This is a genomic window from Rhizobium sp. O111, from assembly GCF_055616315.1.
Genome location: NZ_JBSHXL010000004.1, coordinates 229109 through 285405, shown reverse-complemented (window position 1 = coordinate 285405; position 56297 = coordinate 229109). Strand labels below are relative to the sequence as shown.

General features: G+C 60.0%; 54 protein-coding genes and 3 pseudogenes (2 of these 57 running past the window's edge). 28 read left to right on the top strand and 29 right to left on the bottom strand.

The genetic code is table 11. The annotated features are described in order from the left end of the window. From ACVTFQ_RS32850 to ACVTFQ_RS32820, 7 genes are all read left to right on the top strand, one after another. Positions 1-189, top strand: partial view of a putative bifunctional diguanylate cyclase/phosphodiesterase gene (locus ACVTFQ_RS32850; RefSeq protein ID WP_142843324.1) — the final stretch only. Its footprint begins 1902 nt before the window's first position; 189 of the gene's 2091 nt are visible here — the last part of the coding sequence; its start codon lies beyond the left edge, outside the window; it ends in the stop codon at positions 187-189. 25 nt (positions 190-214) lie between these two features. Further along, on the top strand, positions 215-1471 hold the full coding sequence (locus tag ACVTFQ_RS32845) for an ABC transporter substrate-binding protein (protein ID WP_142843323.1): 1257 nt from the start codon (positions 215-217) through the stop codon (positions 1469-1471). A gap of 384 nt (positions 1472-1855) precedes the next feature. Next, positions 1856-3523: a globin-coupled sensor protein gene (locus ACVTFQ_RS32840; protein ID WP_142843322.1), complete on the top strand. Its 1668-nt coding sequence runs from the start codon at positions 1856-1858 to the stop codon at positions 3521-3523. Positions 3524-3772: 249 nt separating this feature from the next. Beyond that, positions 3773-5710, top strand: coding sequence for a TadE/TadG family type IV pilus assembly protein (locus ACVTFQ_RS32835; protein ID WP_237681478.1), 1938 nt, complete (start codon positions 3773-3775; stop codon positions 5708-5710). Next, positions 5707-6303 carry a TadE/TadG family type IV pilus assembly protein gene (locus ACVTFQ_RS32830; protein WP_142843321.1) on the top strand — a complete coding sequence of 199 codons (597 nt, stop codon included), beginning with the start codon at positions 5707-5709 and terminating at the stop codon, positions 6301-6303. The genes ACVTFQ_RS32835 and ACVTFQ_RS32830 overlap by 4 nt, the downstream gene beginning before the upstream one ends. After that, positions 6300-6737, top strand: coding sequence for a TadE/TadG family type IV pilus assembly protein (locus ACVTFQ_RS32825; RefSeq protein WP_142843320.1), 438 nt, complete (start codon positions 6300-6302; stop codon positions 6735-6737). The genes ACVTFQ_RS32830 and ACVTFQ_RS32825 overlap by 4 nt, the downstream gene beginning before the upstream one ends. Before the next feature lie 54 nt (positions 6738-6791). Next, positions 6792-7052 (top strand): PilZ domain-containing protein, encoded by a 261-nt coding sequence (locus ACVTFQ_RS32820; RefSeq protein WP_161596383.1) that lies wholly within the window; start codon positions 6792-6794, stop codon positions 7050-7052. Between the two features lie 85 nt (positions 7053-7137). On the opposite strand, the pseudogene ACVTFQ_RS32815 reads toward ACVTFQ_RS32820, so the two are convergent. Next, positions 7138-7443, bottom strand: a pseudogene (locus tag ACVTFQ_RS32815) (transcriptional repressor TraM); the annotation flags it as partial. A gap of 196 nt (positions 7444-7639) precedes the next feature. On the opposite strand from ACVTFQ_RS32815, the gene ACVTFQ_RS32810 reads away from it, so the two are divergent. The 3 genes from ACVTFQ_RS32810 (at position 7640) to ACVTFQ_RS32800 (ending at position 9030) form a co-directional block, all read left to right on the top strand. Further along, a complete protein-coding gene (locus ACVTFQ_RS32810) occupies positions 7640-7852 on the top strand; it encodes a helix-turn-helix domain-containing protein (RefSeq protein ID WP_037094533.1) in 213 nt (70 codons plus the stop codon). Positions 7853-8023: 171 nt separating this feature from the next. Then, on the top strand, positions 8024-8656 hold the full coding sequence (locus ACVTFQ_RS32805; protein WP_142913698.1) for a DUF433 domain-containing protein: 633 nt from the start codon (positions 8024-8026) through the stop codon (positions 8654-8656). After that, positions 8653-9030: a DUF5615 family PIN-like protein gene (locus ACVTFQ_RS32800; protein WP_142913697.1), complete on the top strand. Its 378-nt coding sequence runs from the start codon at positions 8653-8655 to the stop codon at positions 9028-9030. Before ACVTFQ_RS32805 ends, ACVTFQ_RS32800 begins: the two co-directional genes overlap by 4 nt. A 16-nt stretch (positions 9031-9046) precedes the next feature. On the opposite strand, the gene ACVTFQ_RS32795 is transcribed toward ACVTFQ_RS32800, so the two are convergent. From ACVTFQ_RS32795 to traA, 4 genes are read right to left on the bottom strand one after another with little or no spacing between them, the layout of a single operon-like run. Further along, positions 9047-9661, bottom strand: a complete 615-nt coding sequence (locus ACVTFQ_RS32795) for a TraH family protein (protein WP_142913696.1) — start codon at positions 9659-9661, stop codon at positions 9047-9049. A 16-nt stretch (positions 9662-9677) separates the two neighbouring features. Beyond that, complete coding sequence (locus ACVTFQ_RS32790; protein ID WP_142913695.1) at positions 9678-10841, bottom strand: conjugal transfer protein TraB; 1164 nt, start codon at positions 10839-10841, stop codon at positions 9678-9680. Continuing rightward, the gene (traF, locus tag ACVTFQ_RS32785) at positions 10831-11370 is read right to left on the bottom strand and encodes a conjugative transfer signal peptidase TraF (RefSeq protein WP_142913700.1); all 540 of its coding nucleotides are present in this window, start codon (positions 11368-11370) and stop codon (positions 10831-10833) included. Before traF ends, ACVTFQ_RS32790 begins: the two co-directional genes overlap by 11 nt. 23 nt (positions 11371-11393) lie before the next feature. Beyond that, positions 11394-14705, bottom strand: coding sequence for a Ti-type conjugative transfer relaxase TraA (gene traA, locus ACVTFQ_RS32780; protein WP_142913694.1), 3312 nt, complete (start codon positions 14703-14705; stop codon positions 11394-11396). 254 nt (positions 14706-14959) lie between these two features. Here traA and traC point away from each other — a divergent pair, with 254 nt between their 5' ends. The 5 genes and pseudogenes from traC to ACVTFQ_RS32755 form a co-directional block, all read left to right on the top strand. Next, positions 14960-15256: a conjugal transfer protein TraC gene (gene traC, locus ACVTFQ_RS32775; RefSeq protein WP_142913693.1), complete on the top strand. Its 297-nt coding sequence runs from the start codon at positions 14960-14962 to the stop codon at positions 15254-15256. A 4-nt stretch (positions 15257-15260) separates the two neighbouring features. Continuing rightward, the gene (gene traD / locus ACVTFQ_RS32770) at positions 15261-15476 is read left to right on the top strand and encodes a type IV conjugative transfer system coupling protein TraD (RefSeq protein WP_142913692.1); all 216 of its coding nucleotides are present in this window, start codon (positions 15261-15263) and stop codon (positions 15474-15476) included. Further along, positions 15469-17445, top strand: a complete 1977-nt coding sequence (traG, locus tag ACVTFQ_RS32765) for a Ti-type conjugative transfer system protein TraG (protein ID WP_269703638.1) — start codon at positions 15469-15471, stop codon at positions 17443-17445. The genes traD and traG overlap by 8 nt, the downstream gene beginning before the upstream one ends. 360 nt (positions 17446-17805) lie before the next feature. After that, entirely contained in the window at positions 17806-18249 is a 444-nt protein-coding gene (locus ACVTFQ_RS32760) for a thermonuclease family protein (protein ID WP_193559327.1), read from the top strand. 199 nt (positions 18250-18448) lie between these two features. Next, positions 18449-18697 (top strand): annotated as a pseudogene (locus tag ACVTFQ_RS32755) (WGR domain-containing protein); the annotation flags it as partial. 535 nt (positions 18698-19232) lie between these two features. Here the strand turns inward: ACVTFQ_RS32755 and ACVTFQ_RS32750 are convergent. From ACVTFQ_RS32750 to ACVTFQ_RS32730, 5 genes are all read right to left on the bottom strand, one after another. Further along, the gene (locus ACVTFQ_RS32750) at positions 19233-19724 is read right to left on the bottom strand and encodes a hypothetical protein (protein ID WP_142859877.1); all 492 of its coding nucleotides are present in this window, start codon (positions 19722-19724) and stop codon (positions 19233-19235) included. A 321-nt stretch (positions 19725-20045) separates the two neighbouring features. Next, complete coding sequence (locus ACVTFQ_RS32745; protein WP_162854296.1) at positions 20046-20210, bottom strand: hypothetical protein; 165 nt, start codon at positions 20208-20210, stop codon at positions 20046-20048. Between the two features lie 324 nt (positions 20211-20534). Further along, entirely contained in the window at positions 20535-20843 is a 309-nt protein-coding gene (locus ACVTFQ_RS32740; RefSeq protein WP_011427435.1) for a DUF736 domain-containing protein, read from the bottom strand. Positions 20844-21264: 421 nt separating this feature from the next. Then, the gene (locus ACVTFQ_RS32735; protein ID WP_109461990.1) at positions 21265-22320 is read right to left on the bottom strand and encodes a Fic family protein; all 1056 of its coding nucleotides are present in this window, start codon (positions 22318-22320) and stop codon (positions 21265-21267) included. A 170-nt stretch (positions 22321-22490) separates the two neighbouring features. Next, positions 22491-22799 carry a DUF736 domain-containing protein gene (locus ACVTFQ_RS32730; RefSeq protein ID WP_142913690.1) on the bottom strand — a complete coding sequence of 103 codons (309 nt, stop codon included), beginning with the start codon at positions 22797-22799 and terminating at the stop codon, positions 22491-22493. Between the two features lie 454 nt (positions 22800-23253). Here ACVTFQ_RS32730 and ACVTFQ_RS32725 point away from each other — a divergent pair, with 454 nt between their 5' ends. After that, positions 23254-23430 carry a hypothetical protein gene (locus tag ACVTFQ_RS32725; protein WP_162854295.1) on the top strand — a complete coding sequence of 59 codons (177 nt, stop codon included), beginning with the start codon at positions 23254-23256 and terminating at the stop codon, positions 23428-23430. Between the two features lie 3 nt (positions 23431-23433). Here the strand turns inward: ACVTFQ_RS32725 and ACVTFQ_RS32720 are convergent, their stop codons facing one another. The 8 genes and pseudogenes from ACVTFQ_RS32720 to ACVTFQ_RS32685 all read right to left on the bottom strand — a co-directional run bounded on the left by ACVTFQ_RS32720 (position 23434) and on the right by ACVTFQ_RS32685 (position 31538). Continuing rightward, the gene (locus tag ACVTFQ_RS32720) at positions 23434-24288 is read right to left on the bottom strand and encodes an ArdC family protein (protein WP_470424653.1); all 855 of its coding nucleotides are present in this window, start codon (positions 24286-24288) and stop codon (positions 23434-23436) included. Then, positions 24185-25876: a group II intron reverse transcriptase/maturase gene (ltrA, locus tag ACVTFQ_RS32715; RefSeq protein ID WP_113177758.1), complete on the bottom strand. Its 1692-nt coding sequence runs from the start codon at positions 25874-25876 to the stop codon at positions 24185-24187. Before ltrA ends, ACVTFQ_RS32720 begins: the two co-directional genes overlap by 104 nt. Positions 25877-26449: 573 nt before the next feature. Then, a pseudogene (locus ACVTFQ_RS32710) lies at positions 26450-26701 on the bottom strand (ArdC-like ssDNA-binding domain-containing protein); the annotation flags it as partial. Positions 26702-27014: 313 nt separating this feature from the next. Continuing rightward, positions 27015-27602, bottom strand: a complete 588-nt coding sequence (locus ACVTFQ_RS32705) for a hypothetical protein (protein WP_142859631.1) — start codon at positions 27600-27602, stop codon at positions 27015-27017. 386 nt (positions 27603-27988) lie between these two features. Beyond that, positions 27989-28324 (bottom strand): hypothetical protein, encoded by a 336-nt coding sequence (locus ACVTFQ_RS32700; RefSeq protein WP_142913689.1) that lies wholly within the window; start codon positions 28322-28324, stop codon positions 27989-27991. Next, on the bottom strand, positions 28321-29214 hold the full coding sequence (locus ACVTFQ_RS32695) for a DUF7007 domain-containing protein (protein ID WP_142913688.1): 894 nt from the start codon (positions 29212-29214) through the stop codon (positions 28321-28323). Before ACVTFQ_RS32695 ends, ACVTFQ_RS32700 begins: the two co-directional genes overlap by 4 nt. After that, a complete protein-coding gene (locus ACVTFQ_RS32690; protein ID WP_142859637.1) occupies positions 29211-29684 on the bottom strand; it encodes a hypothetical protein in 474 nt (157 codons plus the stop codon). The genes ACVTFQ_RS32695 and ACVTFQ_RS32690 overlap by 4 nt, the downstream gene beginning before the upstream one ends. 99 nt (positions 29685-29783) lie before the next feature. After that, a complete protein-coding gene (locus ACVTFQ_RS32685; RefSeq protein WP_142913687.1) occupies positions 29784-31538 on the bottom strand; it encodes a ParB N-terminal domain-containing protein in 1755 nt (584 codons plus the stop codon). Between the two features lie 314 nt (positions 31539-31852). On the opposite strand from ACVTFQ_RS32685, the gene ACVTFQ_RS32680 reads away from it, so the two are divergent. Both ACVTFQ_RS32680 and ACVTFQ_RS32675 read left to right on the top strand, forming a co-directional pair. Next, a complete protein-coding gene (locus ACVTFQ_RS32680; RefSeq protein WP_142859641.1) occupies positions 31853-32164 on the top strand; it encodes a type II toxin-antitoxin system MqsR family toxin in 312 nt (103 codons plus the stop codon). A gap of 2 nt (positions 32165-32166) precedes the next feature. Further along, the gene (locus ACVTFQ_RS32675) at positions 32167-32598 is read left to right on the top strand and encodes a type II toxin-antitoxin system MqsA family antitoxin (protein ID WP_142913686.1); all 432 of its coding nucleotides are present in this window, start codon (positions 32167-32169) and stop codon (positions 32596-32598) included. Here the strand turns inward: ACVTFQ_RS32675 and ACVTFQ_RS32670 are convergent. From ACVTFQ_RS32670 to ACVTFQ_RS32635, 8 genes are all read right to left on the bottom strand, one after another. Continuing rightward, a complete protein-coding gene (locus tag ACVTFQ_RS32670) occupies positions 32595-37706 on the bottom strand; it encodes a DEAD/DEAH box helicase family protein (RefSeq protein WP_142859644.1) in 5112 nt (1703 codons plus the stop codon). The genes ACVTFQ_RS32675 and ACVTFQ_RS32670 overlap by 4 nt on opposite strands. A gap of 112 nt (positions 37707-37818) precedes the next feature. Next, positions 37819-38220: a DUF3085 domain-containing protein gene (locus tag ACVTFQ_RS32665; RefSeq protein WP_142859646.1), complete on the bottom strand. Its 402-nt coding sequence runs from the start codon at positions 38218-38220 to the stop codon at positions 37819-37821. A gap of 13 nt (positions 38221-38233) precedes the next feature. Beyond that, positions 38234-38839, bottom strand: coding sequence for a DUF1419 domain-containing protein (locus ACVTFQ_RS32660; protein ID WP_142859647.1), 606 nt, complete (start codon positions 38837-38839; stop codon positions 38234-38236). A gap of 66 nt (positions 38840-38905) precedes the next feature. Beyond that, on the bottom strand, positions 38906-39934 hold the full coding sequence (locus ACVTFQ_RS32655) for a DUF3991 and toprim domain-containing protein (protein WP_142859880.1): 1029 nt from the start codon (positions 39932-39934) through the stop codon (positions 38906-38908). Positions 39935-40112: 178 nt separating this feature from the next. Continuing rightward, positions 40113-40289 (bottom strand): hypothetical protein, encoded by a 177-nt coding sequence (locus tag ACVTFQ_RS32650; RefSeq protein WP_162854294.1) that lies wholly within the window; start codon positions 40287-40289, stop codon positions 40113-40115. A gap of 309 nt (positions 40290-40598) precedes the next feature. Beyond that, complete coding sequence (locus ACVTFQ_RS32645) at positions 40599-40799, bottom strand: helix-turn-helix domain-containing protein (RefSeq protein ID WP_142913685.1); 201 nt, start codon at positions 40797-40799, stop codon at positions 40599-40601. Positions 40800-41050: 251 nt separating this feature from the next. Further along, positions 41051-42904, bottom strand: coding sequence for a HAMP domain-containing methyl-accepting chemotaxis protein (locus tag ACVTFQ_RS32640; protein WP_161991860.1), 1854 nt, complete (start codon positions 42902-42904; stop codon positions 41051-41053). Between the two features lie 564 nt (positions 42905-43468). Then, a complete protein-coding gene (locus tag ACVTFQ_RS32635) occupies positions 43469-44269 on the bottom strand; it encodes a GntR family transcriptional regulator (RefSeq protein WP_269703612.1) in 801 nt (266 codons plus the stop codon). Positions 44270-44374: 105 nt separating this feature from the next. Here ACVTFQ_RS32635 and ACVTFQ_RS32630 point away from each other — a divergent pair, with 105 nt between their 5' ends. The 10 genes from ACVTFQ_RS32630 to ACVTFQ_RS32585 all read left to right on the top strand — a co-directional run bounded on the left by ACVTFQ_RS32630 (position 44375) and on the right by ACVTFQ_RS32585 (position 53447). Beyond that, on the top strand, positions 44375-45430 hold the full coding sequence (locus ACVTFQ_RS32630; RefSeq protein WP_142859650.1) for a phosphotransferase: 1056 nt from the start codon (positions 44375-44377) through the stop codon (positions 45428-45430). Positions 45431-45441: 11 nt separating this feature from the next. Beyond that, on the top strand, positions 45442-46779 hold the full coding sequence (locus tag ACVTFQ_RS32625; protein ID WP_142859651.1) for an aspartate aminotransferase family protein: 1338 nt from the start codon (positions 45442-45444) through the stop codon (positions 46777-46779). A gap of 72 nt (positions 46780-46851) precedes the next feature. Then, positions 46852-47613, top strand: a complete 762-nt coding sequence (locus ACVTFQ_RS32620) for a transporter substrate-binding domain-containing protein (RefSeq protein WP_142859652.1) — start codon at positions 46852-46854, stop codon at positions 47611-47613. Between the two features lie 62 nt (positions 47614-47675). After that, positions 47676-48389 (top strand): ABC transporter permease, encoded by a 714-nt coding sequence (locus tag ACVTFQ_RS32615; protein WP_142859654.1) that lies wholly within the window; start codon positions 47676-47678, stop codon positions 48387-48389. After that, positions 48389-49114: an ABC transporter permease gene (locus ACVTFQ_RS32610; protein ID WP_142859655.1), complete on the top strand. Its 726-nt coding sequence runs from the start codon at positions 48389-48391 to the stop codon at positions 49112-49114. Before ACVTFQ_RS32615 ends, ACVTFQ_RS32610 begins: the two co-directional genes overlap by 1 nt. 5 nt (positions 49115-49119) lie before the next feature. Continuing rightward, positions 49120-49881, top strand: coding sequence for an amino acid ABC transporter ATP-binding protein (locus tag ACVTFQ_RS32605; protein WP_161991861.1), 762 nt, complete (start codon positions 49120-49122; stop codon positions 49879-49881). A 9-nt stretch (positions 49882-49890) separates the two neighbouring features. Then, positions 49891-50685, top strand: a complete 795-nt coding sequence (locus ACVTFQ_RS32600) for an NAD-dependent epimerase/dehydratase family protein (protein ID WP_142859659.1) — start codon at positions 49891-49893, stop codon at positions 50683-50685. Positions 50686-50716: 31 nt separating this feature from the next. Continuing rightward, positions 50717-51832 carry a mandelate racemase/muconate lactonizing enzyme family protein gene (locus tag ACVTFQ_RS32595; protein ID WP_269703605.1) on the top strand — a complete coding sequence of 372 codons (1116 nt, stop codon included), beginning with the start codon at positions 50717-50719 and terminating at the stop codon, positions 51830-51832. Then, complete coding sequence (locus tag ACVTFQ_RS32590; RefSeq protein ID WP_142859663.1) at positions 51829-52665, top strand: HpcH/HpaI aldolase family protein; 837 nt, start codon at positions 51829-51831, stop codon at positions 52663-52665. The genes ACVTFQ_RS32595 and ACVTFQ_RS32590 overlap by 4 nt, the downstream gene beginning before the upstream one ends. Before the next feature lie 20 nt (positions 52666-52685). Further along, positions 52686-53447: an alpha/beta fold hydrolase gene (locus tag ACVTFQ_RS32585; protein ID WP_142859665.1), complete on the top strand. Its 762-nt coding sequence runs from the start codon at positions 52686-52688 to the stop codon at positions 53445-53447. A 91-nt stretch (positions 53448-53538) separates the two neighbouring features. Here ACVTFQ_RS32585 and araD read toward each other — a convergent pair whose 3' ends face one another. The 3 genes in view from araD to ACVTFQ_RS32570 are tightly spaced (each overlapping or abutting the next) and all read right to left on the bottom strand, a layout consistent with a single transcriptional unit that may run on beyond the window. Then, the gene (araD, locus tag ACVTFQ_RS32580; protein WP_142859667.1) at positions 53539-55269 is read right to left on the bottom strand and encodes an L-arabinonate dehydratase; all 1731 of its coding nucleotides are present in this window, start codon (positions 55267-55269) and stop codon (positions 53539-53541) included. Further along, entirely contained in the window at positions 55266-56207 is a 942-nt protein-coding gene (locus tag ACVTFQ_RS32575; protein WP_236774489.1) for an amidohydrolase family protein, read from the bottom strand. The genes araD and ACVTFQ_RS32575 overlap by 4 nt, the downstream gene beginning before the upstream one ends. Beyond that, on the bottom strand, positions 56191-56297 hold the 3' end of the coding sequence (locus ACVTFQ_RS32570; RefSeq protein WP_142859669.1) for a Gfo/Idh/MocA family protein. The gene runs 874 nt beyond the window's last position; 107 of the gene's 981 nt are visible here — the last part of the coding sequence; its start codon lies beyond the right edge, outside the window — the gene reads right to left on this strand; it ends in the stop codon at positions 56191-56193. The genes ACVTFQ_RS32575 and ACVTFQ_RS32570 overlap by 17 nt, the downstream gene beginning before the upstream one ends.

Here is a 56297-nt window from a genome sequence, read left to right as displayed (position 1 = left end):
CGATGCGTCGCCGAGGGTATCGAGACGGATGCCCAAAGCCGCTTCCTTCTCGAGATCGGCTGCGAGCTGGGTCAAGGCTACCTGTTCGGCAAACCCGCGCCCGCTGAGATTGCGGTCTCTCACATTCCTGCGGTCCAATTCGTACCGTTTGTCGAAACAATCCACCCGGTCGCCGCGGGCGCACATTGACGCATCATTCCGGAGCAAATGCAAAATGACCTTTTCAAACAAAGCAAAGCATCTTGGTCTGGTTCTTGCGCCACTGGTATTTGGCCTGCCCTCCAGTCCTGTTTCGGCAGACGAGCGCGGCGCCATCGATGTCGTCCATTATTGGGTGTCGAAGAGTGAGGCACGAGCGCTCGACGTGTTTCGGGATGCTTGGTCGCGTGCGGGAAACCGTTGGATCGATCTTCCTATGGAAAACAAGGTTGCCGTTCAACGCACAGTGAGTGATCGCGTCGCCAGCGGCTACGCACCCGCGGTCATGCAGTGGAACGCCAATGAAGGTTCCCGGGAATTGCCGGAAATGGGAATCGTCCTGGATCTGGAAGAGGTTGCCGCGGCAGACCGCTGGCGTGAGGTGCTACCTGCGACCGTGGTTGATCGGATAAGCTTCAAGGGGAAGATCTACTTCGCACCAACGAACATTCATGCCGAGAACTGGCTGTGGACCAGCAAGGCCCTCTTTGATCGGCTGGGACTTCCGGCGCCGAGGACGTGGGAGGAAATTATTGGCGCTGCCGACAGGATAAAACAGGAGGGGCATGTTGCTCTCGCACTGGGAGGCGGCCGCTGGGAGATCTCGCTCATATTCAATAACATCATGTACCAGCAGCTGGGTTCGCAAGGATATGCCCGCGTAATCCGGGGTGACGCGTCGATGATACGTGATCCCCGGATGGCTGAAGCGCTCTCGATGTTGCGACGACTGTCCAGCTATGCTGAGCCTGCGCAGCGGCGGGTGGGCAAAACCTGGGCGGATGCTGCTGCGGCGGTGGGAAGCGGGGATGCCGGCATGCAGTTCATGGGTGATTGGGCCAAGGGAGAACTGATGACAAGAGGCTATGTCTTGGACAAGGACTTCCAATGCAGCCTCGTGCCGGGTACGGAAATCGCCTACTTCATGGTCGTCGATGCCTTCGCCTTCCCGATTACAAATCGCGAAGCTTCAATCAAAGCACAGCGGGATTTTGCCCGCGTGGTCATGGACCCGGTCAATCAGGTTGCTTTCAGCGGGCTCAAGGGATCACTTCCCGTACGGACAGACGTGGATCCGAGTAACCTTGATCGCTGTGGTCGTCTTGGATTGGAAATGATCGCAAGGAACAGCGACGTTAGCGCCCAATCCATGGCAATGCCCGCCCAGATGTCCGAAGCATTTATCGCGGTTCTTGCGAACTTTTTCGACGATGATCGCATACCCGTCGAAAGCGCTCAGGAGCAGCTTTATGCTGTCCTAAGCAAGAAATAGGCTCATCAGGGGAAGTGAGCGCTGATCACTCGCAACGGCCGGAGTGCCAGAGCGGGCCGCGGAGGTAGATGAGCCGAGCATAGCACATGCGGTGGCGGTCGTGTGCCTGCCAAGCAATTGATCGCGTCGGAATGACCGCTCATTTTTCATCCCGACAGTATCGGCCGATAATATCCGAAATTCGCACGCGATGTCCCATGGGCGCAGCTAAGGGTGAAGGGTCAAGCACCTATGGGTTTCGGTTAACACCAAATTAACCAGGTCGGCCAAATTTGGGGTCGTCGAGAAAGGCGGATGAGCGCCAAAGCCGGACATGATGACGGGTTTCGACGTGATTGAGGCACTGCCCGATCACCGTTTCAGCCATTTTAATCGAGGTCGGGAATGTCGAGCCAGTCCGCCATGCATACCTGCAGCAACTCCGTCCAGAGTGCTGCAGCTGTAGTCTCAAAGTCAAAAAGTCAGAGTGTCGAGCGTCGTCTCGATTTCATGCAACTCGATCAGGAAGGACGCGCCGGGATCCGATCGCTGAAGGCCCTCGTCGAACGCGAACTGCCACATGGCCTCGACAAATTCTACACGCAACTGCGAATAACCCCCGAAGCCAGCCGCTTCTTCTCCTCCGATGATCACATTTCCCGCGCCAAGGGCGCACAGATGGGTCATTGGGTCAATATCGCGGACGGCAACTTCAACGAGGATTATGTTGCCAAGGTGCGGACGATTGGCACGGTGCATGCCCGCATCGGCCTGGAGCCACAATGGTATATCGGTGGATACGCCATCATTCTCGACCATCTGATCAACAGCGCCGTCGAAGAGATATTCCCGAAGGGCGGGATGTTCTCGAAGAAGACGATGAAGCCGGCAGAGTTCGGCAAAGCACTCGCCGGTCTCGTGAAGGCCGTGATGCTGGACATGGACCTGGCGATATCCGTCTATATCGACGAGGCGGAGATCGCCAAGCAGAAGGCCCAGACAGAAGCCATCGACGCGGAGCGTCAGCTCGTCTGCAACTGTTTCGGCAAGGCGATGGCGGCAATCGCCGCCAAGGATGTGAGCTACCGGATCGATGACGATCTACCGGCGGCCTATCATGTGCTGCGAGACGACTTCAACAATGCACTGGAACAGCTGTCGACGACGATCCAGCATATTGATGGTGCCGCGACCCAGATCAGCGCCGGCGCGCAGGAGATCCGCTCTGCCGCCGATGATCTCGCCAAGCGCACCGAACAACAGGCCGCCTCGATCGAGGAGACGGCGGCGGCGCTGGAGGAGATCACGACAACTGTCAAGGATTCGAGCCGACGCGCGGAAGAGGCTGGGCACCTTGTTGCCAAGGCCCGTGCAGGCGCCGAAAAGTCCGGCCAGATTGTTCAGCAGGCCGTCTCCGCCATGGGTGCGATCGACAGCTCATCGCGGGAAATCTCCAGCATCATCGGGGTGATCGACGAGATCGCCTTCCAGACCAACCTCCTGGCGCTCAATGCGGGTGTCGAAGCCGCAAGGGCCGGCGATGCGGGTAAGGGCTTTGCCGTTGTCGCCCAGGAAGTCCGCGAACTGGCGCAACGCTCGGCCAAGGCCGCCAAGGAGATCAAGGAACTGATCAACAATTCCGGCGAGCAGGTAAAGGAAGGTGTATCGCTGGTCGGGCAGACCGGTGAAGCTCTGACGGAGATCGTCGGCGAAGTGAAAGAGATCGACCGTCACATCGGGGCGATCGTCAGGGCATCCAGCGAGCAGGCGACCGCTCTTCAGGAGATCAATACTGCCGTCAACACGATGGATCAGGGAACGCAACAGAACGCCGCGATGGTGGAAGAATCCACTGCTGCAAGCCATGCTCTGGTCCAGGAGGTCAGCCGTATCACGGGTATGCTCAGCGATTTCAACACCGGCCGAGGTTCGATCGCGCGTCCTCGCCCTGTTGGGAAAGCCACTGTGCACGCGGCGTCCTCTCCGGCGCGCGACCTTCGGTCGAAACTGCGTGAAACATTTGCCAGTCAGGGCAATGCAGCAATCGCTACCGGAGATTGGGAGGCGTTCTGAGAACGCGGACTGAGCGATTGCTCAGTGGTGTCCATTCCGTCGGGCTCTGTCCGCGTTCGCGGTGAAGTGCAGCCAGGAACAGCGCAGAGCACTTCGTTTTTCGGTCCCATCGCTGGAGCGAGAACCCTGTTTTGGGGTCCCTCGTGGAACGGAGCCGGGTCGCCATTTGCCAGACAAAAAATATGAAGAGCAAAGGCGCCCGGCCATCAGGTTTGCACTGGCCCATGGCTCCCAAAGAGAATTTTGACCATGAAGATTATTCACCACCTTATTTTACGTTTGAGCGCCGACCGGCACGGCGGCATCGCGATCATGGCGGCAATACTGCTGCCGGTCATCATTGGTTTTGCTGCTTTGTCCGTCGAGTATGGATACGGGTTGCTGGTCCGGGACGAAAATCAGCGCACTGCTGATCTGGCATCTTACGCGGGCGCGCTCGCCTATAGTGAAACAAGCTCGCAGGATCGGATGAGGTCTGCCGCGCTCAATGTTGCGAAGCTCAACGGCGTCGATCCCGCGAACGTTTCCGTCTCGCTTGCGGCGTCACCGAAAAACGAAAAGCTCCAGGCGGTATACGTTGAGGTGAAGACGACGAACACGCTGTTTCTGGCGCCGGTTCTAGGGGTGAAACCTCAGCTTGACGTCGCAGCAGAGGCCTATTCTTCGTTTGGCGCGGCGGAAAGTGCCTGCATCATCGCGCTTGATAAATCGGGAACAGGCGTGACGCTTTCCGGTGGTGTCCAGGTCGGCGCGCCAAATTGCTACGTGGCCTCTAACAACGATCTGATCGCACCATGTGGTACCAAGATCACAGCCAAGAGTGCCACCTACTTTGAGGGTTCTTCGCAGCCCTGTCCGTGGACAGCGAACATTGTGAAAGGCGACGGCAGCGAAGCTCCCGTCACCAAGCAGTACACCTCCGATCCCTTGGAAAATCACGCGGGCGTGGCGGAACTCAATGCTCGCCTCGACATAATTCGGAAGGCGTCCTGGCCGACTGAGGCTTCGGTCACCAAAGGCAAGGACATCGAGTTCGGTGGCAGCACCTCACCCCCGGACACTGCCGCCGCCCTGCAGGCCATTGGATGCAGCTACGATCCGGCCAACTACAATCAGTACTGGATGGACAAGTGGGATGTGACCTGCAGCGGTTCCAAGATCAACATCGGCTCGTTGCTTGTCCACGGCAACCTCCAGGTGAAGTTCAACGTCTCGGGGGTCAAGTCGACAGTCTATAACTTCTCGGGCAGGATTCAGAACGACTTCGGCACGAAGCTCGAATTCGGTGACGGCACGTTCAACGTCGAGAAGGGGGTCTATGGTGCGGACCTGACATTTGGAACTGGTTCGTTCCACTTCGGCATGGGAGGCGAGAAATGTGGTGATGCCCGCTATAGCCTCTGTGCCTCGGGCAAAGTCACCATAGATGGACCAAGCGCCTTCGTGTTTGACGCAGGTTTCTACACGGGTGCAGGCGCCACACTCAAACTCGGGGCCGGTACGTCCAACAGCTACACCATCGGGAAATCCAGCGGCGACAACGCCATCGGGCTTGATGGCGGCTCCATCACGGTCATGGCGGATGCCAGCACCGGAAAGGGTGTTTTCCGCCTGAACGGAGATCTGAACGGCGGTGGTGGCGGTAGCTGCATCACCATCCCCGCAAGCGCCGAGCATGACATATCCGGAAACGTCAATCTGGCAGGCGGTGCACGACTTGGCGCTGGTACCTATACCGTTGACGGGTACTTCTCGGTGAATACCGGCGGCTCCGCATGCAGCGACAACGTCGCGGTCTCCGGCAAGGACGTCACCATCGTCCTGTCAGGCACCGAAACACCTTCTGATTGGGAATGTAGCGGAAAGTCATTCTGCCTGACCGGCGGCAACGCCATCACGCTCAACGCCCCGAAATCCGGCCCCTATGCGGAATTGGCGGTTATCGGTCCGCAGTCTTCCAAGAATACGACAGGCGCTGAGATCACCTCCGGCGGCAGAGCGAAAATCTCGGGCGCCTTCTATTTTCCAAATGGCGTGATCGATTTTGGCGGTGGTGGTCAGCTCGGGGACGCGGGTAACGGCTGTCTGCAACTGATCGGCACGAGCATCTCGCTATCCGGCGGCTCCCAAGCGATGTCCGAATGTACGCAACTGAGTGGAACCCGAAAGGTGGCCTTGGTCCAATGAAGACGTTTCTGAGAATAATGGCGCTGCGAGCACGCGTTCGCCTTGGCCATCCGCTTTTTGTGTTGAAAGACACAAAGGGCAATGCTGCTATCGAATTTGCCTTGGTCGTTCCCATCTTCGCTCTCGTCTTCGTGGCGAGTGTCGATCTGGGAATGCTGGTGTTCTCGCGATTTCAACTGGAGGCGGCCGTCTCGGCAAGCGCCAGCTATGCAATCGCCCATGCCGACCAGGTCGATGGCAGCAACGGTAGCGAACTGGCCAAGAATCTTGCCCTCATGATCGCCAGCAATTATCGGGGCGATGCCACCGCGGCAATACAGGTCAATAACGGTCCGCAGGCCAGTTATGACGGGGCGACGATCAAGATCGGTGGCGTCTCCAGTCAGGCCAATGCCTGCTATTGCCCGAAGGGGAATGCCGCATCTGTCGAGTGGGGGTCGCAAGTCACCTGCAACTCGTCTTGCCCTGACGGCGGGCGTGCCGGACGCTATGTCGCTGTAACGGCAAAGCAGGCATATACCCCGTTCTTCACGATGTTCGATGTCGTCAAGGACGGTTCCATTGCCGCCAACGCAATGGTGCAGACGAAATGAGGTATTCCATACGCAGGTTCATTCGTGAACGTTCCGGCGCCAGCGCCGTTGAGTTTGCGTTGGTCGCGCCGGTCTTTTTGTTGTTGCTGTTTGGTATGATCGAATTTGCCCGGTTGTTCTGGGCGACCCATGCTCTTCACGAAACAGCAATCGCCACGGCGCGTTGCATGGGCATACCGCAGATCCAATGCGAAGACGGTGGAGCCTACAGCTCGGAGAATGCGATCGCATTTGCGAAGTCCAAAGCGGCGGGGTGGCTCATCCAACTTGATCCGACGGCGATCACTCTCGATCGCAGTGCCAGCTGCAACGGTTTGGAAGGTCTTTCAAAGGCGAGGATCGAATACGAGTTCACGACCGTTGTGCCAAATCTCCTGACGTCCCTGGCGGGCGGCACTCAGCTGAAAGCCGAAGCATGCTACACCAACTACTGATGTGGCCGCACGGGGCTCCATACCACGTTGCACGTCCCGACGGTTTGCTCTGCCGTGGATGAGCGGCGGGCGTCCCCCAGAATACGCGCCTTCAAGGGCGCGCGTATCATCTATAACAACGGCGTGGCCACGCGGGATTGCACGATCCGCAATCTGTCTGCAGGTGGCGCCCGGTTGGTCATGGAAACGACGATGGAACTTCCCAACGTGTTCGAGCTGGCGCTGGAAGGCGGTTCTCGGCGTCAATGTGAAATACGTTGGCGTAGGTTTAATGAACTGGGCGTCGAATTTATGGGTGGCAATATACCAACATGAACACAACGAGCTAGCTTCCAGTCTTCTCCGCCCGATACGATGATACTGATGGCCGGATTGTATGTTCGAAACACCGTGCTGAATCGTCCAATGGGACGTCGGGGATGTAGCCAAGTGCGTCGATGATCTGCGACAGCTCTTCCTGCTGGGCTTCGGACTTCTTCTGACGGGCAATGTATTCATCCTGCAGGTTTGCCAGGACGTCGCTGGAAACCGAGGGGTCGCCGCTCGCGCGAGTCCATTCCTCGTAGACAGCCTCATCCGCGGCGAGCAGCCGGCGGTGTTCGTGTATTGCCGACACCGCCAATTCCTCCAACGCTTCCTTCGGCATCGAACAGAACCGCGGATCCCGCTCGCTCTTGTCGGTCTCAGAGGACTCCGCATCGTTCATTCGTTTTTCCTCGAAACTCATTCCTTCACCACTCGAAACGATGCTTTGGTCCCGCACTGTGCGGCCGCGCTACAGACTATCATAAGACCAACATTGCAAATCCGTCGAAGATCGATTGCCCCCAATATCACAGGACATGTCGAATCGGAACTATAGTTCCTAGAACAATAATTCCGATTCAGGTTCCGCTCACGTCATGGATCTCAACGAGGTCATGGCGGTCAATTTGCGTCGAATACGTCATGGCAAGAAACTGACGCAGGAGGAACTGGCGCACCGCACAGGCCTGAGCGCACGCCATATCGGTGCCATTGAACGCGCCGAAATGTCGGCAACCCTCACCGTCCTTGGCCAGATTTCAGAAGCGCTGGGCGTCGAACCCGCCGAGCTTGTGACCAAATCGAACTGATCTGCAAATCGCGCCCGTGGTCGACTGGATTTTAGGGTTCGGAGGCGGTTTCCGCTCCGAAGCCGATGTGCATCGATCGATTGGGACAGCTCGACCACTGAGATTGAGCATGGGTCAAGGCTTTACACGAGCGGCGGGCCGCATTATATATTCTCCACAAGGAGAATGATTATGGCCAGCACATCACACGCCTACACACCCGCCGAGGCGGCGGCTGTCAGCGAGATCGCTGTGAAGTCGGTGCACAATGCGATCGACAAGCGCATCATCGAGACTCATCTCGTTGGTAGCAGGGGTCGAGCACTCACCGATGAGGATCTGCTTCGGTTGAAGCTCTGGTACGGCGTCGGATCGATCTTGTCTGCCGAGCGCCGCAAGCGCCTATTCGATACGATCGACCAGAACCCCGATGCCGAAACTGTTAGGGCAGACGATTATCTCATTATCGACGTTGCGCGAGCACGAGAACAACTGGCCGCGCGGGCCGAGGCGCTTCGAGAAGCCGAACGACTGATTGAAAGCGTGAAAGGCGTCGTGGGCGGCGAGCCGGTTTTCAAGCGAACCCGTGTTCCCGTGCGAACGATTGCCGCGATGAAGACCCAAGGCGCAAGTACAGCGGAAATCGTTGAGGGCTATCCTTCGCTCACCGAGCGCATGGTGGAACTTGCCGAGATCTGGGTTGCGGCCCATCCCGCCAGAGGACGTCCGAGGAAGCTTTCGGAGCAGGGCCTGAAGGTGAAATCCGTGAAGCGCCTGATCCTTCGGAACGAGAACGTCCCTAAAACGTCTGGCTCGACCTCGTGAAGTTTCTTATCGATGAATGCCTTCACACGTCTCTCGTGGCCGTGGCTCAAGAGCACGGCCACGATTGTTTCCATGTAAATTGGCTGGGACTGAGCGGCGAGACCGATTGGGACCTAATGCCTCGGATTATCGAGGAAGATTTCACCTTCGTGACGAACAACGCCCGCGACTTCCGGAAGCTCTATGCCAAGGAAGAGCTGCATGCGGGTCTGGTGATTATCGTCCCGCAGGTGCTGCCTGTGCTGCAACGAGAATTGTTTGCCCTCATATTGCAGGATCTGGCAGGCGCGCAGGATATGGTCAACGCAGTCATCGAAGTAACCCTCGACGGAGAGGAAGCGGTTCTCACGCGCTATTCGCTTCCGGAAGTATAGTCACCTTCCAAGGAAATCATTTTCCTCCGATCCTCGACAGGTCGATCCGCATCTCAGCTGACCCAACGTTCTCGCTTTTCTCGGCGCCTTCAGTGCTTGTATCCGCAGGAGGTATGTCGCTGCTCGCCTCGGCCTCCTCTGGAGGCAATACATTGTCTATCGTCACGCTTTTTCTCGGATCCTCCGCCTGGAACACGCTCACGCCTTCGAACTCGCCGGTCTTCCAGGCGTAGACAGCGTCCTCGAAGATCTGAGGGAAGACGTCATCGCTCTTCGGATTGCCGTACCATTTGGCAACGATCCGCAAGACCTTCGCGAACATCGCCGTTCCCTTGCGAAGGTTTTCGCAAGGATCGACGAGATCAGCCTTTAAGTCGGCCGTATCCTTGACGCCGACACCCGCAGGGAACTGTGTCAAGCCGACGCGGACCACTGCCTGGCCGACATACTGCCGGACGATCGCCATGGCCTCGTCCGGCGTCATCGCCTTCGGGACGAGGATCAATCGGCCACCCGATTTGACCGTGACGGCAAGCGGATCGTTCGAGCCCGCAGCGGTCACGAACTGTTCGACGATTGCCGGCTTCAATGAGGGGTCGGCGCATTGTTGGATCAGGGCAGCGTCGAGCATGAGGTCTCCTCGGGCTTCAGGTGTTGAAGGAAATCAAGAGGGGCTTATCGAACAGACGCGCCCAGGCTTCCGCATTGGCGCGTTGGATGGCGACGATGGATGTCCCCTTGGTCCACCAGCCGTTGCCGACGGCGACAATGACGTCCGGATCGTGGAGCATGGATTGGAGAACGGGCCAGACGATCAGTTGCTCGTAGCAGATCAGCGGTGCGACCCGAGCATCAGCGACCGCCACTACCGGGTCCGCGATGAAATGCGCCCGCGCGCCACCGCTCTGACCCAGCAGGGGACGCCAAGGCTGCCACATCGAGCCCGGGACCGGCATGCGCTCGCGATAAATGACGCGAGCACCGTTACGAGAGAGAGCGACCAGAACATTATCGTATCCGCCCGTATCGACGACCGCAGCGCCGGCAATGACGGTGACGTCAGTGCCCTGCAGCCCATTTACCCAGAGCCGCTCGACGGTCGGCGTCCAGAAGCCCAGGGCGCTCTCGGGGAGGACAATGGTGAGGGCGCCGCCGGATGCTCGATCCTTCACCGTGGCAATCAGATCACGGTGGTGCCTAATGCTGACGTCGCGACCGAGTGAAGCGCCGAATTCGAGATCGACGCCCCGCCACGCTTCCGTTAGCTTCGGCTCGTCCCAGGTTGCGGCGGACCAGATCCAAAAGCCTGCCAGGACAATCGCGACAGCTGGCCACATGCGGGTTACGAGGCCCATGAGGCCGGCTGTCGCGGCAAGGAGCCCCCACCATCCCCATCCCGGAAACAGCACGCCCGCGGCCGTGATCGGATGCGCCCAGCCGGTGATACCGATTGGCGGAATGGCCATGAGCAAGACTGCCGCGAGGTAGCGAAACGGTCGTGTACGTTCGCATCTCGTCCAGAACATTGCGTGGACACCGACAAAGCCCAGCGATGCGCTGAGCCAGAGCAGCAGTCCCGGCCAGAGGTCGGAGGAATAGAAGGTGGCAACGCCCTGCGGCAGACCGCGTGATGCAGCGAGGAAATAACCGGCGGAAACCGCTGCGGCCGCCAGTCGTGACCGCGCAAGCGCCCAGAGGGTTGGAAACGTGCATGCGAGCGGAAGGAAAAGGACGTGACCGCTCCACGCCACCGTTCCGGCGATGATTGAAGCGGCAATCAACAGGACCGGCCGAACGCGCTTACGGCACATAGGTGAGCACCGGTTGCGCCAGGCCGAGGATGCCCGAAACGGGAAGGGGACCGAAGTAGCGGGAGTCGTAGGAGCTCCTGTGCGGTGAATGGAGGAAGACGCTTTGTGCCGGCACGGCGCCGCCGAAATACGGCACCATCGGCCGACCCTTGCCGTCGCGCTGAGCCAGATCGGAGAAAGGGATCGCATGCCCGTCGATCGTTACGCCCGCACCGATTTCGACATGCTGCCCGGGAACCGCGATGACCGTCTTGATGAGCGGAGCGACCCCGCCCGGGCAGGTTCCGAAGCGGAGATAGCCACGCGCTCTGGCCTCTCGCATGACAGGCGTTTGCGGAGGGCAAATGAAGACGAGATCGCCTGCCGATACCACTCGATTGAGCGCCGAGATGCGCCATATCCCGAGGGGCTCGCTCGGCGTCAGGTTGATGCGGTAGCCGCCGATCTTGGCGGCAGCGGCACTGCCCCCAACGACGGTTGCCGCCACCAACAAAAGCACGACGGCATTCGATCGTCGCGCAGGTCGCATCCGACGTACAGAGACTTGCGCCGTCATTTCAGGGACAGTCCCTGGCTCTTTGTCTGACGCAGGGTTTCCGTCTGTTTCAAAGCCTCCGTCGTGCGCTCATGCGCGGCCAGCTGCTGCGCGGTCCGCATAAAATTCCATGCTGATTGCACTTCGGCCCTCTGTCCGGCCGTCATCCCCGCGGTGACGGTGTTAAATGTCTGTCCGTTGGTGCCTTTTGCGGCAAGAGGCAGGAAGGTCCGCTCGCCGAAACGCTCCGATACAGCTCTCGCAAATCCCTCGAGCTCCGCCTTCACCATTTTGTCGGCAAGCGCATATTCGAGACCGGCCGGCAGGTCGTTGCGGTCGATCGCATCGCGCACACGTTCGAGGGTCTGCTTTGCGTTTGCCGAGAGCGCCGGAATATCGATGGACACCTTCAGACGGACGGCGCGTTCCTCGACCTCATATTTGCGCTCCGCCTCTGCACGCTGGCGCAGATAGCGTTCCAGATTTCGAGCCAGAGCCGGCGCGTTGGTCAGCGCTGTTGCCCGCGCCTGCTTGTCAGTGCCGCTTGCCAGTAGACCGGTCTTGCCTTTCAAGGCGCCGAAGCTTTCCGGTTGATCGCGGATCCTGCCGATGGTGGCATTCGCCACCGCTCCATCCTTCAGCAGTGCGTCGACGTTGATCGCCTTGAACGCGATTCCCGGCTGCGCGTAGACGAGGTGGAAACGGGTCGAAACCTCCTCCCACTGTTTCTTCAAACCGGGATCGGCTGTGACCTTGTCCTCCACCGCCTGGTCGATTGATTTTGCGAAGGTGGTGATGCCGGAAACCATGGGTCTTGCCTTCCTGACAGTGTCATGAATTGGGGATTTCACAGAGCCGATGATGAGCCCGAGCTTGGCGGCGACCGCGGCCAGCCGCGCACCAAGATCGATGAGCTTTTGCTTTTGCCCAACCGTCCATTCCAGCCGATCGCGGAGGAGCGTGCGGGCCACGTTGACGAGATTGAGACCTCGAGCCTCGGCGAAGCGAAGGGCCTGATGGTAGAAGGGACCACCAGCGTAATCGAGGGTCGTTTCCTTGGCGTTCCTGCGCGAGAGGACTGGGATCAAGCCGCCGGCCTTGGCGAAGGATCTTCGGCCGTAATAGACGGCCAGGTCCTCACGATGACGAGTCATGGCGACATAGGTGAGGTGGCGATCAAGAGAAAGAGAACCCAGCACCTTGACCCGATCGACCGTGGCGCCCTGGCTTTTATGGATCGTCGTGGCATAGCCATAATCGAGGTTGTTGTAGAAGCGTTGTTCCACCAGCACCTGGCGCGCAAGCTCGCCATCGCCAACCTGCGCGACGATGCGGCCCGGCCCGGTCTCAACGACCTTGGCCAACATGCCATTCTTGACGCCGAGCGATCCTTCGTTCTTGAGGAACACGATCTGGTCGCCCACGGCAAAATTGCGATCGCCGTCCGCCGTCTTGAACATAGCTCCCTTGTCGAGAACCCCGCGCTCGATGAGTTTGATGCGCGCCATCTGGTTGAGCATGCGAACGTCCCTGCGCAAATGAGCCAGGATCAGCGACGTCTTCGCCGGATCGTAATCGCGGTCCCAGGCGGCGATGAGGTTGTCGACGGCGTCGGCCTTCAGATCCCACCCGATCACCTTGCCATTGGCACGGTAGGCGTCGACTGCCTTGCCGACGTTGCCGCGCGCCAGGTCGAGCGAGGCATCGCGCATCCATTGCTGGCGCTGGCGATAGATGGTTTCGAGTTCCGCATACCCAATGCGATCGGAAATCGCCCGAAACGCGGCGCCTGCTTCGATCGGTTGGAGCTGTTCGGGATCGCCGATGAGAACGAGCTTGGCGCCGGCCTTCGTCACCGCTTCGACGAACAGCGCCATCTGCCGCGACGACACCATGCCGGCCTCGTCCAGAACGAAGACCGTCTTGCTGTCGAGCTGGTTTCTTCCCGCATTCCAGCGAAGCTCCCAGGACGAAAGTGTCCGAGAAGGGATTCCCGCTTCTTTCTCCAGCCCTTCGGCCGCCTTGCCGGCAAGTGCGCCACCGACGACCCGATAGCCGGCCGCCTCCCAGGCTTCGCGTGCCGCCTTCATCATCGTCGTCTTACCGGCGCCGGCGCGGCCGATCACCGAGGCAATCCGCTCGGCTCCCGCGACGTGCTCGATCGCAGTTCTCTGCTCATCCGACAGGCGGTCATGACGGGCAAAAGTCGCGGCGAGCACCGGATCCCGCACGCCATGTGACGACCGTTGCGATAGCCAGACGGCGCGATTGGCCATCTGCGCTTCCAGCCGGATCATTTCCCGCGTCGTGTATTTGGCGGGCAATCTGGAACCAGTGGCAAAGTCGATCCGCTCGCGCTCAAGGCGGAACGTGTCGGGATGCAGGATGATCCGGACCATGAGGCTTTGGAACAGGGCGGGATCGTCGATATAACGATGCAGGATCTTGGCGACATCACGCTCGTCGAAGACGCTCTTCTCACGCGTGATCAGGTCGATGACGAGTTTTGGGCTCCGGTCGATCCGTCTCGCGTTTTCGGCTCTGCGCGCATCCTGCAGTTCGATGCGCTCGAGCTCGACCGGCTTCGTAGCAACATCGGCTTTCCGCTCGATCGCTTTGGTCCCGACGCCAAGGTGGATGGTCGGTTCGAGATCGATCCCCTGCTTTTCGAAGGAGCGGCCGTCGACGCGAAGGTCGAGACCGGCCAGCGCCAGATGCCTGTTCTGGCAGGCAAACCATCCGTCGCGAAACGCGTTGAAATCGTCGATGCCTCCAGCCCAGAGCTCATAGACGATCTTGCCGGCATCGTTGCGGATCGGATTGCCGTCCGGTCCAAGCAGCGCGACCTTCTTGGCGCCGAAACCGTCTTCGGTCAGCGGCCGCAAGGTTGTCATCAGATGAACGTGCGGGTTGCCCGGCGCGTCATGATAGACCCAGTCGGCCACCATGCCGTTCGACGTGATGTGCCGTTCGACGAAATCCCGCACGAGCGCGATATTCTGCTGAGCGCTCAGTTCGATCGGCAGAGCAATGGTGACGTCCTTGGCAAGCTGCGCATCGGAGCGCTTCTCGAAATCTTCGACCTTGTTCCAGAAGGCTTCGGAAGCACCGGCGACCGAACGATCCGCGATCATCGTTCGCAGCCATTCGGGAGCGTCTGCGGGAATAACGAACTCTTCGTGCAGTAATCCGTGCTTGCGAGTGTAGTCGATCGTTCGAGCCTCGCGCTCGAACTCCATCTTGGCGCAGTGCCGGTAGGCCGCCGACAGCACGGCGCTGCGGCCGGAGCCGCGGGCGACAACGCTGACGGAGAAATGGGGGACGGCCACAGCAATTCTTTCCCGGTTGCGAACGAAATCAACAGGTTCGTCGGAAGCGGAAGGCCCCGCCAGGGGCAAAAAGCAGAACGTCGCGTCAGCGACGTATAATTGCGCCCTTCGGATCCGCTCCTTCGGAACGGCCGGGATCATTCACCAAAGCTGGCGCTTTGGCGATTGTAGGATTCACAGTAGTGCGTTCCGCACGCTCCTCCGGGAAACTGGGTTCGAAAGACAAGCTTTCCAACCCAAAGGAGACGTACGGAATGAAAAGGCCATCCTCCAAGATCCGCGACGAAATCGCCAAACTCCAGGAGCAGCTAAAGATCGCCGAGACCCGTGAGGCCGAGCGCATCGGCCGGATCGCCCTCAAGGCCGGACTTGGCGAGATCGAGGTCGACGAGGCAGAGCTGCAGGCGGCCTTCGAGGACCTGGCGAAACGGTTTCGCGGAGGCGAGGTTCGTACGACCGGAGGAAAGAGGGGAGCAGGCGCAGGCGAAAGCAGGGCACCGTCCACGCAGAACGCGACTGGCGCGGCTGCGGGCGGGACTGCTGAGGCTTGAGCGGATGGCGCGCACGACCACATCCGACGCCCGCAAGAAGGACACGCGGGAAAAGATCGAGCTCGGCGGTCTGATCGTCAAAGCGGGCCTTCGATACGAGAAACGGGCGCTGCTGCTGGGCGCGCTCATCGATTTGAGCCAGCGCCTCAAAGCAGATGAGACCGAACGGCCGCGGCTGCTGGCGATCGGCGCGGGGGCCTTTGGCAACAGCGATGAATAGGATCATTCTTTTCATGGCGCCTGTCGTGCTGATGATCCTGGTCGTGATCGGATTGACCGGGATCGAACACTGGCTGTCCGGCTTCGGAAAGACGGAGGCTGCTCGACAGACGCTCGGCCGCGCCGGCATTGCCCTGCCTTATGTCGCCGCGGCGGTCATCGGCATCGTGTTGCTGTTCGCGAGCGCCGGCGCGATCAGGATCAAGACGGCAGGATGGGGCGTCGCCGCCGGAGGGCTAGCGACGATCATTGTCGCCATCGTTCGCGAGGCGATCAGGCTGTCGGCATTCGCGAACCAGGTTCCGGTCGGCAAGTCGCTCCTCTCCTATCTCGATCCGGCGACGCTGATCGGAGCGGCAGCTGCAGCGCTTTCTGCCTGCTTCGCCCTCCGCGTTGCGCTCGTCGGCAACGCGGCCTTCGCCAGTGCCGAGCCCAAACGCATACGCGGCAAGCGGGCGCTGCATGGAGAGGCCGACTGGATGAAAATGCAGGAGACGACGGGCCTGTTTGCGGAGGGCGGCGGTATCGTCGTCGGCGAGCGATATCGCGTCGACAAGGACAGCGTAGGGACGCGCGCGTTTCGCGCCGATGATCCCGACACATGGGGTGCCGGTGGTAAGTCACCGCTCTTATGCTTCGACGGTTCGTTCGGTTCGTCGCATGGCATCGTGTTCGCTGGTTCCGGCGGTTTCAAGACGACATCGGTGACGATCCCGACGGCGCTCAAATGGGGCGCCTCGCTGATCGTCCTCGACCCGTCGAATGAGGTTGCCCCAATGGTGTCGGCCCATCGCACCAGCGCGGACCGAGACCTGTTCGTCCTCGATCCGAAGAAGCCGGAAACCGGATTCAATGCGCTGGATTGGATCGGGCAATTCGGCGGCACCAAGGAAGAGGATATCGCATCCGTTGCCTCATGGATCATGAGCGATAGCGGCGGTACGCGCGGTGTGCGCGACGACTTCTTCCGGGCCTCGGCCTTGCAGTTGTTGACGGCGATGATCGCCGACGTTTGCCTTTCCGGACATACTGAGAAGGAGAACCAGACGCTTCGCCAGGTCCGCGCCAATCTTTCCGAACCTGAACCGCAGTTGCGCCAACGCCTGCAGGAAATCTACGACAATTCGGACTCGGATTTCGTAAAGGAGAACGTCGCGGCCTTCGTGAACATGACGCCTGAAACCTTCTCCGGCGTCTATGCGAATGCCATCAAGGAAACCCACTGGCTGTCCTATCCGAACTACGCCGCGCTGGTTTCGGGCAAGACGTTTTCGACGGGGGATCTTGCCGATGGAAACACCGACGTCTTCATCAACATCGATCTCAAGACCCTGGAGACGCATGCGGGCCTCGCACGCGTCATCATCGGCTCGTTCCTCAATGCAATTTATAACCGCGATGGTTTGATGAAGGGCAGAGCACTGTTCCTCCTCGATGAGGTTGCCCGCCTTGGCTACATGCGGATCCTGGAGACCGCGCGCGACGCCGGCCGGAAGTATGGCATCACGCTTCTCATGATCTACCAGTCAATCGGCCAGATGCGGGAAACCTACGGCGGCCGCGATGCCGCGAGCAAGTGGTTCGAGAGCGCGAGCTGGATCAGTTTCGCGGCGATCAACGATACGGAAACCGCGGATTACATCTCGCGTCGCTGCGGCATGACGACGGCCGAGATCGACCAGGTCAGCCGAAGTTCGCAGATGAAAGGATCGTCGCGGACGCGGTCGAAGCAGTTGGCCGCACGACCGTTGATCCAGCCGCACGAAGTCCTTCGCATGCGCGCTGACGAACAGATCGTCTTCACGGCGGGGAACGCGCCGCTTCGATGCGGCCGCGCGATCTGGTTTCGGCGCGACGACATGAAAGCTTGTGTTGGCACGAACAGGTTTCACAAGCTTGGAAGCCCACCCGAAGCCCCTCTGATCGAGCCGGCGCGCAGAGCAGCGAGCAAGGTCGATCCAGAAAAATGAAGAGTATCGGAGAAATCAGCGTCGCACGAAAGGGCGGGATTTCGGGAATTCTCGTCGTGCGAGGAGCGGGAAATAGCGCAGCCGCAGGAGCCTCAACAAAGAGGCCCGAAGGGGAGGCGGGACCGACCGCGCCCCGCTCCCGCACACCGTCTGATAGCACGCTTGCTCATAAACGCGGATGAACCGAAGCCGATAAGTTGGGGAATACAGGAGAGGACCGAGGTGACGAAATCGAATGTGGTTCCGTTCAGAAAGCCGAGGAAGTCCGGCAGCAGGAACGATCGACATCGCTGGCAGGGGAAGTCACCCCGATCGGGACCGAGCCGCCCGCGCAAACCCCTGATCGCGATCGTCTGCGCCATGGTCATTGCTGCGGGAGGCTGGCTTGCCTTCGGGGGTATTAATAAGCTTTCTGGGTTTGTGACTGCGGCCAACACACCAACAGCGGATTCATCGTCAGCGGCATTTTCATTCTGCGGTGCAGATCGCCATGTGAACTGCATCGTCGACGGCGATACGTTCTGGTTCGAGGGAGAGAAAATCCGCATCGCGGATATCGACACGCCGGAACTCAGCCCGCCGCGCTGCGAGGCGGAAAGGATCAAGGGCGAGGCCGCGAAAGCACGCCTGCGGGCGCTGCTCAATGCTGGCAAGTTTTCGCTTTCAGCCGGGTTGTGCGACGAAGACAAGTATGGCCGCAAGCTCCGTACCGTGACGCGGGCAGGGCGCTCGCTTGGAGACACCCTCGTCAACGAGGGCCTCGCCCGGCGCTGGGACGGCGCTCGACATGGATGGTGCGGCTGAGAGCCGCGAGAGGATCGTCACCATGGGGCGGAGATCGTGTGCGGGCTCCGTGAGCACCGCGAATAGAGCCGTGCGCCGAAGGCGTCCCGCCCAAGCCTGTCATGACATTTCCGATTTCATCACCGATGTGAATCGATCCACCCCGACCGATTCAAAAGTGTCGTTGGACGCGATTCCCGCGATCGGCGATTCTGATCTCATGATCGCGCAACCCTACCATCTCTATGTCGAACGCACGGATGTCGCGAAGAACATGGCACGCTACTACGCCATGTCGATCGAACCGAACCTCTTTGGCGATGTTTGCCTACTCAGGAAGTGGGGCCGCATTGGCGCGAAGGGTCAAATGATGGTCCATCATTTCGGGCGGGAAGAGGAAGCTGTCGAACTGTTTCTCGATCTGCTTCGACAAAAGCGCAAACGCGGTTACCGCCCGCGCGCCTCTGTGGCAAATTGGGAAAGGCCCGCCGAAGCGGGCCAAGAGGGCGTTTCAGCGACGCCGGTCCCAGTCGGTCTCGAGGGACACTTCGATCTCGACGAAGAAGGGGATCTTGATCACGAGCTTCAAGCCGAGCTTGCCCTTGCGGAAGAAGTGGCTGATCACCTTGCAGAGAGTACGGAGCCGACGGCCGGTGGCGGCGAGGAATTGAGCGAGCTGTTGCATGTTGTTTCTCCTTTCGAATTGCGGTCATCGCGGGGATAGTCGGCAGACCGGAAAGGAGGGACGCACCGAAACGAATGTGGAGGACTTGCCGGCGACTGAATTTTGATCCGCGAGGAGCAGCAGTGCTGTGGGGAAAATTCTGGCGGCGGCAGGTTGCGTCGTGACGAACGGGCTGCAACATCCCCGATGAGAGATGACAGCAGGATCGAAAGGAAGAGGCTCAACTGGTCGCCATCGCTACGATCGCGATGCCTCCTCGACATCCCTATTGAGAGGCGGCTCTCGCCGCCCCTCGGATGAAACTGCACCGCAAGACTGATTATGATTCTGCGTGATCGTCGTAGCTGATACGGGACGCATTTACCGGGGTGCCGGTTTCCCGCGTGATCGCCGTGATGATCGGCGCAAGTGAGCCGAGTTCGTCGTCAGTGAGCGCGATCAGCTCCGGATAGTCGATATCAACGCCGGTATAGTCCGCCGTCAAAGCGATGGCCCAATCGCCGCCGTTGATGCGATATTCATGCGTGTCGAAATCGAATTCGAGATCGTCCAGCAAGTTGATAGTAAAGCGCCCGAATATCTCGGCCTCCCCCTCCAACTGATAGTCGGCGAACTCCTCGCCTCCGGTGAGAACGCTCCGCTCCAGCGCCATGATGATCCGCACGCAGCCAATTGCTGCCTCCAGTCCTTTGATCAGGCGATCGTGGAGCGCTCGCGAGAATTCGCTGTCGCAACCGATGCGGTTTGCGAGGACGACGAGACGGAAGCCTGAAAGCTTGGCGTAGAGCATGATGTTCTGATCGGTTGTCATGATGTGATCTCCTTCGTTGATGACGGAGATCGGCCACTCTGTAGCAAAGAGGGGTCAAGGACCGCGGGACGCGGCTCGCAAGCGGGGGAACCGATTTTTCCAGAGCCTGGCGGCGGAAAAATTGGGGGAGACCGCGCCGTCCTTGACGCCGGATTTGCTGGAGTAGAATGGGAGGTCATAGAGAGAAGAGACCCGCGGACCCGTAGGGGACGCGACCGTCTCCGGCGGGAGCCGGGGGGAGCGTTGAGGGGTGAAATCCCTGACAGCCGGGAGGCCGGTCGAGCCGGCGGACCGGCTCAAATAACAGGAGGAACGAGCCGCTCAGAATGGCGGCTCGGCTTCGACGGCGCCCTCCTGTTCGGCAAGCATGACGGCCAGATCGGCCTCGGCGAGTTGGAGCTCCGCCTCGATTTGACGCCGCTCGGCCGCGCCCCATGCGTTCCTCAGTTCGGCACGCAGTTCCTCGATGTGCTGTTCGATCGTCATCGTCTCATCTCCTTGAGTTCGTGAAAGACGACGACGCGGGGCGGGACGGGATGGCGGGGTCAGGGATCGCGAACGCGACCGCCAGCGGCGGCGAGTGGGGGAGCCGATTTTGTTGGAGCGGCGGGAACCGAAGCGGAGGCAAAATTGGGGGTTGACCGCTCGTCCTTGAGGCCGCCATGCCGGCACGGCATACTGGAGCGCTATGAGCAGACATTTCCGGTTCCGCATGGCACCAGGAAAGCCGGAAGCGGGCTCGATGCCCGCTCCCGGCTTCTCTATTCGGCCGCTTGGCCCCGCCTTGGCGAGCGGGGCCTCGTCCGGATCTCAGTCCCGGTTGGGGCGGGACCAGATCAGCTGGTAGCCGTCCTCGCCTTCGACTTCGGTGAGGGTTGCGTAGATCGGAGCGGGGAAGCTCGGGTCGTCCAGCTTGACCGAGAGGTAGTCGCGGTCCTGCTCGGAGCGCTTCTGCCAGGCCGCACCGAGCTCGACGTTGCCGGCGTAGATGCGGTAGTGCGGTCCCTTGTCGGAGGGGTTTTCGATGCGGGCGATGCGGGCCTTGACGTTGAGGGCAAGCGTGCGGATCGAGCCGTTGAAGCCGGTTTCGGTGGAGGTGAAGGTGCCGATCGTTGCCATTGTGGTGTTCCTTTCGTTGGTTTCGGGCCGCGCCCTTCGCGGCCTCGATGGCTGTCGAAAGGACCGGGGACGATCGGACCGCACCCCCGGGGTCCCCATTGCGCATCGCGCCGTGGGGTGGCTTGCCGGGCCGCAATGAAATGGAGGGCGGCCGGGAGGAACTTTGTTGCTGCGCGAGGAATGCGGCACGCCGGGGTCCCCACTCGGCCTGTCGAGTGGGGTTGCGTCCGCAGGGGAAGAAAGTTTCGGATGGCCGTTGCGGGAGGACGATCGAGGCGACGCCGGTCTCCGGTCAGACATGCCTCATCGAGCCCGCGAATGGAGCCCCGCTATATCAGGCAAAGGCACGTGGCAATGGCGGCTGCGCACAATTGGACCATAGCTCCGATTTCGGCTGATCGGGGGACGCTTCGCTCCGGCGTCAGCTTAAGCCGTACCAGGTCCCACGACCGGCTCCGTGGAGGGTCAGATGTCCCTGCTCGGTCAGCGCCCGAAGATGATCCTTGACGGTGTTGCGGCTCGCGCCTGTCGCTTTGGCCACATCCATCACCGTGACGCGCCCGCGCTCACGCGCCAGTTCGAGGATCGCGACGGACAACTCCGGCAGGTCGCCGAGGAGAATGCGCTCACGCTCGATCTTGCGCTCGAGACGCTGCTTCTGGCGTTGCAGGCTCCGCAGGAAAAACTCGACCCACGGATTCCAGTCCTGTTGGTCCGTTCGTATCGTGCCCTGCGTTCGGCGAAGCGCGAGATAATAGGCTTCCTTGTTCTGCTCGATAACACTTTCCAGTGAGCTGTACGGCACATAGGAATAACCCGCCCGAAGAAGCAGCAAAGTGGTCAGAGCGCGCGACAGTCGGCCATTGCCATCCTGGAAAGGATGGATTTCCAGAAAGACGACGACGAAGACAGCGACGACGAGTAGAGGGTGAAACGTGCCATCCTTCTCCTGAGCTTGTTGCCAGGCCACTAGTTCCGACATTCGGCCCGGCGTATCGAAAGGGGAGGCTGTCGCGAAGACGACGCCCAGACTTCGTCCATCCTCGTCGAAGGCTTCGACGTTGTTGGCAAGGGTTTTCCAGTTTCCCCTGTGTCGTTCATCTTTGACCGAGTGCGCGAGCAGATCCCGATGCAGTTGGCGGATGTGATTTTCGTTAAGCGGGATTGCGTCGAAGGCGGAGAAGATCGTCTCCATCACCTCGGCATAGCCGGCAACCTCCTGTTCGTCTCGGCTGGAGAACGAGCCGATACGGAGGTTCGAGAGCAGCCTTTCGACCTCGCGGTCGCTTAATTTCGCGCCCTCAATACGTGTCGACGATCCGATGCTTTCGATCGTCGCAACCCGCCGCAAGCTGGACAGCCGATCGGGTGCGATGCGACCAAGCGCTCGCCAGGCGCCTTTGAATTCGTCAATCTCGGCGATCAACGACAGGATCTCAGGCGTGATACGCAATTTGGAGAGATCGAGCGCCGTCATCCATTTTCCCATCCGTTTCCATCCAAATGGGGTATGACATAGCGAGATCCATTTTTCCATCCAATTTCATCCAATATGGAAGAACGAACGGGAAAAAGCCGCGGCACGAAGGAGGTCGCCCTGTTGTCGGGAGGAGGCCCCGCCTTGGCGAGCGGGGCCTCGTCCGGATCTCAATCCCGGTTGGGGCGGGACCAGATCAGCTGGTAGCCGTCCTCGCCTTCGACTTCGGTGAGGGTTGCGTAGATCGGAGCGGGGAAGCTCGGGTCGTCCAGCTTGACCGAGAAGTAGTCGCGGTCCTGCTCGGAGCGCTTCTGCCAGGCCGCACCGAGCTCGACATTGCCGGCGTAGATGCGGTAGTGCGGGCCCTTGTCGGAGGGGTTCTCGATGCGGGCGATGCGGGCCTTGACGTTGAGGGCAAGCGTGCGGATCGAGCCGTTGAAGCCGGTTTCGGTGGAGGTGAAGGTGCCGATCGTTGCCATTTTCGTGTTCCTTTCGTTGGTTTCGGGCCGCGCCCTTCGCGGCCTCGATGGCTGTCGCAAGGATCGGGGACGATCGGACCGCACCTGATAAGGCCGGAATGGAATGGAGGGCGGCCGGGAGAAACTTTGTTGCCGCGCGAGGAATGGCGGCGTAGCCGCCAGGGGAAGAAAGTTTTGCATGGCCGTTGCGGGAAGACGATCGAGGCGAAGCCGCTCCCCGATCAGACATGCCTCATCGAGCCCGCAAAGGACGTGGCCTATGCCGACGGGTCAAGAGGAACACGCTGATGGCAACCTGCCACCGCCTCACCCAGCGGAACATTGCTGTGGTCGAACCGTTTCTCTATCGCAATGCCAGAGCCGCAATTCGGTGGCGACGGACCGGCCAGAGTGGGAGTTGCCTCCAGTAATCAACCCGGTATCGTGTGCTCGCGATTCGTCGCCTGGAGGATACATGCGTCAGCAGACAAAGCCGTTTACCGTCGAAATCAAGCAATCCCGAAAGCTCAAACCGACCGACCGCAAAACCTCGATCTGGGGCAAGCTGGACCTGACACCAGATCAGGGCGCGCTCAAGCAGAGAGAGCCGAGAGAGGTGTCGGCCGTTGGCGGATGCAACGACCGACGCTGATTTTTAAGCCGCGACTTTCTCATCAGCTGCATCAGGCTGCAGATCGTGCAGGAAGGTGACTGCCCTCTGCGCATGAGCGGCCGCCTGAAAAATCGCCCGCCTGTCTTCGGAAAGCACGGCGAGCCATGAGGCAAGGTACGACGCGTGATCGGGCCGTGGCTCGAGCTCCGGTACGATTCCAAGGTCGGCGCATAGGAAGCAGCTGCCGAGCTCGGCAATGAGTTCCTCGCGGGCGCGCTCGCTCTTGTCCTTGGCATAACGGCTGAGATCGCGGCCCACGCGCCGCGGGTTCGCGGTCCAGTGCGTTGCCTCATGACTCAGCGTTGCCGTGTAGGAAGCCGCATCGCGGAAGGTCTGGAACGGCGGCATCTGGATATGGTCGGTCACCGGCGAATAGTAGGCTTGCGTCCCGCCATGGCGGATAACGGCGCCGGTGTTGCGGAAGAAGCGATCGGCATTCTCTATCCGCTCGACCGGATCGAGAGTCGGTTCCGGACGATGGTAGTGATGGTCCGGCAGACCGTCGATCTGGTCCACATTGAACACAGAATACGCCTTCAGGAAAGGGATCTCCCGGTCGACCTCCTTGCCATTGCCGTCGGTTTCCGATTTGGTGAAGCGGCTCGCGAACACCACAGTCGAGCCGGTTTCGCCCTTGCGAACCACGGCTCCGAGCTCCCGGTCGGGTAGCGGGGCAGCGTCGCCGCTGCCCCGCCCCCTCAGAACCGTGCTTGCGAGTTTCCCCGCACACGGCTCAAGCAAACCGCTTGCGATCCCGTACACTCCTCTCCGCAGCAAGAGCCTGGAGATGGCAGTAGAGGTGCATGAGGCGCTGATTATCGAGCGTGCGTTTCCCACCAAGGCGAGGTGCCGTGATGTGGTGAACGCACAGGGCCTCGTCGTTGTGCAGGGTCTCACCGCAGCGGAAGCACATGCCTCCTTGTTCTTTGGCGAGAGCCTGTTGCCGACCGGAAAGCTCGGCATGCTGACGCGATCTTCGCCGCACCCAATAGTCTCGGAGGGCTGGATCATCTGGCGATGCGCCCCCTTTCACAAGGATATGTCGAACGATCGGGGTCCACGCAAACTTGATGAGACGACCGCCGTCTCCGGCAGCATCGCCGAAGACCCAGTAGTCCATTCTCTTGGGGTGTAACTTACCCCAGTATTTGCGCGTGACCCAGTACCATGGCTTTTGCGGATGTGTCTTCCGCGCCCAACGGACCTCTTTGCCAAAGATCCAGCTGTCGAGTTGGGCGAATAGCCGTTTCGATACCACGCTCCGGTAATAATTGCTCCAGCCTCGAATGATCGGGTTTAGCCGAGTAAGGACGGTGACTATGTTCTGACCGTCCAGTCCTCGCCATTCCCGTATCATCCTGGCTTTCAGCGATTTCACCGATTTCCGGGAAGGCTTGATCAACAGCTTCCAGCCCCATCGGGTTTCCGGACTCCGATATTGGCGGATGTTGAAGCCGAGGAAGTCGAACCCATCGGATAGATGCACTATCCGCGTCTTCTCGTCTGAGAGGACAAGGCCCCGCGCTGCCAGCCAGGCGGATAGTTCCACCCGAGCCTGACACGCATCTTCTTCGCTATCGCAGAAGACGACAAAATCGTCTGCGTAGCGGATCAAACACCGCTTGCCGACATTGTCGCCGCGGGTGATGTATTTCACACCAACCGCGGCCTCCATGCCGTGCAGGGCGATGTTGGCGAGCAGAGGACTGATCACGCCACCTTGCGGCGTACCACTATCGCTGTCGTGAAAGACCCCGCGCTCCATGTACCCCGCTTTCAGCCACTGACGAATGAGCTCCTTTGCAGGGAACCCTTCGATGGCGTTGAGCAGGAATTCATGGTCGATGTTATCGAACGCCCCTTTGATGTCAGCATCGAGAACCCATCGGCGGCGGCGCACTGGTGCGGCGACATTGTAGATTCTCGCTATGGCATCGTGGCATCCCCGTCCCGGCCTGAACCCATAGCTGCAAGGCTCGAAGCGTGCCTCCCAGAAGGGTTCGAGCGCGTTTTTCACCCGCGCCTGCAAAGCTCGGTCACGGATGGTTGGGATTCCAAGGGGGCGCAGTTTCCCGCCTGCCTTCGGAATATACACCCTACGCGCTGGCGCTGCTCGCCACGGCTGAACCGACATGAGGCTGTCGGCCAACTCGTTGCGAGCCTCGACGGTCGTCGTGACGATGCCGTCTACGCCAGCAGTGTATTTTCCCTTGTTCTCCTGAGTGACCTGTCGCACGCTTTTCAGCGTGTTTGAGTAACTCCGAAGCATCAGGTTCTGTAAAGAACGCACCTTGGCAAGGTCGTTCTCACGGGACGCCCGGAAGATGCGCTGTCTCAGATTGCGGACGCGCCGATTGACTTGCCGCCAGTTGACGGCATTCCAGTCGGTCTGTCCCTTGGTTCCGTTTGCAGAAGAATTCCGCACCTAACTTTTCCCTCGGTTAGCAATCATCACAACGTCTTCGGGCGGTTCACCAAACCCACGTCAGCAGCCTTTCGGCTTGAGCATTGCTCTATCCGGCAGGTTATGGATTCCCTTGATCTTTCGATCTGCCGGCATTCGCTTCTTGGGTCTTCCTGTTCCCGCTGGGCATTCAGCTTCCCTTGCGGTCGGCCTACCGGCGTTGCCACCGGTTCCCATCGGGGTTTCCGTGTTCCACATGAAGGAGATGCGGTCGGGGCGGGCGCTCTCAGTACGCCGGGGCGCGGTGTTCGCGGTGGGGCCAAGCTCACCCCAGTTCGCATTTGCCCAGCTCGGCCGTGTCAACCAACGGTTACGGCCTTACTACCTCACGGCGCGTTTCGATGAGAATTCACTCGCGTTCGCCCTTCCGACCTTCGCCTCGCCCGACAAAATGCGTTGGCTGCATTTCCATCTTGGGCTTTCATTCCCGCTTCACACCACGCCGTTACCGACGTCGCATGGGGAATGTGGCGACAGAGTTGAACACTACTCATGGACCCATGGGGTCACTCCTTTCATGCGACTTTCACGTCGCACCGCTTGCTTGAAGGTCATCCACACCGGAGAGGCGAAACCTCTCGCCATCCCCTCGGACCATAGAAGGAGAACGTTCATGCCCGAATAGGGCTGCCCGTTGTGCCGTAGCGGCCGCGTAATCCTGCCTTGAGTGTTGGCTACGCTCCACGGCTTCATCCAGGGACGAACCCCTTTTTCCAGATCGGCAACGATCCGGTCGGTGATCCTCGTGTAGATATCGCCGCGTTCGCCTTCGGTTTTCCTGTTCATGTCTCAAACCTCCTATTCCGAGCCGCGCCTATCGCGGCCCGTCGCGGAGGTCCGAGGGCAGGAGCGGAAGGGCTTGGAGCGCACCGGAACGGCCGAAACAGCGTGGAGGACGGCGAAGCCGTTGCACCTCACAAGCCGGGCTCCTGCAGGACCGCCGACAGGGACGGGCCGCGATAGGCCGGTTCCTCATTTCCTTGCCTGTTTTTCCCCTGGGGCAGCGCGACATGCGGAAAGGCCGGCCCCTCTTGGGAGCCGGCCGATGGAAGCTGGAAAGATGAGGGTAGGGCGGCACGTGGGCGCCGCCCGGGCCGCTTTACCCGAGGGCGGCCATTTGCGCTTCGGCCGCCTTGCGGTCGAGATTGGCGCCGGGGTTTTCGACCGGGCGATCGAAGGGCTTCCAGGTCTCGCCGACGACCTGCTCGTAGGCTGCGACGGCGCCCTCGGCCGCCATCCTGAGCGCATGAGCCTGGACACCCATGTCGGCCGCGAACTCGCGCTTGCGCTGGGCGGCGCTGTCGTAGCCAACGGGACCATCGAGATCCTCGTCGCGGGCATCGTTGGACGCCTTCGCCGTGGCGTCGCGGGCTTCTGTGACCGCACGAGAGTAGAACTGCCCGGCGCCATGTGCCGATCCGACGAAGGCGCCGACGATGCGCTGGAGATGGATCTGCATCGCCCGTTCGCCGAGGCCCTCCGCCAGGCTGTCGGCGGTCTCATTGATCAGTCGCTCATGCAGGTCGCGGATGCCGTCGCTGTCGACCAGTGCGGTTCCGAAGCTTTCGGCGATCTTGAGCGCCTGGGCGCTGTCGGGGCAGGTGAGGCGGACCATTTCGAGGGTCGCACCCTTGCGGAGTTGCACGACGCGGGCGGAAGAGCGGTTGGGGGTCGCGGGCTTGGCCATAACGGTTTCCTTTTCGGTTTGGTCCGAAGCGGTTCCGGCCCCGTGCCGGTCTGCCCTTCGGTGCGGTCAAAAGGAACCGGCGAGGGACGGGCGATTTCACAGGTCCGGAGCGGCTGAGCGAGCGGAGCGGGCTTGCGACCAAGCGGGGGCACCCTGCGCGGGACGCGGGTTCGCTTTGCGCAGCGAGGCTGTTTTGGCCGCACCGCGGCGCGAAAGCGGCCTTGAAACGACCGGCCGCCGGTTCAGACCGCAACGAACACGAAGGGCAGGCCGGCACGGGGCTGAGACTCTCCCCGAAACCGAATGTGGGAAACGATGGCCATCCTCGCAATGCCTCTCACCAATACGCGGGCACACTCCGCAAATGCGCTGCCGGCGGCTGCCTCTCACGCTGCCTCTCGCCAAACCGCGTCACCGAGCTTCAGCCGTAGCGTGGTGATGGCACGGTCCTGACGCTCCAGTTTCCGGATGAGCGCCTCGAGTTCGCCGCGACGTTCGAATGACAGGCGATCGAGGTGATCCTGAAACAGCATCTCATCCGACCGAGTCCATCGTGAGCCGGAGCGCTTGTGCGTGCGGTTTTTGGCTTTCGCCTTTTCGGTCACGGCCAGGCGCTCAGCGCGTGTGGCAATCTGCCGATGGACGAGATCGAGATGATGGCGCGTCTGACGACGCGCCGCCTCCATGCGGGAAAGGAGCACCCACGGACTGATCGGGGTCATGTCCCGGTCCTCCGCCACTGCCAGCCGATGAAGTCCGAAGGACCGTCATAGACGGCGTGACGTTGTTCATCGATGACGAAGCCGAACGGCCCGCGGGTTGCATATTCGGCGCTCGGAACAAGAAAGCGCCGCTCGTCGGCACGTTGGTCCCGCATGCCGCCGCGCGTGGCGACCACCTCCGTCATATCGGCATAGTGGCTGGAATAGATCGCCGAGACGACGACCCAGTCGCCGGCATGCCTGCGCTCGAAGGCTTGCCGGTCCTTCGTCCAGGATTGGCCGGACCCGAGTTCGCGCCCGTGGATCTCTTCCCATGCGGTCGGCCAGCTGTTGCGGAATGTCTCGTCCGCACCTTTGCGCTCGTATGAGGTGAAGAGCTCCGGGAAGGAGAGGGCGACGATGGCCCATTCGGCATCCTCCTCGTACCAGTGCGAGGACTTTCGCAGCAACGGGGAGACGCGAAGATTCCGTTCGGCCGACAGATGAAACCCGCCATGGCCAGCCGTCATATGGGACACGATCCCCTCCGCGTAGACGGTCGCAAGCTGCGACGGTCCCCAGGGCGTACTGGCCGTCATGCGGGTCTGGATCCGCCTCAGGGCGGATAACTCGCGCTTGTGCTGGGCCGTCTCGAAGACCCGGGCGCGAAAAGCCGCCTCATCCTCGAGGCGGCCATCGTGACCGTAGAAATCTGCGCGCGTCAGCTCGGAAAGCGGATGGACGAGCCGCCAAGCGCTCGCGAGGAAGCTCGCGCCATCGCGCGCCGGCATCATTGCCAGATGCGTATCGCCGATCCGGGCGACCGGAAATCCGTCGGCGCTGACGCCGAATTCCACGTCCAAATCCTCTAAAGCCGATACCGGCTCATGCTGAAGTTCTGAGGTCCTCATGCGGCGGCCCTCCCTTCGACCTGAGCAGCCGCAACCTCGTCGGCGGTCACCTCTTCGAGCACGGCGTTCGGATAGCCGTGTTCTTGCAGCCAGACCGCGGCCGCCTCGCGATTGTCCGCGAGATGGACAAGTTCCGCGTTCGAACCGGCGCGATCGAAGACGCGGATCGAACCGAGGGCGGGGCGCTCGAGCACCTTGAAGGTGAGATCGGAGTCGAGGCCGAAGGTTCGGTGAATGCGCATGACGATGGTGTTTTTCCCGCCGAAATCCGCCTCATGCAGTGTGAAATAGCCAGGCGAGTTGTAGTTTCCGGAGCGCGGACCCTCCTTGCGGATCAGCCGGCCCTTGCTGTTGCGCGTCTGCCAGGCCGCGAGCTTCTTCTTGAAGCGCTCGGGCGGGCGGGGTGTGCCATCGGACCAGGCAATGATGGAGCCGATCGGGACGAGATCGTAGATCAGGGACGCAGACATTGGACATCTCCTTGAAATTCTGCGGTGTTCATGGAAACGAACCGCCGCCGGTGATGGCCGGCGGCGGGGGATCGATCGGAAAAGATGGGAGGGCTTCGGCTATTCGGCCGCGATGCCGTAGGCGGTCTCGACCGCGTCGTCGGCGCCGTCACCGGCTTCCGGATCGGCGACAGCAAAATCGGCCTCCTCGCCGGCGACGCTGCCGTCAGCAAGTTCGCCTTCGAGGCGATCCGTTGTTTCCTCGGAGGTCACCGTATCGTAATCCTCCACGACCTCGCCCTGCTTGATCAGTTCGGCGAGATCCTTCGGATCGGGGGCAAACAGGGCGGCCGGATGGACGAAATGCCCTTGCTTGAAGTGCTCGACCAGTGCGGCACGGGTCTCGCGGACCCTCGGGCGGGGGAGAACCGAGGTGCCCTCGCACGAAGCCTCGAGCGCCTGCCGCGACAGGCAAAGCAGGAAGTCTTCTGTGCCCATGTTCGGGAGGTATCCGTCCGCGCCGATGGCGTCGCCGGCTATGCGCGACACGATGCCGCTGTTCGACATGCCTCGGCGGCACGACAGCACATCGACCAGCATCGAGCGGGTGGAAACCCGCAAGGTGTCGCGGTCGAAGGCGAGCTTGCCGTCAGCGTCGAGCAACCGAGCCGCATGGCGGGCGAACCGCTTCGCGCCGAAGACGTGGTCGTTTGCCCCGGAGTCAACCCGGACATTCATGCCGGCAAAGGCGAGGACAAGGAGGGCCATCAGCGTGTCGTCCTCGATCGGTGCGCGGGCGAGCGCCTCGTGCAGCGCGTCGGTCCTGAGGTCGCCGATCATATCGAGGCCCTTCTGCGTGACGTCGGGACGCTGCTTCGGCCCGTCGATCGCATCCTCGCCAGCGGTGTCGCCACCTCCGACGACCGCTCCCTTGCCCTTGGTCTTCTTCTCCTCGGGCATCCGGTAATGCACGGTTTGAACCTTGCCGTTCCGATCCAGATACATGGCGGTGTGGTCACCCTTGCCGGGCTTGCCATAGACGCGGCTTGCCTTTTGCGGCAGCTTCACCTCGCCCCATTGAGAAACCTCGGCGATCATTCCCTTCTTGGGCAGATTGTTCGTCATCCACTCCTGCTGGGCGCCGAGATAGGCTTCGACATTGGTGGTGTAGCGGCTGTCCTCGTCCGCGGGAGCGAACAGATCCTCGATCCATTCGATGCCGTAGGCTTCTCTGAGATCGTCACCGAAGCTCGCATCCTTGGCATACATCCGGGTCTTGCTCAGCGCGTTGGCAATCTGCCACCATGCGGCGGGCTGGCCCTTCTTCGGCTTCTGCGCCTTCCAGACCTCCTTCTGCTCATCGAGGTGTGCTGCCGCGATCGTGCGGAGCTGCTGCTCATTCGGCATGTCGCCGAACGCCATCTGGTCGAGCATCGCCGGTAGGACGTTGGCGAGCAGGCGCAGCTTGCGGATTTGCCGGACGGGCAGGGCGAGTGCCACCGCAATTGCTTCCTCGGTCCAGTCGAGTGCGACCAGGCGTTCGATGCCGCGCCACTGGTCGACCGGGTTCAGCGGTTCGCGCGCAATGTTCTCGACCATCGACCGCATGGCGCCATTGTCGTTTGCGGCTTCGACGACGAGCACCTCGATTTCCTCGAGGCCTGCGGCGATGGCCATGCGGGTGCGACGATGACCGGCTTCAATGACGTAGCCGTTCCCACCACCAACTTCGGGAAAAATGACGGGCGGCTGGATGATGCCGACGGCCTTGATGGTGGCGAGCAGCAGCGCATCGGCCTGCGGGGTGGATTTGGATTGCCGGGTATTGTCCGGATTGTCCTTCAACGAGCGCGGATCGACCTTCATGATATGCATGGGATTTTCCTCTTCCGGGATGCGGGGACGCGGCCTCTTGCCGGTCCTTCCTGTCTTCATCTCTTTCCGAAGACACTTTCCGAACCGCAGGACGGGCGGACCGGCGCAACTGCGGCCGAGCGTCCCTGCTTCGAAGGACAAGCGGGGTGCCTCGCGCCCTGCGCGGGACGAGTGGCCGGGATGCGGAGGCGGCGGTTGAGCGCAAGCGGCGACGGGACGACCGATCTGCGACCGGTTCTCCTCCCGGATTTTCCTCTATCTTTTCCCCACAACGACAAGCTTGATTTGACACCATTAAGGTGTCATATAAAGTCATGGAGAAAAGGCGCCCGACATACGATCTCGAGGCCGTTAAAGCTGTTTTGGGGTCGATTTCGACGCTTGCCATCACGACGACGGCGCTGCGGGATGCCGCCTCATTGGGCTACGACCGCGCCGGCATCGTCGCGACCATCGACACCATCGAGCGCCGTATGTTCTACAAGTCGATGACAGCGAACGCAGACCATCGGGTATGGCAAGATGTTTATCATGTGCCGGTCCCCGAGCACGGCATGGTGCTTTATGTGAAATTCCAGGCGGACGTGATCACGGAATTCCGGATCATGTCATTCAAGGAGAGATGATAATGGCGGTTGCAGCAAATATACTGCCCGAAACGATGATCTCACCGGAAACCGGAGAGACGCTGCGCCGGGACGTCCGACCGTTTGTCGTGACCTACAAGGGCAAGAGCAAAACGGTCGACCTGCCGGGATATTATCCCGATAGCGGCGACGAAGGTGTTCATGTCGGCAACGACATGGAGGCAACGGACGCGGCCTTGCGGGCGTTGAAGGAAGAAGTTGAAGGCATTCCCTCTCCGTCGACAATCCGCAGAGTGCGCAAAAAACTAAAACTGTCGCAACGTGAAGCAGGCGGCATCCTGAAGGTTGGTGAAAGCGCGTTCGACAAATACGAGCGCGGCTTGGTCGAGCCAAGCGGCCCGACCAGCCAATTGCTGCGCCTTCTCGACCGGCATCCGGAACTCATCGAAGAGTTGCGGCAACAGGCAAGCTAAGCGGCAACAGCAGCGGCTTCGTCCGTACGCCTCGCATCATCGGCGAGGGCCTGATCGATGTCGCGGAGCTGTCTGCGCTTCTCGGCAAGTTCATCCGCAAAGGGGAAAACGCCGCCTTCACGCGAGCGATAGGAGGCAAGCCGCCGACGCGCTTCCTCCAAGCGGTGGCGATAGCGTTCCCGCTCCTCGTCGAACCCGTCGAGCGCGTGCTCGAGGCGGGACACGGCGCCGAGCGGCGTCACCGTCACCGCAAGATCGATCTCGTAATCCGCGCCGGTGCGCTGGAGCGTGGTGAGGTAACGATAGCCATCACCCTTTCCGAAGCGCTCGCCCTCATAGACAAGATCGAAACCCCCAATGCTCGCCAGATGAACCTCACCCTCCTGCTGCAGTTGGAGAAGAGTGAGGATTTCCTTCATCAGCGCGCGGCCGGCATCCTTGCGCTCCTGGTAGGCTTTGCCGAGAACGGTCATCGCGAAAGCGTCGCCGGTAGTCGGCACCAGCCGGCCGATATCCTGGCCGATCTCCGCGATGCGGCGGGTCGAGACCTCGATGTCGCCTTCCGCATCGCGCATTTGCCGGCGGACCGCATATTGGTCGTCGTCATGGGCGGCGCGCAGCCGTTCCAGACGGGCGACATCGGCCTCCAGTCCAGCCTTCTGCATCAGCCGTTCGTCACCGGAAGCGATGGCCTTCGCCATGGCGAACTGGTTGGCTTGCCCTTCACCGAGATCCTCGAGCCGGCGGATCGATGTATCACCGCTGAGCGCTGCCGCGATGAAGCGGGCCTTGCGCTCGTTGTTCTGCCACATGGAAGCATCGAGCGACCCTTCCGTGGCATAGGCGAAGATATCGACCACGTCATGCTGATTGCCCTGCCGGACAATTCGGCCCTCGCGTTGCTCGATGTGAGACGGCAGCCACGGGACGTCGAGATGGTGCAGCGCTTTCAGACGGAGCTGCGCATTGACACCCGTGCCCATTGTCTCGGAACTGCCGATCAGGAACCGAACCCGGCCGGCGCGCACATCACCGAAGAGCCGCTGCTTGGCCTCGGTTTTCTTGAAGTCCTGCATGAAAGCGATTTCGCAAGCGGGAACACCGAGCCGCACGAGCTCGTCGCGGATCCAACGGTAAGCCGAAAAGCCGCGGGTCTTCTCGACATTGATGGTGCCGAGATCGGAAAAGATCATCTGCGCCGCACCTGGCAGCTCGTAAGCCTTGCCGTCCGGGCGAATAAATGTGGCCTCGCTGGTCTCCTGCCAGATCCGGAAGGCGTTGCGGACGAGGAGGTTGAGCTTGTTGTCCTTTTCGTTATCGTTTACCGGGATGACGAGGCGCAAATCGATCGCCGCATGGCGGCCGTCGGTGATGACCGAGAGCAGGATATCGTCGCCGGGCTGTGCCGGTCCCTCGCGCATCTCGATCGCTTTGATACGGGCATCGAGGATCTGCTGATAGGCCTTGAAGGCCGGCGTCGGTTTAGCGGTGAGGATCTGCCGCCGGCCGGTGGAGATATCAGGCACCCTGACGAATTCGCGAAGATCCTCCGGCATGACGACATCGGCGAAAGCGCGGAACATCGCGATCAGTTCCGGAACATTGACGAAGCTCGCGAACCGGCTGACCGGTTTGTATTTGCCGGAGGGCTGTATTTCGAGCTCGGTCGTCGTGTCGCCGAAGCACGATGCCCAGGCGTCAAACTCGTGCAGACCGCGCTCGGCAAGCGCTTCGTGTCCGAGCAGGCGTTGGATCGAGAACATCTCGCCAAGCGTGTTGGTGATCGGCGTGCCGGAAGCGAGCACCAGCGCCCGGCCGGGATTCTTGGTTTCGATGAAGCGGGATTTGACGTAGAGGTCCCAGGCGCGCTGCGAGCCGTTCGGATCGATACCCTTCAACGTCGACATGTTGGTCGCGAAGGAAAGCTTCCGGAACTCCTGCGCCTCGTCGACAATGATCTGGTCGACACCGATTTCCGAGATTGTGAGAAGATCGTCCTTGCGAGTCGCGAGGCCCTCCAGGCGTTCCTGCAGACCCTCTTTCAGTCGTTCGAGGCGCTTGCGCGAGACGCGATCCTCGCTGTCGACCTTGGTCAGCAGATCCTCATAGAGTTCGAGCTCGTCGTGGATCATCTGCTGTTCAAAGGCCGACGGCACAGCGATGAACCTGAACGCCGAGTGCGTGATGATGATCGCATCCCAGGTGGCGGTCGCCGCCCGGCTCAAGAATCGCGCCCGCTTGTCCTTGGTGAAGTTGGTCTCGTCCGCCACCAGGATGCGGGCATTGGGGTAGAGGGCGAGGAACTCACGCGCCGCCTGCGCCAGGCAATGGCCGGGCACGACCAGCATCGCCTTGGCGATCAGACCGAGGCGATGCTGTTCCATGATTGCGGCCGCCATCGTCATCGTCTTGCCGGCGCCGACGGCATGCGCGAGATAGGTCGAGCCGGACGAGATGATCCGCCAGATGCCGCGCTTCTGGTGCCCATAGAGAACAAAGGCGCCTGAGGCGCCAGGAAGTTTGAGATGCGAACCATCGAATTTGCGCGGCGCGAGGTTGTTGAACCGGTCGTTATAGACCCGCGCCAGCCGGTCGGTGCGATCCGGGTCGGTCCACACCCAATCCTGGAAGGCCTGCTTGATCTTCTGCAGCTTGTCGCGCGCGGCTTCGGTATCGACCACGTTCAGGACGCGCCGCTCGCCGCCGGCGTCCTTGAAGACGTCGAAGATCTGCGGAACGCGGCTGTTCAGTGCGTCGGCGAGCAGTTCACCGGCATCACGGCGGCTGGTACCCCATTCGGATGTACCGGCGGCACTGTAGCCAAGCTGCCGCGCCTCCACGGTCCAGTTGCCAAGCTCCGGCATATGGTGGATCCTGATGTCGGCGCCCATCCTCTCCTTGACGAAAGCCACGACATGGCTCGCCGGAATCCACGGCGCACCCAGACGTGCGGTGATGTCGGAGGGGCGAAGGTCGCCGGGCTGTACGGCCCGAAGCGCACGAACGTTGCGCTCATAGGCTGGATCCAGTCCCGCGGCCGCTTCAGCGACAGCGAGCTTGGTGCGGACCGGGCCGGCGAGATAGGCGTCGGCCGTCTGCCAGGACCCGTCGTCAGGATCCCGGAAGATTGAATCGCCGAGTTCATCGACGACCGCATCGGCATGTCTGTGCAGCAGTTCGGCGATATGCTCGATATCGACGCGACCACGTTCGTTGAGGACAACAGCGAGTGCATCGGCGGCGCTGGTGATTACCGGCGGGGCAGGGGGCGAAATCACCCGTTCGGAAAAGATCGGGCCGGGCTTGGCCGTGTCGGTGTCGAGATCGTAATCCTCGATTGAGGCGACCAGCCAGCAATCGGGGTCGTCAAGAAAGGGCTGCAGGTTCGGGCGGCGGTGCGTTTCGCGCACCTCGCCGGTTTCGGGATCCTCAGTGATGCTGACGGTGGTGTGGTTGATCGGCCCGAAATCGCGCACGAAACTCGACCAGGCGATTCGTAGGCGAACCTGCAGATCGCGCCACGGCCGATCCTGTTCCTGGGCCTTCAGCACATCGCGCACGGCGTCGCGGATCGGGATCAGTTTCTTGATGATGCGGACGTGCTTTTCCGGCATGCCGTCGCCGGTGCGGCCCTTGCGCACCTGGACTTCGACCGGCGCGCCGTCGACCATCTGCATGAGACCGCGTCTGATGTCGATGAGGAAGCTACCCTCCCGGACCTGTCGACTGTCGGGGCGAAGGTCGACGATCTCGCCGAGCTCGGTCTCGAGGTCGATGTCGATTTCGGTCGGCTCGCCGTCATAGCGGCCCTCGGGAAGCAGGAGGATCGCCTGCTGCAAAGCCGCCTCAAGGTCCTCGCCGGCACGCGGTCGGCAGGTGTAGGTCTCGCCAAAGGGGCCGGAGGTCAGGGCATGATCGCCAAGCACGAAATCAGGATGTCGCGCAAACCAGCGGTTCACCCGAATTGCGCCGTCGTCTTGCGTCGCCGGTCGCACCTCCTCAAGGGCGAGCCAGGAGAGGTCTCCCTCAGCCTCCCCGGTCTTGCGCTTGCGGAAGAAGAGCAGGTCAACCACGACGTCCGTGCCGGCATCGCGGCGGAAGGTGCCCTCCGGCAGGCGGATCGCGGCGATCAGGTCCGCGGTTTTGGCGATGTGTTCGCGTGCTGTCGCATCCGCCTTGTCCATCGTGCCGGCGCTGGTGACGAAGGCGCCGAGCGCGCCGGGTTTCAGGAGGTCGATCGAACGGGCGATGAAATAGTCATGCAGCCGCAAGCCCAGCGAGCGATAGGCCCGGTCGGATCGGACGGTCCGGTCGGAGAAAGGCGGATTGCCGATGGCGAGATCGTAAATCGGCGCCAGATCGGCGCGCGCAAAGTCGCCGTTGATGATCCGCGCCTTCGGCTGTAGCAGGCGGACGATCCTGGCGGTGACAGGGTCAAGCTCGATACCGGTGAAGAAACTCCGATCGCGCAATGCTTTCGGCATCAGCGCGGGGAACAGGCCGGTGCCGATGCCAGGCTCGAGCACCCGGCCGCCACGCCAGCCAAGGCGCTGCAAGCTCGCCCAGATGGACCGGATGATGAACTCCGGCGTGAAATGCGCATATTGCGTGCAGCGGGCAAGGGACGCGTAGTCTCCCTCCGAAACCGCACTCTGGAGCGAAGTGCCAAGCTCGCTCCAGCCGGCGCGGAAGTCAGGCTCGCCCGGACGACGGAATATCGTGTTCGCAAGTTCCGATGCGCCAAAGCCTGTAAAGCGGATCAACCGCTGCTGCTCCTCGCGAGTGGCCGGCCGGTCCTGCTTCTCGATGTTGTTTGCGATCAGGATCGCCGCGACATTGATGCGCGCCCGTTCCTTCCACGTCGCCGCAAGAACGCGATCGGCATCGTCGAGGTAGAAGTTGGACCGGCCGCCCTGTCGCCGCGGCGCCGGACGCTTTGCCGTCGCGACCGGCAAGGCCGGGGCAGAAGAGGGCGGTGTCGGTTCGGGGTCGTCGTCATTGGCAGCAACGGCATCGAAACCGCCAAATGCTGTGACGCCGCCGAGGCCAAGGCCGGACGACAGCGCGCTGCTGCCGAACATGTCGAGAGTGAAGGGATCGTTGCTCATGAAGTTCTCCTCGGGAAAGGCGAGCGTCATCACCCGCGGAAAAGCTCGCGGGATTGAAGTACGCTCTGGGTTCAGGGATTGGTGGCCTGACGGGGGCCGGTGGTCTCAGTGATCAGGACTTCGCGATCAGGGTGAGCTGCATCGAGTCCTGATGAAATGCGATGCGAAGGTGCGTCGCCTCTGGAGCCGCCGCCATCATCGGTTCCAGCTGTTCCGCGTCGATGAAATCGACGCCGTCGTCGCCGCCGAATGTCCGGCGTTTGACGTCGAACCAGTCGTCATTGGTGCTGGGATCGCACTCCTCGGCATAGACGACCAAGGGCTTGGCGCCATCGAGCAGCTTGCCGTTGGACATCAGATAAACGCCGTGATCGCCGACGAGCCAGAGGCCCGGCTTCTCGTCCTTGCCAGGGCGCAGGCCGTAATAGAGATCACGAAAGCCACCATTGGCCTCCGCATCGGCCCGACCGCGGGCAATCACCGCGCGGACGGATGTGAGCGGGAAGGAAAGCATGGCGCGACCTCCTTCATGCGGCGATCGGCGAGGGGAGGTGGCGCAGTTGCACCGGCAGCTTGGCTGCGATTTCGTCGTCGGAGAGATCGTCCAGCAGCTTCAGGGTGCTGCCCGTCTGGCCGCCGTAAAGCATGATCGTGCGCTTGCCACGCGACTCCTCCGGCCAGCGCTCGCCAGCATAACCACGATAGTCGTCCGCCGTCATACTCCAGATATGCTCAAGCCGTTCCTCGCGCGACATGGCGCGCACCGGCCGGCTCTCGCGCTCGATGATTTCGACCCGCATGCGTTCAACGGCCTGGCGGTCGGAAAGATCGCAATAGCCATGGAAATGCCGGATGACGCCGTCGATCCGCAGCGCAAAGAACACCGATGTCACCGATCCTGTCAGAAACTCGCGCATCGCAAACATCGATCCACGGATCCAGAGCGGCGGCAGGATTTCGAACATGTAGTCATGTTCGGTATCGGCGATCTCGAACCATTCGCCGGCATAGAGCGGGGCAGCGTCATCCTCCCAGCGGTTCGGACGCTGGGCGTGACGATCGAACATCCGGTACATTTGCTGGCGTGAGGCGACGCCCTGGAAGACTTTGCGGATTGCGGAAGAGGGATTCATCTGCGGCTCCTTCGGAGTGGTTCCGGACCGAAGTGCGGCACTGTCCTTCCGACCTTGCCATCCTCTTCAGTCCTTCATGACACCTTCCGGGCCGCCGGCATCGCGACCGGCCGGGTCAAGGGCCGGCTCCGCCGGGCGAAGCCTCCCTTGACGCGGGCGAAGCGAATGCGGCACGCCGCCTTCCTTCCTCTCCCTCCTTTCTTTCTCCCTGATTTTCAGGGCCTCGTTCCAGTCGTCCGCCGGCGGGCGAAGGCGCGACCAGTTGCAGCCGACGTCGTCAGCGAGCGCCCGTAACCGCTCGGCAAACATCTCGCCTTGCGGATTGGCGTCTGTCGCCGCAACTAGCAGAGCCTCGGGCCGCGATGCCATCTGCCGCAGCGCCGCCTCCGTCGACGGCGACCATCCGCCGCCGGTGCTGAGATAGAGCGTTCCATCCCGCAACCCCTCGATGGCGGCGAGGCTCATGGCGTCGATCGCAGCTTCCGTGACAGCCAGGCGCAACGCCGTGTCCTGCCCCAGGCGGAAGAGAACCTTTGTCCCTCCGGAGGCAAAACCGCGATACTCGGGACCCCGCGCCTCCCAACCGGTGACGGCTCCGGCGCTGTCGGTATGCGCTGCCCACATGCTGGCATATGGCCCCTCGCGCAGACGATCTTGCCGGATCGCGGCGCGAAGCAAAGATGCCGGCAGGAAACGCTGACCATCGAGATAAGCCCAGGTCGACGAACCGGGCCATGGACGGCGGCGTGTTTGCCATCGCTCGGATAAAGAGAGGTCGTAGTCTTGCTCTATCTTTGGAGACCGCCATTCCGGTTCCGTGATCGAAATACCGACGAGCGCGGCAACACGTCCGGCGCATTCGAGAAAGTCGACATGGTCGAGATGCGCGACGAGACCGAACACGTCGCCCTTTGCATCGCTGAGCGGATCGAACCATCCGCGCCCCTCATGGGTGACGATGACGATCTCGCTCCCCCGTCGAAACTTCACTGCCCGCCGCGTGCTTTCCTTCATATCGATGGCGAAGCCCGTCTGCTCGAGAACGGCAGCACACTTCACCCGTTCGCGGAGCGCCTCTATTTCTCTTCTGTCCATGCCTCTTCTTCCTCGCATTTCCTTGCCCGTCTCTTCTCGGGCACGCTTCCACCAGCCGCGAAGAGCAAAGGCCGCCAGGGCGCGGCTGACAATTGTCGGATCATGCAATGCCTGGGTCGGCCGCGGCGAAGCCTCCCTTGCGGCCTGCCGCTCGCAAGCGGCACTCAGGAACGGCGGCTCAATGAGCCGCCCATGGGAAAAATTCATGGACGATCTCCAGATCGTCGTCGGCGTCGATTTCGTCGGACGGAAGGACGCCGTATTCGCCGTCGACCGTGAACAGAGTGACCGGGACCATCAGGTCGCGGGAAAGCTGGAAGGCGTGGGACTGGGCGAGAGAAAGATCGTGCGACATTTGAAGTGGCTCCATCGGGAGCGGGCCAATTCCCGCTCGATGGCTCCTCACAAGGCCCGAGGACGGGCGCGATCACCGCGAGGCGAAGCCGGAGCGGCCGCAGCTTGCTAGCGGACCCCCTGCGGGTTGATCGTGGAAGATCCGGCACCGGGCCAGGACGCCATCCAAAAGAGCGGGATTGGTTTGCTCCAGCTGGAACGCTCTGTCGGGTACGGCATTCGCATTTGAGCCAGACGCTTCCCGCGGCTCTCGGCAACAAGATCGCTTCCGTTTTCAAGTCAAGAGCGGGCGTCGGGAGTGATTTGCCCCTCAATCGGGGTTAGGGAGGTTCGCCTTCTGGAGCGCCTCCGCGATCGATTTTGCCTCCAGCGTGCGTAAAGCACTTCGCAGGCAGTTTTCGATATCAACAACGCTCTTACCCTCGAGGGATGCGATCTCGGCGACGGTTCTGCCTCGATAAATCCATCGGATGCAGCTCTTTTCAAGCGGCGAAAGTATCCATTCCTTCATGACAAAAATCGCGGTTGGTTGCGCCGTGGTCGGCGGAGAGCGTGGCACCGAGTGCCCTCATCGAAACATCGGTGGAGGTGAGTTGGCGACGCCCCAACAAAAAGAGCTGCCGCCGGGACCTGGTCGACGGCAGCCAAGGTGCCTCGGAAAGTCGAAATCTCTTCTTCGCTCCTTTTCATGTAACGTTATAACATCTCGCATAATGCGATTTATGGAACTTGTTGTACTCTCGGAGCTGGACAGCCTGGAGATCACGCGATCATCCTCTCTTCGAAACTCGCCCGCGATCGAAGGGTGAGGCCGCTCACGGCAACCTTTAGAACTTGTGACCTGCGCAGGATCTCTTGCACGGTTTTGTTCCAATCATCCACCAGATGAGCGTTTTCTCGAGTCATCTTGTCAATGTGATCGACGGCTGCGTTAACGCCGCGCAAGCCTTCCGCCTGATGATTTGAGCCGACGGAAATTTCGTGGACAATTTGCGCAATTTGTTCGAAGCGCGATGCGATGAGCTTCAGAGTCGTTCCAGCTTTCGCGACTAGCTCAACACCGTGCGCAACCTGCCCTCCCGAGGTCGAAATAAGGTTATTGATCTCCTTAGCCGCGCTTGCCGAGCTTTGGGCGAGCGAACGAACTTCGGCAGCGACCACTGCGAATCCTTTTCCGGCCTCTCCGGCCCGCGCTGCTTCAACGCCAGCATTCAGCGCCAGAAGATTAGTTTGGAACGAAATTTGATCGATTGTTGCTATAATTTGCGACATTTGCGACGATGACCCCTCGATCTCGCCCATCGCAGCGACCGCATCCTCGACGACCGCTTCGGATTGCTTCGCCTCCGTTTGGACTGACCGGACAACCTCGTTGGCATTGGAGGCTCCGGCCGCGGTCCGCCCGATCGTAGAGGTAATTTCCGACAGTACACCCGCGGCCTCCTCGACAGAAGCTGCTTGTTGCTCAGTTCGCCTCGCCAGTTCATTAGAGATGGCGGTCATTTGAGCGGCGGTCTGGTTTACAGCGACGACCGTCTCGACGACGGAAGCGACCGTTTGTTCCAATGCCTCAACCGCGTCATTAAAATTTGTCTTCAGATCCTCGTACTCAGCTGAAAGAATCTGGTCGATCCGGATCGTTAGATCGCCCCTGGACAGATGGACCAGCCCGTCACGAAGTACTGACAGGGCTCGGCGCTGCTCAATGCTGGCAGCCTCGAATGCCAGTTCCGTCGAGCGCAAGCGATGATCAGTATCATCGTGTAATCGCCTCTGTTCATTTTCAAGAATTTCGCGCTCATCCAGGGCTTTACGGAAAAATGCCAGCGCCTGAGCCATTGAACCGATCTCATCTCGCCGCGTGAGACCGGGAATTGCGATCGTTCGATTGCCTGTGGCCAGACCCTGCATCGCGTTCGTGAGCCTAACGATCGGGAATGCAACACGCGACTGCATCCACGCGAATGCGCCAATGCACAAACTGGTCACCACAGCCAAACCGACTACAAAGAATAAGTTAGCCTCTTTGGCTGCTCTCGTGCCTAAGACAACAGCGGATGATGAGTTTTCTTTCTGGTATCGCTGGCCCCTTTTTATCGCATCTCGAATCCCTTTCAGGTAGGGCTGCGATTGGCCGAGCAGTAGGTCATGCGCTCCAGCCGAGTCGCCACCTGAAAGCATTCCAGCCAGAGGCGCTGTGAATTTTATGTAAGCGTCGTAAGTGAGGGAAATGTTATCGGAGTTCTTGGTTTCATCATCACCGACCGCCAGCGCTCCGTACTCCTTAATGGAGTCAGACATATCGAGCAGACCGGTTTCGAGTTCCCGTTCGGCCTTTGTGCGATCATCCTCACCCGAGAGAAGAAGCTGCAATTGACGTGACCGTACGGTCTCGAAGCGGGCGGCCAGCATTCCAAGGCTTTGTGCGGACGGGAGCCATTTGTTCGCTATCAACGTCGCCGTCGCGTTCACGGCGTTTAATCGATCCAACCCCGCGACACCCAGACCAATGGTGCTGAGAAGTAGCAACCCCATGGCCATCCCGACTTTTGCACGCATCGATAGCGAGATGGTGGTCATCGGCTTTGTCAGGCACTCAAGAAGATATACTTTCATCACGCACCCCCACGTATTGATATATCGATATACTGACGATGACCAGTAAATTTTCATTGAACCGTCACATCGAAATGGCGTGCGTCGAAATTGCTTATGACTGGGATCATGAGTGCTGTCGGAAGGTTGTTGAGGCCAGAACCAAGCAAGGCACAACCGTCTCCTGACGCAAATTTCTCGATATACAGTGGGAGGAATTCGCAAATCGCGTCCAAGGCTTCAACGAGATTACCCGCCAGGAGATCTACGAAGATCGTTCGCCTTGCGAGTGATCCTCGATGATACGCTCCAACCGAATTATCGCACCGTACTTTTGCTGGAAGCGTTTATCGGCGAGCCTATGGGCGAACAAAGTGGGGACTCAGGCCGTATTCTCAATATGTGCCTTAATTCAACATCGAAGCGAGGGCTCGGGGCCTATACGCAAATCGTGATGCGCTGGGCGCGCATTAAGATCAGAGCCGAGAAAGGCGTCGCATCAGTATCGCGGGAACGAAGCCACCGTCGCTTTCTCCTGCCGACGCGATGTTCGGCAGCACCCCAGTTCCGTCAATAAGTCTCGCATCACCGAATGTCGGTGACCGAGATATCGGCGTCCCCGCTGATCAGGTCCGGTCGCTTTTCTCGCAAGATCTGGATGGACGGAAAAGTGCTGTCCAGTTGCACCTGGAAAACCGCTGCAGCGCCCGCCTCGTCGCGCTTCCTTATCCGCTCGTAGATCTCACGGTGCTCATCGAAAACGACCGAATAATGGCTCTCAAGGGGGAAAGCCTGCCTGCGCACGCGATCGAGTTGTCCTGTTGCGTTGTGGATCGCCAGCCACGCATCTGGAAAGCCAGCCGTTTCACATATCAGTCTGTGGAACTCGTTGTCGAGCGCGAAGAACTCATCAACATCCTTCCTCTTCGCCGCGGCTTTCTGCTTGAACAGCGCCAATTCGAACTCTTTTTCATACTCCGGTTTGAAATTCCGGGCTGCCAGCTGTGTCAATCGCATCTCAATCGTGTCCCGGACCAACTGGCCCTGCAACACTTCCCGGAGGATGATCTTGTTCACGAAAGTTCCGTCGCTTGGAGCGATTTTGATCAGACTTTCTTTCGCTAGCTGTAAGATTGCCTCGCGCAATGGTGTTCGTGAAATTCCCAACTGGGCGCAAATATCCTTTTCAACCACGGCACTGTCCGGCGGCATCTTCAGCGAGATGATCGCATTGCGTAGGAGTTCGTACACCTGCGCCGATTTTGATGTCCGACCATCCAATTGGTCGGGGGAAAACAACGGCACGATTTGATCCACGGTCACCTCTGGGATACTCTCCGACAGCCGCGCGTACGCGGCGATTTTCCAAACAATATACCAATACATCGGAACACTCCAAAACTTTTGTCGGTGTGCATCCGGAGATTCTCGCTTGCCAACAGAATATTTATATACCAATATATCGGTAACGAAGGGCAAGGGAACTCATGAATGCTCCAATCAAAGCGAAATCCAGTCACGCCGGCCCTCACCGCGAAATCAACTCTGCTGACTTCTGACGAGGCCGTGGACATAGCGCTTCAGCACTACGGTCTCAGAGTTCGAGCCCACCGTCTCTCTGGAGAGAAAGACAGCAACTTCCGTATCTCCACCGAAGGTGGAGACGAGTATTTGCTGAAAGTCGTTAATCCAGGGGAAGATCCCGCCGTCACGAACATGCACACGATGGCACTACGGCATGTCGAGGAACGGGATCCGGGGATGCCGGTCCAACGGGTGGTCCCTACTCGTGATGGACGTTTGGATTTCGAGATTGATTATGGCCCCGATGACCGTCGCGCCGTGCGACTTGTTACATTCACCAAGGGCGAGCTGCAGCGTAAAAGTCCGCAAACCTGTCGGCAGCGCCGGAATATCGGAGCAAGCCTGGCACGTCTGCAAGAAGCGCTCGAAGATTTCCGTCACCCGGCTGAAGACCACTTTTCAACATGGGATCTCAAGAACACGCTCTCCCTGAAGCCGATGATCGATGAGATCAAGGATGCGTCCAAAGCGGCGGAGCTCCTAAGTTGGGTGGATCGCTTTGCGATGGAAGTCGTTCCGAAAATTCCTTCCCTACGCGCTCAAGTGGTCCATAACGATCTCAACAGCGACAACGTCGTCGTCGACCCTCATGAAACCGACCGAGTCGTTGGCATCATCGATTTTGGCGACATGGTGCGCACACCGGTTATCTTTGATGCCGCGGTGGCCGCGGCCTACCAGTTGACCGAGGCCGATGATCCTATGGCTGCGGCTTGCGATTTCCTCACGGGTTTCCATGGCAGACGCGCGTTGTTGGCCGAGGAAGTCGACGTGCTGTTTACGACCATTGTCGCACGCACGGTCATGCGCATCGCAATAACCGAATGGCGGGCTGTCCGGTTCCCGGAAAACCGCGCCTACATCCTGCGCAATACACCGCAGGCCTGGCTCCAATTTCACCGTCTCGCCGAAATCCCCCATTCCCGGGCAGCAGACATGCTTGCTCGCGCATTGTCGTTCTAGGAGTACGTTCGATGTCCTCATCCGCTTCCGCATATATGATCAACGGTTTCGATCCCAGCACCGTTGACAAGCTACCCGCCGATGAACAGGCGCTGATCGCGCGCCGGAGAAAGCTTCTCGGCCCCTCCTACAAGCTCTTCTACGAGCACCCGGTACATGTCGTGCGGGGGGAAGGCGTTTGGCTCTATGATCCAGAGGGCAATGCTTACCTGGACGTTTACAACAACGTCCCCTCCGTCGGTCACTGCCATCCTCGCGTCGTCGATGCCATAGCCAAGCAGTCCGCTATCCTGAACACGCACACCCGCTACCTGCATGACTCGATCCTCAAATATTCCGAGGACTTGCTCGCGACGTATCCGTGCGAAATCGCCAATGTCATGTATACCTGCACGGGTAGCGAAGCCGTCGACCTGGCACTGCGCATCTCTCGCTACTATACCGGCGGTACCGGTGTCATCGTCACCGCCAATGCCTATCACGGGCTGACGACCGCCGTCGCCGAGATCTCGCCTTCGATGGGTCCGAATGTCCCTATCGGCCAGCATGTCTATGTGGTCGACGCTCCGGACCAGTATCGCAGCGAGGGCGAGGACGTTGGCGAAGTGTTTGCCCAGCGCGTCGAAGACGCAATCAAGACGATGCAGCGCCATGGTATCAAGCTTGCGGCCTTCATCGCAGACGGCATCTTCTCGACCGATGGCATCCTGACCGAACCAGCAGGTTTCCTCAAGAAGACGGTCGACGTCGTTCACACCGCCGGCGGCCTTTACATCGCTGACGAAGTTCAGCCCGGGTTCGGCCGCACCGGTACGCATTGGTGGGGCTTCCAACGCCACGGCATCGTTCCCGATCTCGTGGTTATGGGCAAGCCGATGGGTAACGGCATGCCGATCGCCGGCGTCGCAGCTAAGCCGGAAGTTTTGGAGCGCTTCGGCAACGATATCCGCTACTTCAACACCTTCGGCGCCAATACGGTTTCCATTGCCGCCGCGCAGGCTGTTCTCGACGTCATCAAGGACGAGAAGCTGATGGAGAATTCCGCCAAGATCGGTGAATACATGGTCGGCGGCATGCGAAAACTCCAGGACAAGTACGAAAAAATCGGCGCGGTCCGCGGTGCAGGCCTGTTCATGGGTATGGAGTTCGTAACCGACCGCAAGTCGAAGACGCCGAACGGCAAACTCTCGCTTGGCGTTGTGAATGGACTTCGTGAAAAGCGCATGCTGATCAGCGCTTCGAGTTCATTCGGGCATGTCCTGAAGATTCGTCCTCCCTTGCCGTTCACCGTGGAAAACGCCGACCTCTTCTTGTCCGCTTTGGACGAGGTACTCGCCGAACTCTCGTAGGCCCTCGGGCCTACGCAAAAACAAAAGACGGGAAAACCCGCGCCATCCTTAACCTTCCTAAAGGGGAATGACATGAAACTCTCGCTTATCGCTACTGCCAGCGCGCTGGCGCTCACGCTGATTTCTACCGCGCACGCGGAAGACACAATCAAGATCGCCACCGAGGGCGTCTACCCTCCGTTCAACTATGTCGAAGGCGGCAAGCTGACCGGCTTTGACGTCGACATCGCCAACGCGCTCTGCGAAAAGGCGAAGCTCAAGTGCGAGATCGTCACTCAGGAATGGGACGGCATGATCCCCGCTCTTGTCGCGCACAAGTTCGACGCCATTGTCGCTTCGATGAACATCACCGAAGAGCGCAAGAAGAAGATCGACTTCACCGCGAAATACTACGACACGCCTGCGAAGTTCATGGCTCCGAAGGATGCCAAGGTCACCGATATCTCGCCCGCCGCTCTCGCCGGCAAAACGATCGGGGTCCAGGGGTCGACGACGCAGCAGAATTTCCTTGAAGCGAAATACAAAGATTCCACGATCAAGACCTACACAACCGTTGATGATGCAAGCGCCGACCTGGCCGCTGGTCGCCTTGATGTTGTCCTGTCCGACAAGATCCTGCTCGACGAATGGCTCAAGAAGTCGTCGGACGGGTCCTGCTGCGAACTGGTCGGCGACGATCTGCGTGACCCGTTGTTTGGCGCCGGCAAGGGTGTTGGTGTCCGCAAGGAGGATACGGCACTGCGTGAGAAGCTCGATGCCGCGCTGAAGGAAATCCTCGCCGATGGTAGCTACAAGACCATCAATGCGAAGTATTTCCCCTTCTCGATTTATTGAGACCGATCATCCTGGCGCCCGGCCAGCAATGGCCGGGCATTGATCTTTTCGGGAGACGACGGGTGGATCTTCTTCATTTACTTTCATTAGACCCTGAAGGTTGGGGCGGACCGCTGCTCGAAGGGCTTTCGTTGACGATCAGGCTGGCGCTCGCCACGCTTCCGTTCGGACTTCTGCTCGGCTTGGGTCTCGCACTGTTGATCAACGGCAAGCGGAAATGGCTTGCCGGCGCGGCAACTGTCTTTGCGACGACATTTCGCGCGCTGCCGGAATTGCTCACGCTGTTCATCATCTACTACGGCGGCGGAATGGTCCTGCAAAGTGTTTCACAACTGCTGTTCGGTGTCCCTTTTGGAGAATTCAGCGGATTTATCGCTGGTATGATCGCTCTCGGTATCGTTTTCGCCTCCTTCGCCTCCGAGACATTTGTGGCTGCGCTGCGCTCGATTCCGCGTGGGCAGCACGAGGCTGCCGCAGCCCTTGGTCTGTCGCGGTGGCGCACTTTTGCAAGCGTCATCGGCCCGCAGCTCTGGAGGCTTGCCCTCCCCGGCCTGGGCAATCTTTGGTTCGTGCTCCTTAAAGATACGTCATTGGTCTCCATTATCTCGCTTTCGGATCTAATGCGTCAGACTAATCTTGCCGTCGCGAATACCAAGGAACCGCTGTTTTTCTATGCCGTCGCCTGTCTGATCTATCTCGCCGTCTCGATGATTTCGTCGGGCGCCATAGGCCTGCTTGAAGCGCGATCCAATCGCGGGATTGTGGGAGGCCGTTGATGAATTTCGAGCTTTTGTCGAATTACGGTCCGAAAATCCTCTGGGGCCTCGTTGTCACGCTCCAGCTTGTCCTGACCTCAGCGCTTATCGGCGCGGTGTTTGCTCTCCCGCTCGCCATTGTGCGCAACAGCAGCTATGCAATTCCTCGCTATTTGGCCAAGGCCTATATCGTCTTCTTTCGCGGAACCCCGCTGCTCGGGCAGATATTCCTGATCTACTATGGTGCAGGTCAGATCCGTTCTGAACTGACAGCCCTTGGAGTCTGGTGGCTGTTCCGGGATGCGTATTTCTGCGCGCTCTTCGCTTTCACCTTGAACACTATCGCCTACCAGGCTGAAATCCTGCGGGGCGCGCTGAGCTCCCTGCCCCGCGGTCAGCTTGAAGCCGCAAACTCACTTGGCCTCAGCCAAACAACGACGTTCTTCCAGATCCTTCTCCCCCAAGCGATGATCATTGCGTTGCGCCCGCTTGGAAACGAGTTGATCCTTTCGTTGAAGGCTTCGGCCCTCGCAAGCGTTATCACTGTTCCTGAGCTGATGCAGGCCACGAAGCTGGCCTTCTCGCGATCGTTTGATTTCCAGGTCTATATATGGGCCGCTGTTCTCTACCTGATGATGGTGGAAACGATCCGTCGGCTGTGGGGCGTTCTCGAATTGTATCTTACCCGACATCTCCGCCATCGTGTCGCGCCGGCTAGTAAGCCGCCGGTTGTCGTGCAGGCGTGACCAATATGGAGCTTTCGATGGCCGAAAAGTCTGCCAACTGCGCCGTGGAGTTCGACAACGTCTCCAAGTGGTATGGCAACCACCAGGTCCTGACGGACATCAGCCTTCAGGTGAAGGAAGGAGAGAGGATTGTCATCGCGGGGCCTTCGGGATCGGGCAAATCAACGATGATCCGCTGCATCAATCATCTCGAGCAACATCAGAAGGGGCGGATTCTGGTCGAGGGCGTTCAGTTGACCAACGAACGGAAGCAGATTGAAGCCGTTCGCCGGGAGGTCGGAATGGTGTTTCAGCACTTCAACCTGTTCCCACACAAGACGATCCTCGAGAACTGCACCCTGGCGCTCAGGTCGGTGCGGGGCATGTCGCGTTCCGAGGCCAACGATGTGGCGATGGGCTTCCTTGAAAAGGTGAGGATCCCTGAACAGGCTAACAAGTATCCAGGACAACTTTCAGGCGGCCAGCAGCAGCGCGTCGCTATTGCCCGTTCTCTCGCGATGAAGCCGAGAATCATGCTCTTCGATGAGCCGACCTCCGCACTCGACCCGGAAATGATCCGGGAGGTTCTCGACGTCATGGTCAATCTCGCTGAGAGCGGAATGACCATGCTTTGCGTCACCCATGAGATGGGATTTGCACGACAGGTCGCCGATCGTGTGATCTTCATGGCAGATGGAAAGATCGTGGAGACCGCGCGGCCCGCCGCGTTTTTCGACAATCCCAGGGAGGCGCGTACGCGGGCCTTCCTCAGACAGCTCTTGCACTAGGCCAACACCATGAAAACGATCCTGATTACCGGAGCCGCTGGAAATGTCGGCCGACTGATCCGTCCCCTGATGAAGGATAATTATATGCTCAGGGTCACGGGGCGGAATGACTTTGCCACTGAGGTCGGAGAGGAGAAAGTCATCGGTGACCTCACATCCGCGGCGTTCTGCCGGGAGGTCGTGCGAGGTGTCGATGGCGTTGTGCATCTCGCCGGATTGGTCGGGCCCGATGTCGACTTCGAGGATACGCTTGATCCGAACTATCGCGCTGTTCTTTATCTGCTTGAAGCGTGCCGGGCATCGAAAGTGGGCCGGTTCGTTTTCGCCAGCAGTCATCATATTGTTGGTCAGTATCCTTCCGCTCGTCAATATGACCATTCTGTTACGCCCGCGCCCGATGGCTATTATGGTCTGAGCAAAGCCTTTGGCGAAGCTGCCAGCGCAATGTATGCCCAACGCTACGGCATCAAGACCATGCTCCTGCGCATAGGCAATGCTGATCCCAAAGTGGTGGACGGCCGGCGCGAACGGATCTGGACCAGTGGACGGGACATGGTCCAGCTGATCGAGATCGGATTAATGCATCCCGAGATCGGATGTGACGTCGTCTATTCCGTGTCGAACTGCCCGAACGCCGTGTTCGACAACATCCGCGCCGAGCAGCTCGGCTATCGGCCGCAGGATTTCGCCGGTGACCACAGAGCCGAGGAGTTTCGATCGCTATCGGAATTGCCCGCCGAGGCGACGACGAAAGTGGGCGGTTTTTTTGCCGTTAACCCGCTGCCCGCACCGACGCGTGACTAGAGCAAGAGATTAATCACGGGGAGGAATATATATGAAGATCATATCGGCCGAAGTTTTTCTTGTCGAGATACCCTTTGCACTGCGCGGAACGGGGGTCGGCATAATGCCTACCGCCTGGAAGACATTGGAATTTGCTCTTGTGCGATTGGAGGACGAGCTCGGAAATGTCGGGTGGGGTGAAGGCTTTGGCTATTCGCTGATAGACGCCACCAAATCCGTGATCGATCGCTTGATCCTGCCGCTTCTGGTAGGGACGGAGATCGATGACATTCCAGCGTGGAATGCAAAGACGCAGCGCCAGTTACATATGTTCGGGCGTTACGGAGTGACGATCTTCGCGATTTCCGGTGTTGACATCGCTCTATGGGATCTCAAGGCGAAACGAGCCGGAAAGCCGCTTTATCAGCTCCTGGCAGGAGAGCGCCAGGTCCGCCACGAAATTCCCTTCTACGCCAGCCTGGTTCGGTATGCTGAGCACGACCTCGTGGTCGATGCGTCAAAGCAGGTGACGGACGCGGGTTTCAACCGCATCAAACTGCATGAGATCACGCTGCCTGCGATCACCGCATGCCGGAGGACGGTGGGAAATCACACGGATATCTGCGTCGATGTCAATTGTGCTTGGTCGCGCGAATTCATTGAGAACAACCTTGCCGAACTGAAGGCGCTCGCTCTCACGTGGCTGGAAGAGCCGATTTACCCACCTGAGGATTTTTCGGCACTGGCTGCGCTCCGCGGCAAGGGGTTGAATATCGCCGCCGGTGAAAACTGGTGCACAAGCTTCCAGATCGAGCAAGCTTTGAACGCAGGCGCTGTCGATTTTCTGCAGCCGAGCATGACCAAAGTTGGCGGGATTTCCGAGTATCTGAGAATTGTGGATCTGGCAGATGCGGCCAATACGACGCTCATGCCGCATTCCCCATACTTCGGCCCAGGCTTTTATGCCTCGCTACAGGTTGCGGCTGCACGTCCATCGATCACCGCGCTGGAGTACAATTTTGTTCAACCGGAAGCCTGGCTTGCCGACGTAGAGGGTATTCGTAACGGCGACATGATCCGCGTCTCGGACCAACCCGGAATCGGCTTCGAGCCCGATCTGGATGTCGTCAAGAAATACGGTCGAGTATTAGGGAGCCGCTATCAATGAAGGCCAACGCCATCAAAACGATCTGGTCGGAGGGTGGCTGTGTCCTCAACGGCTGGCTTTCAATCGCCAATGCCTTTTCGGCGGAAATTATGGCCGAGCAAGGCTACGACAGTATCGGGATCGACCTGCAGCACGGGATTGTCGACTACCAGGCGGCGGTCTCCATGCTGCAGGCGATGCGAGCAAGCGGCGTCGTCCCGCTTATTCGTGTTCCTTGGCTCGACCCTGCCCTGATCATGAAGGCTCTTGATGCCGGCGCTTACGGCATTGTCTGCCCGATGATCAATTCGCGAGCCGAGGCTGAAAGGCTCGTGTCCTACGTTCGCTATCCACCGAAAGGAGTTCGTAGCTTTGGACCGTCCCGCGCCGCTATCTCGGCGGGCGCCAATTACGGCCAGGAAGCAGACGATCAGGTACTTTGCTTTGCGATGATCGAAACAGCGGAAGCAATGAGAAATCTCGATGAGATCGTCGCGACACCCGGTCTCGACGGTGTCTATATCGGACCTGCCGATCTGACGATCGGGCTCACGGGCATGAAATACCCGACCGGTTTCGATCGGGAAGAACCAGAGTTGATCGAGAACATCAAGCGGATCTTGAGTGCGGCGCACGGCGCCGGGATCAGCGCGGCACTTCATTGCGGAACGCCAACCTATGCAGCCAAAGCTGCAGAATGGGGATTCGACATGGTCACGGTCTCGAACGATGTCAGGTTGTTGGCGGGCGCAGCTGCCGCGAGTGTCAAAACGTTCCGTGATCTGAGGAGCGCATCAAGGTCAACCGGGGCAACCGAGCCCACGAAGCAATCAGGCGGCAAAAGCACATACTGAAACGGGAGAAAAAATCAAAAATGACAGTAAACGTTTCGCCGGCACAGGTTGTCGGGAATGGCACAACTCAGATAATAGCGGTGACCGGATGGATGGGCGATCACCGTCTGTTTGATCCGTTCCTGCCGCTGATCGATAAGCAACGCTACAGCTTCGCGCTTCTGGATGCGCGCGGCTATGGCAGTCGGATTCAGGAAGACGGCCCCTATACTGTCGAGCAGATTGCAGCGGACATTGTCGCCTGCGCCGATCGACTTAGATGGCACCGCTTTCATGTTATTGGACACTCAATGGCCGGGATGTCGGCGCAGCGTCTGGCCATTGATATTCCGGAGAGGCTTCTTTCGGCGATCCTGCTGGCACCTGTGCCAGCTTCGGGTGCAAGGATTGATGACCAGCGCAGGGAGCTTTTGCTGGCCGCGGTGCGCGACCCCGACGCAAGAAAGAAGCTGATCAGTGCAAACACCGGCGGCATCCGATCCGATGACTGGGTCGAAAGGTTGCGCGACACCAGCCTCGCTGGCACCCGTCCCGACGTGCTGGAAGCCTATATGGCATCGTGGACCGGCAAAGGATTTGCCGAAGAAATTCAGAATGCTCGCGTGCCAGTGCGTGTGATCGTCGGCGAGAAGGATCCAGGTGCGGTGCCGGAACGGCTGCGCGAGACGATCGGTTCCTGGTTCCCTGATTTCGAACTCCGCGTGCTGAAGGGATGCGGCCACTATCCCATGTGGGAGGAGCCTGCGATCTTCTCTGAGGCGTTGTTCGAAACGATTGCCTGAGCAGGCCGGCTAATCAAGAATCCTTCGGTTCCGGCGCTCGATGCGCCGGGACTTTTCCCGTTGCGACAGCTGAAGCCGATTGGAACCGCAATCAGAATATCGCGGGCTCATCGGTCGGGCCGCCGTAAGCCGATTCCAGGAAGTCAAAGTCGCAGCCTTTGTCAGCTTGCTGAATGTGCTTCGAGAACATTGCTCCGTACCCTCGGGTAAAACGTGGCGGGAGCGGTTGATATGTGGCGCGGCGGCGAGCGATCTCGTCATCGTCTAGCTCCAGTTTGATCGTCCGGTTGGGGACGTCGATCGAGATCATATCGCCAGTCCTGACAAGGGCCAACGTGCCGCCGATGTATGCTTCCGGCGCCACGTGAAGGATGCATGCTCCATAACTGGTCCCGCTCATCCGCGCATCGGAAATGCGCACCATGTCACGGACACCCTGCTTCACAAGCTTTTTCGGTATTGGAAGCATGCCCCACTCAGGCATGCCTGGCCCGCCTTGAGGTCCCGCATTGCGCAAGATCAGCACGTGATCTGCGGTCACCTCGAGATCATCAGAATCGATGACGGCCTTCATGGCAGGAAAATCATCGAAGACGAGAGCTGGACCGGTGTGCTTGAGATATTGCGGGGAGCAGGCGCTCGGCTTGATGACCGCGCCGTCCTCGGCAAGATTTCCCTTGAGGACCGCCAGCGCGCCCTCGGCGTAGATCGGATTGTCCAGCGGCCGGATGACATCGTCATTGTAGACCTCGGCGCCGGCAATATTCTCACCGATGGTATTGCCGTTGACGGTGCGTTCTTCAAGAAACAGACTGGCCTCCAGACGCTTCATAAGCGCTGGCAGCCCGCCGGCGTAATAGAAGTCCTCCATCAGGTAAGTATCTCCGCTCGGCCGGACATTGGCGATGACGGGGATGATGCGGCTTGCCCGGTCGAAGTCGTTGAGGGTCACATCGTGTCCTGCGCGACGTGCCATGGCGACCAGATGAATCACCGCATTGGTCGAACAGCCCATGGCCATCGAAACCACAATGGCATTGTCGAAGGCGTTGCGGGTCAAGATCTTGGAAGGTGTGAGATCGTCCCAGACCATATCGACGCAGCGGCGCCCGGCTTCGGCACACATGCGGATGTGGTTGACGTCAGCGGCCGGGATAGACGATGCGCCGGGCAACGTCATGCCTATCGATTCGGCGATGGCCGTCATCGTTGACGCCGTACCCATGGTCATGCAGTGGCCATGGCTTCTTGCGATGCCACCCTCGATATCCTGCCAGTCCTTGTCGGTAATGTTCCCGGCACGGCGTTCATCCCAGAACTTCCAGGCATCCGAACCGGAGCCAAGCGTCTTGCCTTTCCAATTGCCGCGGAGCATTGGTCCCGCAGGAACATAGATAGCCGGGACGCCCGCGCTGATCGCTCCCATTATCAATCCGGGCGTGGTTTTGTCACAGCCGCCCATAAGCACCACGCCATCGACTGGATGCGATCGAATAAGCTCTTCGGTATCCATAGCGAGCATGTTTCGATAAAGCATGGTCGTGGGCTTCACGAAGTTTTCTGACAGCGAAAGCGCAGGCAGCTCTATCGGAAAGCCACCAGCCTGAAACACACCCCGCTTGATATCGTCGACCCTGGTCTTGAAGTGGGCGTGGCAGGGGTTGATATCTGACCATGTATTGATGATCGCGATGACAGGCCGCCCGGCCCAGTCTTCCACATCGTAGCCCATCTGCATGATGCGCGATCGATGTCCAAACCCTTTGAGGTCGTCAGGAGCGAACCATCTGGCGCTTCTCAACGTTTCGGGAGCCTTTTTCATGGGACCAATCCATCCGTATCCGAAAAGCCGAACAGCTTTGCCGGATTGTCTACGAGAATGCGCCTGAAGACCTCTTGGTCGTTCAGCTGCGAGGCGAAATTGTCGATTGCTGCCCCGTCATCGATCGGGCGGAAAGGAACGATCCCTTCCGCAGGGATCCCGGTGCCGGCACCTGGATGTGGCCAGTTCGATCCCCAGAGGAGCCTGGAGCTATTGGCGCGAACCAGTGCTCGAACGAGCGGCATAACGTCGTCTTGCGTTGGAGATGACGACACGAGGTAGGGTGCGGAGAGTTTCACATATACATGCCCCGCTGCGACAAGATCGAGCAAGACGTCGAAGCCGGGCTGCTCGATACCTTCACCAGCGTTCGCGCGGCCAAAGTGATCGATCACCAAAGGCGTCGGTGCCTGTCTGAAATCGTTCTCCAACGCAGCCACGATCTTGAGCTCGGTGAAGATCTGGACATGCCACCCAAGAGGTTCCGCGATTTCAATCGCTTGATAGAGTTGCTTTCGAATCCTGTCGAGATCTGCGGCCGCGGCGGCCGCCAGATTGAGCCTCATACCTACAACGCCGCCATGTGCCAGGTCTTGAAGGTCGCGCGAAGGCGTCTCGTTATCCACCACTGCGATCGCTCGCGCACCGGGGCCGATCTTGGCAACTGCGTCGAGTGTGCACCGATTGTCGGTTCCATAGATACTCGGCTGGACAATAACAACGCGATCGAAGCTCAAGGCGCGTTGATGAGCTGCCAAAGCTTCGACGGGCGCCGGCGGCGGCGTGTAGGAACGGCCGTTCCACATCGGAAACTCGGCATCATTTCCGAAGACATGGACGTGACAGTCGCAAGCACCCCGGGGGACATTGCTAATAATTTCGCTGTGGGCGACGCCGAGAACCGGATCTTTCGTCATCGGATCAGTTTTCTTGCGCATGATTGGCCCACCATTGCGACTGTTGATCCTCGATGTCCTGAAGAAGACGCATAGCCGGAAGGACAGATCGACCGGTGACGCGAGGGGCTC

What these genes read in the sequence shown, in the direction of transcription:
- ACVTFQ_RS32735 (WP_109461990.1), bottom strand. Translation starts at nt 22,320, where the DNA reads ATGACGGCGCTCGATCTCTCCAAATTGCGTATCACGCCTGAGATCCTG.
- ACVTFQ_RS32685 (WP_142913687.1), bottom strand. Translation starts at nt 31,538, where the DNA reads ATGCATATCATGAAGGTCGATCCGCGCTCGTTGAAGGACAATCCGGAC.
- ACVTFQ_RS32810 (WP_037094533.1), top strand. Translation starts at nt 7,640, where the DNA reads ATGGATCTCAACGAGGTCATGGCGGTCAATTTGCGTCGAATACGTCAT.
- ACVTFQ_RS32585 (WP_142859665.1), top strand. Translation starts at nt 52,686, where the DNA reads ATGACAGTAAACGTTTCGCCGGCACAGGTTGTCGGGAATGGCACAACT.
- ACVTFQ_RS32795 (WP_142913696.1), bottom strand. Translation starts at nt 9,661, where the DNA reads ATGCTCGACGCTGCCCTGATCCAACAATGCGCCGACCCCTCATTGAAG.
- ACVTFQ_RS32740 (WP_011427435.1), bottom strand. Translation starts at nt 20,843, where the DNA reads ATGGCAACGATCGGCACCTTCACCTCCACCGAAACCGGCTTCAACGGC.
- ACVTFQ_RS32750 (WP_142859877.1), bottom strand. Translation starts at nt 19,724, where the DNA reads ATGACAACCGATCAGAACATCATGCTCTACGCCAAGCTTTCAGGCTTC.
- ACVTFQ_RS32830 (WP_142843321.1), top strand. Translation starts at nt 5,707, where the DNA reads ATGAAGACGTTTCTGAGAATAATGGCGCTGCGAGCACGCGTTCGCCTT.
- ACVTFQ_RS32660 (WP_142859647.1), bottom strand. Translation starts at nt 38,839, where the DNA reads ATGAATCCCTCTTCCGCAATCCGCAAAGTCTTCCAGGGCGTCGCCTCA.
- ACVTFQ_RS32645 (WP_142913685.1), bottom strand. Translation starts at nt 40,799, where the DNA reads ATGAAGGAATGGATACTTTCGCCGCTTGAAAAGAGCTGCATCCGATGG.
- ACVTFQ_RS32675 (WP_142913686.1), top strand. Translation starts at nt 32,167, where the DNA reads ATGGCGGTTGCAGCAAATATACTGCCCGAAACGATGATCTCACCGGAA.
- ACVTFQ_RS32805 (WP_142913698.1), top strand. Translation starts at nt 8,024, where the DNA reads ATGGCCAGCACATCACACGCCTACACACCCGCCGAGGCGGCGGCTGTC.
- traD (WP_142913692.1), top strand. Translation starts at nt 15,261, where the DNA reads ATGGCGCGCACGACCACATCCGACGCCCGCAAGAAGGACACGCGGGAA.
- ACVTFQ_RS32630 (WP_142859650.1), top strand. Translation starts at nt 44,375, where the DNA reads ATGCTCCAATCAAAGCGAAATCCAGTCACGCCGGCCCTCACCGCGAAA.
- ACVTFQ_RS32640 (WP_161991860.1), bottom strand. Translation starts at nt 42,904, where the DNA reads ATGAAAGTATATCTTCTTGAGTGCCTGACAAAGCCGATGACCACCATC.
- ACVTFQ_RS32680 (WP_142859641.1), top strand. Translation starts at nt 31,853, where the DNA reads ATGGAGAAAAGGCGCCCGACATACGATCTCGAGGCCGTTAAAGCTGTT.
- ACVTFQ_RS32695 (WP_142913688.1), bottom strand. Translation starts at nt 29,214, where the DNA reads ATGAGGACCTCAGAACTTCAGCATGAGCCGGTATCGGCTTTAGAGGAT.
- ACVTFQ_RS32745 (WP_162854296.1), bottom strand. Translation starts at nt 20,210, where the DNA reads ATGACGATCGAACAGCACATCGAGGAACTGCGTGCCGAACTGAGGAAC.
- ACVTFQ_RS32845 (WP_142843323.1), top strand. Translation starts at nt 215, where the DNA reads ATGACCTTTTCAAACAAAGCAAAGCATCTTGGTCTGGTTCTTGCGCCA.
- ACVTFQ_RS32790 (WP_142913695.1), bottom strand. Translation starts at nt 10,841, where the DNA reads ATGTGCCGTAAGCGCGTTCGGCCGGTCCTGTTGATTGCCGCTTCAATC.
- ACVTFQ_RS32760 (WP_193559327.1), top strand. Translation starts at nt 17,806, where the DNA reads ATGGTCATTGCTGCGGGAGGCTGGCTTGCCTTCGGGGGTATTAATAAG.
- araD (WP_142859667.1), bottom strand. Translation starts at nt 55,269, where the DNA reads ATGAAAAAGGCTCCCGAAACGTTGAGAAGCGCCAGATGGTTCGCTCCT.
- ACVTFQ_RS32705 (WP_142859631.1), bottom strand. Translation starts at nt 27,602, where the DNA reads ATGGCCAAGCCCGCGACCCCCAACCGCTCTTCCGCCCGCGTCGTGCAA.
- ACVTFQ_RS32610 (WP_142859655.1), top strand. Translation starts at nt 48,389, where the DNA reads ATGAATTTCGAGCTTTTGTCGAATTACGGTCCGAAAATCCTCTGGGGC.
- ACVTFQ_RS32575 (WP_236774489.1), bottom strand. Translation starts at nt 56,207, where the DNA reads ATGCGCAAGAAAACTGATCCGATGACGAAAGATCCGGTTCTCGGCGTC.
- traG (WP_269703638.1), top strand. Translation starts at nt 15,469, where the DNA reads ATGAATAGGATCATTCTTTTCATGGCGCCTGTCGTGCTGATGATCCTG.
- ACVTFQ_RS32690 (WP_142859637.1), bottom strand. Translation starts at nt 29,684, where the DNA reads ATGTCTGCGTCCCTGATCTACGATCTCGTCCCGATCGGCTCCATCATT.
- ACVTFQ_RS32725 (WP_162854295.1), top strand. Translation starts at nt 23,254, where the DNA reads ATGCGTCAGCAGACAAAGCCGTTTACCGTCGAAATCAAGCAATCCCGA.
- traC (WP_142913693.1), top strand. Translation starts at nt 14,960, where the DNA reads ATGAAAAGGCCATCCTCCAAGATCCGCGACGAAATCGCCAAACTCCAG.
- ACVTFQ_RS32635 (WP_269703612.1), bottom strand. Translation starts at nt 44,269, where the DNA reads ATGTATTGGTATATTGTTTGGAAAATCGCCGCGTACGCGCGGCTGTCG.
- ACVTFQ_RS32730 (WP_142913690.1), bottom strand. Translation starts at nt 22,799, where the DNA reads ATGGCAACGATCGGCACCTTCACCTCCACCGAAACCGGCTTCAACGGC.
- ACVTFQ_RS32655 (WP_142859880.1), bottom strand. Translation starts at nt 39,934, where the DNA reads ATGGACAGAAGAGAAATAGAGGCGCTCCGCGAACGGGTGAAGTGTGCT.
- ACVTFQ_RS32600 (WP_142859659.1), top strand. Translation starts at nt 49,891, where the DNA reads ATGAAAACGATCCTGATTACCGGAGCCGCTGGAAATGTCGGCCGACTG.
- ACVTFQ_RS32620 (WP_142859652.1), top strand. Translation starts at nt 46,852, where the DNA reads ATGAAACTCTCGCTTATCGCTACTGCCAGCGCGCTGGCGCTCACGCTG.
- ACVTFQ_RS32670 (WP_142859644.1), bottom strand. Translation starts at nt 37,706, where the DNA reads ATGAGCAACGATCCCTTCACTCTCGACATGTTCGGCAGCAGCGCGCTG.
- ACVTFQ_RS32825 (WP_142843320.1), top strand. Translation starts at nt 6,300, where the DNA reads ATGAGGTATTCCATACGCAGGTTCATTCGTGAACGTTCCGGCGCCAGC.
- ACVTFQ_RS32840 (WP_142843322.1), top strand. Translation starts at nt 1,856, where the DNA reads ATGTCGAGCCAGTCCGCCATGCATACCTGCAGCAACTCCGTCCAGAGT.
- ACVTFQ_RS32650 (WP_162854294.1), bottom strand. Translation starts at nt 40,289, where the DNA reads ATGTCGCACGATCTTTCTCTCGCCCAGTCCCACGCCTTCCAGCTTTCC.
- ACVTFQ_RS32625 (WP_142859651.1), top strand. Translation starts at nt 45,442, where the DNA reads ATGTCCTCATCCGCTTCCGCATATATGATCAACGGTTTCGATCCCAGC.
- ACVTFQ_RS32590 (WP_142859663.1), top strand. Translation starts at nt 51,829, where the DNA reads ATGAAGGCCAACGCCATCAAAACGATCTGGTCGGAGGGTGGCTGTGTC.
- traF (WP_142913700.1), bottom strand. Translation starts at nt 11,370, where the DNA reads ATGCGACCTGCGCGACGATCGAATGCCGTCGTGCTTTTGTTGGTGGCG.
- ACVTFQ_RS32605 (WP_161991861.1), top strand. Translation starts at nt 49,120, where the DNA reads ATGGAGCTTTCGATGGCCGAAAAGTCTGCCAACTGCGCCGTGGAGTTC.
- ACVTFQ_RS32835 (WP_237681478.1), top strand. Translation starts at nt 3,773, where the DNA reads ATGAAGATTATTCACCACCTTATTTTACGTTTGAGCGCCGACCGGCAC.
- ACVTFQ_RS32700 (WP_142913689.1), bottom strand. Translation starts at nt 28,324, where the DNA reads ATGACCCCGATCAGTCCGTGGGTGCTCCTTTCCCGCATGGAGGCGGCG.
- ACVTFQ_RS32595 (WP_269703605.1), top strand. Translation starts at nt 50,717, where the DNA reads ATGAAGATCATATCGGCCGAAGTTTTTCTTGTCGAGATACCCTTTGCA.
- ACVTFQ_RS32665 (WP_142859646.1), bottom strand. Translation starts at nt 38,220, where the DNA reads ATGCTTTCCTTCCCGCTCACATCCGTCCGCGCGGTGATTGCCCGCGGT.